This window comes from Kribbella sp. NPDC051586 (assembly GCF_044453965.1).
Taxonomy (GTDB): domain Bacteria; phylum Actinomycetota; class Actinomycetes; order Propionibacteriales; family Kribbellaceae; genus Kribbella.
Genome location: NZ_JBITDF010000002.1, coordinates 1362377 through 1418940 on the forward strand (window position 1 = coordinate 1362377; position 56564 = coordinate 1418940).

Here is a 56564-nt window from a genome sequence, read left to right on the forward strand (position 1 = left end):
GAGGTCGCCGCGGGCGATCTCCTGGTCGAAGCGGGTCAGCCATGCGCGGTGCGGGGCGCCGTCGGCGACGATCGCAGGCTCGTAGAGGGCGATCTGCTTGAGGGCGGGGAGGGTGCGGGCCGCTTCGAGGACGACCGCTCCCCCGGCGCTGACACCGAACGCGCGGTCTGCGCCGGCCTCCTCGATGACCGCTTGCAGGTCCTCGACCTCGGTGCGAACGGTGTGGTCCGGGCGGTGCGGGCCGGAGAGGCCTCGACCGCGGCGGTCCGGGAGGTAGACGGTGAACTCGTCGGCCAGCGCCTCGGCGAGGAGGGTGTGGCTGCGGGCCGACTCCATGCTGCCGTGCAGCACGACGACGGCGGGGCCCTGGCCGGTCTTGTAGTAGCCGATCTCGGTGCCGTCGCGGGAGGTCACGGTGCCTTGGGTCAGTTCTGCGGTCTTCATGGCTCGATAGTTACATGGAATCTAGTTACATTGCAACTAGTGTCTTTGACCACTTAAGCTGACGACGTGACCTTTCGACGCTCACCGCTCGCACTCGCGATCCTCGGCCTGCTGGAGAACGGGCCGATGCATCCGTACGGGATCCAGCGGCTGATCAAGCAATGGGGCAAGGACCAGGTCGTCAACGTCGGCCAGCGGACGAGCCTGTACCGGATGATGGTGCGGCTCGAGGAGGCCGAGCTGATCACGGCCGGCGCGACCGAGCGGGACGAGCGCTATCCGGAGCGGACGACGTACCACCTGACGGACGAGGGGCGGAGGATCTGCCGGGAGTGGTTGTCCGAGATCCTGACGACGCCGAGGAACGAGTTCCCGGAGTTTCCGGCGGCGCTGTCGTTCGTGATGCTGGTGACGCCCGAGACGGCGGGCGAGTTGCTGTCCCAGCGCCGGGAGCTGCTGACGAAGCGGATCTCGGAGCTTCACCTCGAGCTGCGGTCGGAGGTGGACGGGCAGCCGATCCCCCGGTTCGCGTTGCTGGAAACGGAGTACCAGGTCGCGGTCGCGATCGCGGAGGCCAAGTGGATCGACGGCGTCCTGCACGACCTGCAAACCGGCAAGCTCACATGGACACCGGGGCCGGTGTGACACCGGCCCCCAGCCCCGGCGCGGGTCGCGCGGCGCTGGGTGGCGTGGGTGTGGGTGTGGGTGGTGTGGGTGTGGGTGGCGTGGGTATGGGTGGTGCGGGCGTGGGGCACGCGGGTGCGGGCGTGGGGCACGCGGGTGTGGATAGTGGGCACGAGGGTGTGGGTGGTGGGCCGGGGGTTGAGGTTTGGTGGGGGCGGGTTGGTGCGGCTCGGGATGTGTTTGTCGAGGACTTGGATGGGGCGGAGCGGGGGCGGTTGGCGGGGTATGTGCGGGAGGTGGACAGGGCGCGGTTTCTGCTGGGGGTGACGATTACGCGGCGGGTTCTCGGGCGGCGGTTTTCGTTGCCTGCGGCAAAGGTCGGGTTGGATCGGACGTGCGCCGAGTGCGGGAAGCCGCACGGGAAGGTGCGGGCCGATGGCGTGGAGCTGTCGGTGACCCACTCGGGGGACCTGGTCGGGGTCGCGATTGCCGACGTGCCCGTGGGGATCGACGTGGAGGCGGTTGATCCGGAGTTGGATGTCGATGCGGCGGCTCGGGTCGCGCTTTCACCAAACGAAGTGCGCGACCTGAGCGGGTACGACGGGATCGCGAAGGCGCAGGCGTTCACGACGTACTGGACACGCAAAGAAGCCGTGCTGAAGGCGACCGGCGAAGGGCTGCGCGGTGATCTGCAGGCCGGTGTTCCAGCGGGGATTCAGGTGCAGGAGCTTGAGGTGGGCGCGGACCACCGGGCGGCTCTCGCGATCCTGAGCGCCGAGCCGCCGTTCATCAGGGTCAAGGACGCGTCGCAGCTCCTGAACTGACCAAAGCCCTCAGGTGCGGACTTGGCCGTCACCGATGACGATGTACTTCGTCGAGGTCATCTCCGGCAGGCCCATCGGCCCACGGACGTGGAGTTTCTGGGTGGAGATGCCGATCTCGGCGCCGAAGCCGAACTCGCCTCCGTCGGTGAAGCGCGTGCTGGCATTGACCACGACAGCAGCGGAGTCGACCGCCTGGGTGAAGCGCCGGGCCGCAGACTGCGACCGGGTGATGATCGCCTCGGTGTGCCCCGAGCTGTACCGGCGAATGTGCTGGACCGCATCCTCGAGCGAGTCCACCACCGCGGCGGACAGATCGAGCGAGTTGTACTCCGTCCCGAAGTCCTCCTCGGTCGCCGCGACCACATCCTTGCCAGCAGCAACGACCGTCGGATCCCCGTGTACCGTCACACCGGCCTCCGCCAGGGCGGGCAGCGCGCGAGACAGGAACTCAGGAGCGACGGCTGAGTGCACCAGCAGCGACTCGGCCGCATTGCACACGCTCGGCCGCTGAGTCTTCGAGTTCAACAGGATCTCGAGCCCAAGATCGAGGTCCGCCTCGGAGTCGATGTACACATGGCAGTTGCCGACGCCGGTCTCGATCACCGGCACGGAGGACTCGCCGACGACGGTCTGGATCAGGCCTGCGCCACCCCGCGGGATGAGTACGTCGACCAGTCCGCGCGCCTGCATGAGCTCCTTCACCGCGGCGCGATCGGTCGCCACGCCCTGGATCACGTCAGCCGGCAGGCCGGTCGACTCAGCGGCGTCCCGCAGTACGGCGATGATCGCTTCGTTGGAGCTGGCCGCGGAGGAGGAACCGCGGAGCAGTACGGCGTTGCCGGACTTCAGGCAGATGCCCGCGGCGTCGGCGGTCACGTTCGGGCGGGCCTCGTAGATGATCCCGACGACGCCGAACGGCACGCGGACCTGGCGGAGCTCGAGACCGTTCGGCAGCGTGTACCCGCGGACGACCTCGCCCACCGGATCCGTCAGCCCCGCGAGCTGCTCGAGCCCGGCGGCCATCCCGTCGACACGGGCTGGGTTAAGTGCCAACCGGTCGACCGTGGACTCCGGCGTACCCGCCTCGCGCGCCGCCGCGACGTCGACAGCGTTCGCCGCGACGATCGCGTCCGTGTGCTCGCGCAGCGCCGCCGCCATCGCGTGCAACGCCGCGTCCTTCGTCGCCCGCGACGCGTCCGCCAAGGCGTACGACGCCTCACGCGCCCGCCGCGCCAACTCGATGATCTCGCTCACGCCATCATCGTAGTGCGCCCCATCCCAGCGCTCCCCCGCCGTCTCAGCCCACCCCGGACCTGCACCACTCATCAACCACAGAAGCTGGCTTCGCGTCACGCGCGGAGACCCACCTCGCAGCGGTTCCAGCCGAGGTTGGTGAATGGTGGCGATTCTCCACAGCTGCAGCTCGACAGTACGTATACGTCCACTGCCGACGACCGCCCGCCTGCGCGCAGCCGGAACCGAGCCCAACCACCGCAGACCTCCTGTCGAACTGCAGAACCCCGGTCTTTCACAGCAAGACCAGGTCGTCGCGGTGGACCACCTCGCGTTCGTACGCCGCGCCGAGCTCGCGGGCGAGGTCTCGGGTGGAGCGGCCGAGGAGGTTGGGGAGTTCGGAGGCGTCGTAGTTGACCAGGCCGCGGGCGACGGTGACGCCGGAGGGCGACACCAGGTCGACGGGGTCGCCGGCAGAGAACGTGCCTTCCACGGCGGAGATTCCGGCCGGGAGGAGGGATGCGCGGCGTTGGGTCACGGCGCGGACGGCTCCTTCGTCCAAACGGAGTATGCCCTGGCCCGACGTGGCGTGTGCCAGCCACAGCAGGCGGGTCTTGCGGCGGCGCCCGGTCGGGTGGAAGAGGGTGCCGACCGGATCGCCGCGCAGCGCCTCGCCGACGCGTCCGGCCGACGTCAGGACGACCGGAATCCCTGCCTCCGTGGCGATTGCGGCCGCCTCGACCTTCGTCTGCATGCCGCCGGTGCCGACGCCGGACGATCCGCTCTTGCCGATCGCCAGCGGCTCGAGGTCGGCGGAGCCGCGAATCTCGGTGACCATCGACGTACCGGGTTTGCGTGGATCCCCGTCGTACAGGCCGTCGACGTCGGAGAGCAGCAGCAAGAGATCCGCGTGCACGAGATGGCTGGTCAACGCCGCGAGCCGGTCGTTGTCGCCGAAGCGGATCTCTGTGGTCGCGACGGTGTCGTTCTCGTTCACGATCGGTACGACGCCGAGCTCGAGCAGGCGCGCGAACGTACGGTACGCGTTCCGGTAGTGGCTGCGCCGCGTCACGTCGTCGACGGTCAGCAGCACCTGCCCGACCCGCAACCCGTGCGCCGCGAACGCGTCGCTGTAGCGAGCCATCAACAGGCCCTGCCCGACCGACGCAGCGGCCTGCTGCGTGGCCAGGTCACGCGGTCGCGATCGCAGGCCCATCGGCGCCAGCCCCGCGGCGATCGCGCCGGACGAGACGAGCACGACCTCGGCCCCCTCCACCCGTCGCGCCGAGATGGCGTCGACGAGCAGCCGGAGCCGTTCGAGGTCGATCTTTCCGCGCTGGGTCAGCGATGACGAGCCGACCTTCACGACGATTCGCGTGGCCGCAACGACCTCCGCGCGAGCTTCCATCAGAAGTCCTGATCTGTGCTTTCTTCCGCCGCTTCGAGCTCGCGCGCTTCCTTGCGCGCCAGCTTCTCCGCCTTCACCGCCGCCCGCTTGGCCTCGGCCGGGGACAGGTCGACGTCGTCATCGACCCATTCCTGCTTGTAGTCGGTCCGAAGGCCCTTCTGGGCGTGGTACTCGGTATCCTTCTCCCGCCGCCGCTGGGCCGCCGGACGGTCCTCCTCCAGCCGGTGGTCCTCACCCCGCCGGGCCAGGATCTCCGCACCGGCCAGGATGTCGGGCGCGAAGTCGAACACGATCGCGTTCGGCCCGTCGCCGATCACGACCGCGTCACCCGCGATCGCACCCAGCTTGAGCAGCTCCTCCTCGACGCCGAGCCGGTTCAGCCGGTCCGCCAGGTAACCGGTCGCCTCCGCGTTCGCGAAGTCGGTCTGCCGGACCCAGCGCTCGGGCTTGGCGCCCTGTACCAGCCAGCCGCCGTCCTCCGGCAGCTTCTTCACCTTGAACTCGGGCCCGCCCTGCACCTGCGGCCGGATCACGATCCGCGTGGTGTCGGGCTTCTCCTCCTCCGCGCGGCGCCGTACGACGATGTCGGCCATCGCGAACTTCAGCGACTCCAGGCCTTCGTGCGAGGCGGTCGAGATCGGGAACACCCGCAGCCCGCGCTGCTCCAGCTCCGCCTGCACCATGTCGGCGATCTCGCGCGCGTCGGGTACGTCGATCTTGTTCAGGGCAACGATTCGCGGCCGGTCCTCGAGCCCACCGTGCGCTTCGAGCTCGGCCTCGATCGTGTCGAGATCGCTGAGCGGGTCACGGCCCGGCTCGTACGTCGCGCAGTCGATGACATGGACCAGCGCCGCACACCGCTCCACGTGCCGCAGGAAGTCGTGCCCCAGGCCACGCCCCTCGCTCGCCCCTTCGATCAGACCGGGTACGTCGGCGACGGTGAAGGTCACGTCGCCGGCAACGACGACGCCGAGGTTCGGGATGAGGGTGGTGAAGGGGTAGTCGGCGATCTTCGGCCGGGCGCGGCTGATCGAGGCCACCAGCGAGGACTTGCCCGCACTCGGGAAGCCGACCAGGCCGATGTCGGCGACGACCTTCAGCTCGAGGACGAGCGTCCGCTCCTCGCCGTCCTCGCCCAGCAAGGCGAATCCAGGCGCCTTCCGGGCGCTGCTGGCCAGGGCCGCATTGCCCAGACCACCCTTGCCGCCCTGGGCCGCGACGAATTCCGCGCCCGGTCCGACCAGGTCGGCGAGTACGGCGCCGTCGGGCGTGCTGATCACCGTGCCGTCGGGGACCGCGAGGACGACGTCACCGCCGTTGCTGCCGGCCTGGTGATCACCCTTGCCCTGGGCACCGTTCGTGGCGGTGCGGTGGCTGGAGCGGTGGTAGTCCACGAGGGTGGTGACGTCGGGGTCGACGCGCAGGATCACGCTGCCGCCGTCGCCGCCGTTCCCGCCGTCAGGACCACCGAGGGGCTTGAACTTCTCCCGGTGCACCGAGGCGCAGCCGTTTCCGCCGCGGCCGGCGGCGACCTGCACCGTCACGCGGTCGACGAAACTGGGGATGGCCATCGGTGTCTCTCAACTTCCTGTTGGACTCGCTCGCCGTGCATTTCAGGGGTTCACGTGTGCCGTCGCCCCTTCCCCAGCCTCATGCGGCCGGTGAAGGGACCATTTCGGGGGTGAACCTCTGAAATGGGCCGCACGGGGTGGGCAACGCAAAGGGCGGGTCGCGGTATTCCGCGACCCGCCCTTTGACAGAGCTTGTTGTACCGGGTGGCGGTGTTACTCCGCCGGGGCCGGGACGATGTTGACGACGCGGCGACCGCGCCGGGTGCCGAACTCCACGTGGCCCTCGGCCAGCGCGAACAGCGTGTCGTCGCCGCCACGGCCGACCAGGTTGCCCGGGTGGAAGTGCGTGCCACGCTGACGGACGATGATCTCGCCGGCGTTGACCAGCTGACCGCCGTACCGCTTCACGCCGAGACGCTGCGCGTTGGAGTCGCGACCGTTACGGGTCGACGCTGCTCCCTTTTTGTGTGCCATCTCTGGATCAGCTCACTTCTTCTTCGCGTCGATCGCGGTGACCTTGACCTGGGTGTAGTGCTGACGGTGCCCCTGGCGCTTGCGGTAACCGGTCTTGTTCTTGTACTTCAGGATGGTGATCTTCGGGCCCTTGGAGCGGCCGAGAACCTCAGCCGAAACGGCCACCTTGGCCAGCGCCGCAGAGTCGGTCGTCACGGTGTCGCCATCGACGACCAGGACCGCCGGAAGGGACACAGTGTCGCCCACCTTGTCCGTCAGGCTGTCGATCTCGATGACATCGCCGACGGCGACCTTCTGCTGGGTGCCGCCACTGCGCACGATCGCGTACACCGTGGATCTCACTCTCTGCTGGTTCGGAAAATTACAAGCGTGACGCGAGAGGCTGTGATCCACTCACTCTCACATCAAGCACAGGTTCGGTGCGCCTCAGCGCACCGAACCAATAGCTTACAACCCCGGGTCGGCAAACCCGAAATCGGTTAGCTGCCGGTGGTGACGAGCGTTTCGGACTGCTCCGCGCCTTCACCGTCGGTAGTGGTCTTGCTCCGGCTGCGGCTGCTGCGCCGACGCCGGGTGCTCTTGGTGGCGCCGTTCTGCGCGGCGTCGGCCGGGTCGGCTGCCTCGCCCGCCTCGCCCGACGGGGCCTCGGTCCCGGTGGATTCCGGGGTTTCGGTGATCACGGTGGTCGCCTGGGCCGATTCGGCCGGGAAGCCGGTCGCCTCCGGGCTGACGTGCTCGTCGGCCTGGGCGGAGATCGGGTAGCCGGTCGGTTCCGGCGTACCGGACTCGTCGTCCTTCTTCACGGAGGCGGCGGCGATCTGGGCGAGCTTCTGGGCGGCGTCGGCGCTGTGCTGCGCGGTCTCGGCCGCCCTGGACTCACCAGTCTCGGCGGCCTCCTCCTCGCCGCGGCCCTTGCCCCGGCGGCGGCGCGAGCTCTTCCGGCCGCCTTCCTCCGCTCCCGCGGACTTGCCGTGGTCCTGACCGTTGCCGCTGTTGCCCTGGCCGTTGTTGCTCTGGCCGTTGTTGCCGTTGTTGCCCTGGCCGTTGCGGCTGTCGCGGCGGCGGGACTCCTTCGGCTCGTCGTGCAGGATCAGGCCGCGGCCGCCGCAGTGGTCGCAGTTCTCGCTGAACGCCTCGAGCAGGCCGGTGCCGATCCGCTTCCGGGTCATCTGGACCAGGCCGAGCGAGGTGACCTCGGCGACCTGGTGCTTGGTCCGGTCGCGGCCCAGGCACTCGACCAGGCGACGCAGTACGAGGTCGCGGTTCGACTCGAGCACCATGTCGATGAAGTCGATGACGATGATGCCGCCGATGTCGCGCAGCCGGAGCTGGCGGACGATCTCCTCGGCCGCTTCCAGGTTGTTCTTGGTGACCGTCTCCTCGAGGTTGCCCCCGGAGCCGGTGAACTTGCCGGTGTTGACGTCGACGACGGTCATCGCCTCGGTCCGGTCGATGATCAGCGAACCACCCGAGGGCAGCCAGACCTTGCGGTCCAGCGCCTTCTTGATCTGCTCGTCGATCCGGAAGTTCGCGAAGACGTCGCCGTCACCGCTCCACTTCTCGACCCGGTCGGCCAGGTGCGGCGCGACGTCGGCGACGTACTCGCGAACCTGGTCGAAGGCGTCGTCACCGGAGATCACCAGCTTGGTGAAGTCCTCGGTGAACAGGTCGCGGACGACCCGGATCAGCAGGTCGGGCTCGCCGTGCAGCAACTGCGGGGCCTGGCCGTTCTTCGACTTGCGGTCGATGTCTTCCCAGTACTTCTGCAGGCGGCTGACGTCGGCGGTCAGCTCCTCCTCCGAGGCGCCCTCGGCCGCGGTCCGGACGATCACGCCGGCCTCGTCGGGGACGATGTCCTTGAGGATCGTCTTCAGCCGGCTCCGCTCGGTGTCGGGCAGTTTGCGGCTGATGCCGCCGTTGCCGCCGCGCGGGACGTAGACGACGTACCGGCCGGGCAGGCTGATCTGGTTGGTCAGCCGGGCGCCCTTGTGCCCGATCGGGTCCTTGGTCACCTGGACCAGGACCGCCTGACCGGACTTGAGCACCTGCTCGATCTTGCGCGGACCGTTGGCGCCACCAAGGGTCGCCCAGTCCACCTCACCGGCGTACAGCACCGCGTTGCGGCCCTTGCCGATGTCGATGAACGCGGCCTCCATGCTGGGCAGCACGTTCTGCACGCGGCCGAGGTACACGTTGCCGATCAGCGAGCTCTGCTCCGCCGTGGTGACGTAGTGCTCGACCAGGACGTTGTCCTCGGAGACCGCGATCTGGGTCAGGTCCTCGCGGGACCGGATCACCATCGTCCGCTCGACCGACTCGCGCCGGGCCAGGAACTCGGCCTCGGTCACGATCGGCGCGCGGCGGCGGCCGGCGGCGCGACCCTCGCGGCGGCGCTGCTTCTTCGCCTCGAGACGGGTCGAACCCTCGACCGCGGTGATCTCGTTCGCGGTGTTCTTGCTGCGCGGCTCACGGACCCGTACGACGGTCTCGTCCGGGTCGTCGGGGGACGCGGCGCTGTCCTCCCCCTTGCGGCGACGGCGACGCCGGCGACGCCGGGACGAGCTGCCGCCTTCGCCGTCCTCGTCGGAGTCGGCCGCACCGTCGTCGTCGGACGCGTCGGCGTCCTGGTCGGCGTCCTGGGTGTCGTGCTCGTCCTCGTCGTCGGACTGCTCGTCGGCGCTGTCGTCGGCACCGTCACCGGACTTGCGGCGACGGCGGCCACCGCGACGACGCCGGCGGCGACGAGTGCCCTCGCCACCGTCCTCGCCGTCGTCGGCCTGACCGTCGGTCACGCCGTCCGTGGTCTCCTCGTCCGCCTCGGCGTCGAGGTCCGTGGCGGTCGCGCTCGCGGCAGCCGCGCCAGTGGCGGTCTCCCCGGTGGCGGTTGCGCTCGCGGCGGTTGCGCTCGCGGCGCCGGCGGTCTTCCTGGCGGACCGGTTCCTGGACCTACCGGTGGACCTGCCGGTGTCGTCGGCGGGGGTGTCAGCGGCGTCGATGGTGTCGGCGGCGCTCACGGCCTGCGGCTGGGTGTCCGAGCTCTCCTCGGTCGCCTCGGTCTCGCGGGCCTCGGCGTCGCGGTTACGACGGCTGCGGCGGCGACGGTTGCCCGTCGGCTGCTCGTCGGCCCCGGGCTCGGGGGTCGTGTCGGCGGCCTCGGCCGGGCTGCTCGCCGCGGGCTGCGTCGCCTGCTGCGGCGCGGCCTGCTGGGCTGCCTGCTGTGCGGGGGTGTCGGTCGGCGCCTGGAACAGCACGGCGGCGGGGGCCGCTGCGCGCCGGCGGGTACGACGGGTGGTCGGCTCCTCGGCGCCCGCATCAGCGGATGCACCCGAGCCGGCGCCGTCCGCAGAAGCGTTGGATCCGGCCGACCCGGCGCGATCCCCGGAAGTGCTGGAGCCGGCGGAACCGCTCCGGTCCGCGGAGGTGCGGGACGCGGAATCGCCCTGACCCGCGGAGGTGCGGGAGGCGGCGGAATCGCCCTGGCGCCCGGAGGTGCGGGATGACGCGGAACCACGGCGACCAGTGGCGGCGCCGGCGTCCGGGCCGTCGGCGGCGGGCGCGGAGGTGTCGGCGGGGCTGGAGTCGGAGTGGGTCGCGGGCTCGGCGGACTTCGTCGTACGGCGACGCGAGGTGCGCGTGCGGGCCGGGGCGTCGGCCGCCGGCGTGCTGACCTCGGCGTCGGCGACCGGGCCGTCGGTGACCGGGGAGTCTGCGCTGAGCAGGTCCGGCTCGGCAGTGGCCTTCTTGGCGGTGCGCTTGCGGGTGGTCTTCTTCGCCGGGGCGGCGTCCGCGGACGGCGTCTCCGGCGCGTCCTCGGGGACGAACTGCGGGAAGATCTCCTGCTCAGCGGCCTTCTTGGCGGCGCGCTGAGTGGTCTTCTTCGCCGCGGCCTTCTTGGCCGGGGTCTTCTTCGCGGCGGCCTTCTTGGCGGCCGCCTTCTTGGCCGGCGCCGGCGCCGGATCGGCGGTCCGGTCGTCGGACTGGGTCGGGACCGCCGCCTCGGCGGTCTTCACCGTGCGCTTGCGCGTCGTGGTGGTCTTCTTCGCAGCCGGCGCCTTCTTCGCGGTTTTGCGGGTGGAGGCGGCTGGCTGGGCGGTGGCAGCCGTGTCGGCTGCCTCGGTGGTCGGCTCGTTGTCGAGCATGTAGTGCGGGTCTCCTCAAGCCTTCCGGCGCATCCTGCGACCCCTGTCACGGGTCCGGCGCGGCCACAAGGCGGTCACGGTTCGCCGCGCTTGGCCCGGAAATCTTCCCGGGGCCGCCGCGTGGCGGAAGCCTGCTGGATCCGCTCCGCCCGCGCTCAGGGCACAGAGGGAGCGGCGGCGTCGCCCTCCGCTGTGTGCGTCTGGTGGGGATCTGCCTGGCCGGTCGCGGTCGCCTGGTTGGCGTCGCGGTCACGAGCGAGCGGATCTTCCACCGTGCCGGTGTCCGTGGTGAGCGGGCCCTGGGCGAGCCTGGTCAAAAGAGCCGGGCCCGTCACCGGGAGCGTCGCTACCTCGAGCACGCCGGCGAGAACGTCGTCGGGTCTCACGGCCGGGGTTCCGTGCCGTAACACCACTTGCAGTATCGCACACGTCTCAACCGACCCCTGTTCACTCGCGACGGTGAGTCGGAGAACGGCAGCCCGACAATCGAACGAGCGAACCCCTCGTTTGGTCATGCGCTGGACCAGGATTTCCTCCCGGGCCAGGAACGCCTCCACCGCCGTGGCGGCCACCTCCGGATCCACCCCCGGCAACGCGATCCGCCACTCGCTGGCCTCCAGCCGGTCGGCCAGCGACCCCGGCCCGGCGACGACCACCTCGAGGACGTCCAGACCGGGCGGCAGCGCCTCGTCCAGCGCGACCCGGACCTGGTCGGCGTCCCGCTCGTGTGTGAGCGAAATCTCCAGGTACTCCGCTTCGGAGGCGGCTCCGGTCGGCGCGGCGCCGGCGTACGAGATCTTCGGGTGCGGGCTGAAGCCGTGCGAGAACGCCACCGGCAGCTCGGCCCGCCGGACGGCGCGCTCGAACGCCCGCTGGAAGTCGCGGTGTGAGCTGAATCGCAACCGCCCCCGTTTGGCGAACCTCACCCGCAACTTCTGAACCGCGGGAAGCTGCTGCGACGGCGGAGCTTGAACTGGTGGCACGAACGCATTGTCGCAGGCTCAGGGCTGGGCGGCCGACTTGCCGGTCAGGTAGAGGGCCCAGCCGAGGAGGCCGAAGGAGACCAGGGCGAGGATCGTCCGGAGCAGGTTGAAGGCGACCCATCTGGATTCGTCGAATGCCGCTCGGGCTGCCGCGACGTCGATGGTTGCCGGGTCTCCGGCGGCCTTCAGGGCGTCGTTCAGGGGCACGTTCACCGCCATCGTGACGATGATCGTGACCAGGTACAGCACGAACGCGACCACGATCCACGGCAGCGCCTTCTCCTTGAGGCTGAGCAGTCCGGCGAGCACCGTGAACAGGGCCGCGCCCAGGAAGCCCAGGCCGAGGAAGAGCGGGTTCACGATCGCCCGGTCCACCGCGGTGAACGCTGCGACGAAGGTCTTGTCGTCGGTCTTGCCCAGCCCGGGCATGAACGCGTTCGCGTAGATCGCATAGACGCCGGCCACCAGCCCGGTCGTCATCGTGGCCGCCATCAGGGACGCCACCCGCAGTCCGTTCATCTCACTCCTTCTGTACGGCGGGAACTCCCCGCACCCAGAAAGTTATGAGAACCGCGCTGCCGGGGACATGTCGGCGAAACTCACGTCCATGTCTGCTCGGCTCAGAGCTTCGCGCACTGGCCGGACCGGGGCCCGGACACCTTGTTCGGCGCCTCGAGATCGACCGGCGCCGGAGCGTTCGCGGAGCAGACGAGCGGACCGTTGACGATGTTTCCGGCCAGCGCCGGAGGCTGTGCGGTCGAGGCCTTGGTGACTGACACCGGCCCCTGGACCGTGCTGCCGACGAGGACCACGCTTCGGCGGACCCGATCGGCGGTGACGGGGCCTGCGATGGTGGAGCGCAGGAGCTGCAGGTCGGCGGCCTGATCGGCACGAACCGGGCCGGAGACCCGAGAGTCGGTCGCCACCAACGAGGCGCCGGCCGACACCAGGACGGGGCCGTTGACGGTCGCGTTGGTCAGACAGGTGACGCCGGAGCGGAGGTACAGCGGGCCGTTGCGCGTGCCGCTGATCGTCGTGGTGCAGGTCGGCGCCGGCCGCAGGAGCGTGACCGCGAACCGGCGCGGGCTCGCGATGTTGCCGGTGGCATCGATCGCGCGGTACTCGATCTGATGGCGCCCGTACCCGGGCGGTACGTCGTCCCACGGCACCACCCGCGGTACGCCGAGCTTGCCGTAGACGAGTTGATCGATCTCGGTGCCCTCGGCGGTGAACGTGAACGGCGCGGACGCGTCCGTCGGCCAGCCGTAGTAGTTGTACCAACCGTCGCCGTCGACGCGGAACTCGGGCACGACGTACCCCGGGCTGTCGTCCGTTGCCGAGAGCCCCATTGTGAAGGCATCGTTGTATACGTATTCAGGACCGGTCGGCTTCCGCACGGTGAGCAGTGGTTTCGACATGGTCGGGGTCACCACGGCCTCGACACCGTCGACCGTCCAGGTGAGCGTCGACATACCCACCCGGGCGGTCAGGGTGTGCCGGCCGGTCAGCTTGAGCGGCGCCAGCTCGAGGTCCCGGTCGTTGCCCGGGTTCGGCACGGTCTGCCCGTCGACCTGCCAGGTGATCGGCGCGCTCGGCTGCGTGGTCTCGGCGTACACCACCTCGTCAGCGCTGACCGGGTGCTCGGTCGAGGTCGATCCCGAGAACGTCGGCGTACCGGTCGACGGCGGCGCGGTGACGGCGGTGTCGATGGTCCACGAACGGGTCGCGGTCGGACGTACGGCGGGGTCGCGGATGAACGTGGTCGGGTCCACGATCGTCGCTGTCAGGGTGTGCTTCCCAGCGGTGAGGTGCAGCGTCGCGAGGTCGACGGCGCGTGCGTTCGCGGTCGGCAGCGTCGCGCCGTCCACGGCCCAGGAGACCGTCAGTTCATGGTCGAGCGGGTGGAGCGTCTGCAGCCACACGACCTGGTCTCCGGCGACCTCGCCAGTCGGCGTGCTGTCCTGGAACAGGCTCGCCTTGGCCGAGAGCCGCTGGGTCATCCGCTCCCGCGAGACCTGGTCGAAGTAGTACCCGAGGGCCTTCATCATCGAGTGCGCACTGGGCCGCCAGACGCCCGAGCCGGCGTACATGCCGCCCTCGTAGCGACCGATCGTCCCACCGGATTCCGACCGCTCCCCCAGCCAGCGGTACCACTTCGCGTGCTGGTCGAGCATTTGCTGCTCGGTCAGCAAAGTGTGGTGGATCGAGGACGGCTCGGGCCCGACGTACGGCGCTCCGCGCTCGCCGCGGGCGTAGTAGTCGTACTCGTCCTGCAGGCCGCCCAGCGAATGACCGAGCTCGTGCGGCGTGATCAGGGCCGACAGCGCGTTCCCGCCGGACGCGGTGGCGTACGTCCCGCCCGCCCCGCCGTACGTGTCGCTGTTGCCGATAGCAAGGATCTGCCGGTTGGAAGCAGTGGTGCCCGGGACCAGGTCGGCGTACTGCGTCGCGGCCGCCGAGCTGACGGTCAGCAGGCGCTGGACGCTGCCCGGGTTGCAACCGCCCCAGAAGCCCATTTGCAACGGGGTGTCGCGCTGCGGCGAGGTGAGGCCGGGATCACAGTCGACGCCGGACTCCGGGGAAGCGATCTCGACGGCGTACACGTTGACGTAGTTGCGGTACGACTTGAACGGCTCGATGCTCCACAGGATGTTCAGGTGCTTGTCGAGCTGCTCGCGGAACTTCGGCAGCTCGGCCGCGGTATAGCCGTCGCCCATTACCACCAGGTTGAACCGCGACGCCGCCGGGCCGGTCACCTGGATCGGGACGACGGTCGCGTCCGGGGCGGCAGCCCTGGCAGGGAGGGTGACGAGTACGCCGGCGAGCAGCGCGAGTACCGCGGTCAGGACCTTGGCGCGCATGGATCTCCCCCACCTGGGCGACGGTGTCGTCAGCAGCTTACGAAGCTCTGCCTGGAAGTGTGAGGAGTTCCCGCGTGGCGACGTACGGGCCAAGCGGGCGTTCGTGCGGCATCATGATGGATCGGGGAACAAGTGAGGGAAGGACATCGATGACGGAACCGGCACAGTCGCCGCGGCGGGAGCCGGACCCTGCGGTCGTGGATGCCGGCGACGGCGACGGCAAGGGCATCTACTGGGTGCTGAAGAACGTCCTGGTCGGACCGCCGGTGCGGCGCATCTTCCGGCCGAACGTGGTCGGCGCCGAGAACATCCCGGAGCAGGGCGCGGCGATCATCGCCAGCAACCACCTCTCGTACTCCGACTGGATCTTCATGCCGCTGGTACTGCGGCGCCGGGTCACGTTCGTCGCGAAGTCCGACTACTTCACCGGGGCGGGGATCAAGGGCCGGTTCCAGCGCGGGTTCTTCAAGGGCACCGGGCAGGTGCCGATCGACCGCTCCGGAGGGTCGGCGTCCGAGGGCGCGATGCGGGCCGGGATGAAGGTGCTCGATCGCGGCGAGCTGTTCGGGATCTACCCGGAGGGGACGCGGTCGCACGACGGGCGGCTGTACAAGGGCCGGACCGGGGTCGCCCGGCTCGCGCTGGAGGCGAAGGTGCCGGTGATCCCGTGCGGGGTGATCGGGACCGACGTGGTCGCGCCGCCCGGCAAGGTCGTCGCGTCGTTCGCGTCGCCCACGGTCAAGTTCGGCGAGCCGCTGGACTTCTCCCGGTACGAGGGGATGGAGAGCGATCGGCTGATCCTGCGGGCCGTGACCGACGAGATCATGTACAAGATCATGGAGCTGTCGGGGCAGGAGTACATCGACATGTACGCCACCAAGGCCAAGTCGCTCGAGGGCCGTGCGGTCACCGGCGCGCCCGAGAAGGTCCGTAAGACGGACACCTGATCCGCTTGCTGAGATGCTCGGGGTCTAGGCTGGTAGATCGTGGACGGACCGATTGCTTATCAGGGTGAGCCAGGCGCCAACTCGGCGATGGCGTGCACCGAGATGTTCCCGGACCGCGAGCAGCTGCCCTGCACGACCTTTGAGGACGCCCTCGAAGCAGTCACCAGTGGGCGAGCCGGGCTCGCGATGATCCCGGTGGACAACTCGATCGCCGGCCGGGTGGCGGACATCCACCACCTGCTGCCGGAGTCCGGGCTGCACATCGTCGGCGAGTACTTCCTGCCGATCCACTTCCAGCTGCTGGCCACGCCCGGTGCGTCGATCGACCAGATCCGGACCGTCCGCAGCCACGTGCACGCGCTCGGCCAGTGCCGGAAGATCATCCGTGAACACGGCTGGTCGACCGTCGTCGCGGACGACACCGCGGGTGCGGCCCGGGAGGTCGCGGAGCTGGCTGACCCGAGCATCGCGGCCCTGTCACCCCGCGCGGCCGCCGAGCTGTACGGGCTGGAGACCCTCGCGTCGGACGTCGAGGACGAGCACCACAACACGACCCGCTTCCTGGTGCTGTCCCGCGAGCCCGAAGTACCGCCGGTCGGCTCGGGTCCGGTCATCACCAGCTTCGTGTACCGCGTGCGGAACGTGTCGGCCGCGCTCTACAAGGCGCTCGGCGGATTCGCCACCAACAGCGTGAACATGACGAAGCTGGAGTCGTACCAACTGGGCGGCATGTTCTTCGCCACCCAGTTCTACGCCGACATCGAAGGCCACCCCGAGGACCCGAACGTCGCACTGGCCCTCGAAGAACTCGCCTTCTTCTCGGTCGAGGTCCGCCTGCTCGGCGTCTACCCGGCCCACCCCTTCCGCCCCTCGATCGCCGAACCGGCCGCCAACCGCGCCCTCCGCCCCCACCACTGACGGCCGGTAATTCGCGGGCACCCGGCGACGTCGGGCCCCTAGGGTGCCGGGATGGAGATTGTTGCGGTCGACGGGCGCGATCCCGAGGTGTTCCGGCGCTTCTACGAGGTCAAGTTCGCGGTTCGGCGCGAGGAGCTCGAGTTTCCGGTGGGGCTGGGGGTCGAGGAAGCCCGGGTGCTGATGACCGGGTCGCACGCCGACGTGCGGGCCGATGGGCTCGGGTTGGTGGACGGGGAAACCTGGCTCGGGATCGCTTGGCTGGATTGGTGGTTGGTGGGGAACACCGACACGGTTGACGTCGAGCTGGCGGTTGCGCCGCAGTACCGGCGGCGAGGGGTGGGGACCCGGTTGCTGGATGCCGCGGTCGAGCGGGCCCGGGCCGAGGGGCGGCGGATCATGTCGGGGACGAACATGGCCGGCGATCCGGTGACGGGACAGAGCGCGGGTACTGCGTTCGCCGCCGCGCGCGGCTTTGTGCAGAAGCATGCGGAGCTGCATCAAGTGGTTGAACTACCTGTCGATCTGACCGCGCTGGAGCGGCGCGTTGACGGATACGAGCTGGTGCAGTGGCGTGAGCATGCGCCGGACGAGTGGCTGGAGCAGTTCGTCGAGTTGTTGAGTGGGATGAGCGAGGACGTACCGACCGGCGAGCGGACGGCCGAGCCCGTGCAGTGGACGACCGAGCTGGTGCGGAACGCCGAAGCCCGGCGGGTGGCGCAAGGCCGGTTCACCTACACCACGGCCGCCGTCCACACCGCGTCGGGCGAGCTCGCGGCGTACACCCAGATGGGCGGTACGCCGGAGACTCCGGACCGCCTCAACCAGTACGACACCTACGTACGCCGTACGCACCGTGGGAACGGACTCGGCATCGCGGTCAAGGCCCCGAACCTCCGCGCGATCCAGACCGGCGTCGCCCGTCCCGCCGTGCTCCACACCTGGAACGCGCCCGAGAACACCCCGATGATCGCGGTCAACACCAAACTCGGCTTCCGCCCGGTCGCCCAGCGCACGATGTGGGAACGCACTCTCTAGCCGAAGCTCCACGCAGGATGGCCGGTCTCCAACACCTCGCGATGGCCACCCCAATCCGCCACGGACCGGCCGGCGACATCCAGCAGCGTCGGCCGACCCGCCCGCAGTTCGTACCCCCAGGTGAATCCAGCGATCGGCACCACGGTCCGCGAACGAATCACGTCGGGTACGACGACGAGGAACGTGTCGGCACGCCACGTCCCGTCCGGGTGATCGGGATTCGCCGGCGCATCGAAGAACGTCGGCAGATACCCGTACGCGTAGAACGGATCGGTCCCGTCGAGATTCGGCGCACGGTCGACCGTCACGTCGGCCCCACGAACGACGACCTGGATCCAGCCCATGATCGAGTTGATCCCGCGCCCGTGGTACCTGAGCGACGCCGTGCAGACCGGGAAGCCGCGGAACGCCTCGGCATTCAGATCGGGTACGACGAGTTGGTGCCCCGACGCCCACGGATCGTCGTTCGGCACGACTCGGACCGAGATCAACCCGCGCTGTCCGCGCACCTCGAACGGGATCGACTTCTCACGCTGCATGGGGTCAATCCTGCACTGTAGACAAAACGAGGCTGTGCAGATCCGAAAGTCTTGTCGTGAAGGGTTGTGGGCACGGGCTGATCGGAGGAACGTGAAACGCAGAGCAGTGACTTGGGGGCCTACTGTTCGGTGGGGGAAGGCGGTATGGACCGTCTTCGGTCGAGGGGTGCGCTGGGGGTGAATCTTCTCGGTTCGGCGCGCGTACGCCGACCTGCTCGTGCGCCCCCGCCGGAAGGGGGAGAGATGCCGAGGAAGGCCAACGGGCGAGCGGACAAACACCGGGACGACTATCGGATGCCGGGTGAGGCCCCGGCCACCGAGCAGATCACGAACGGGCATGCCGCGAACGGACAGCCCGCGGCGGACGGCATGCCGATGGCCGGGGCACCGGCCTCGAGCAGTACGACGATGAGCGGCGGCGGATCGCCGGCGGCGGACATGGGCGGCGGCGGCGGATCACCGGCAGCCGACATGGGCGGCGGCGGATCACCCGCGGCGGACATGAACGCCGGCGGATCGCCTGCAGGCGCGGGGATGACAGGCGGCGGCCAGGCCAGTGGTGCCGGTATGAGCGGCGCCACCGGCGACGGCGGACGGACCGAGTTCCCGACCCGCAGGCAGTGCGGCGTGATGGACGTGCACCGCAGACTGCTGTCGACCGACCCGGCGTACGCCGCGACGCGGTCGGCGCTCGAAACCGCGACGATGGTCTACGTCGACCGCCAGGAGCGTTTCGGCGGGATCGCCCGCATCCCGTGCGTCGTCCACGTCGTCTGGAACACCAACGCCCAGAACATCTCGCAGGCACAGATCGACAGCCAGATCGACGTGCTGAACCGCGACTACCGCGCCACCAACCCGGACACCAGCATCGTGCCGAGTGTGTTCAGCGGCCTGATCGCCGACACCCGGATCGAGTTCTTCCTGGCGACCGAGGACCCGAACGGGAACCCGACGACCGGTGTCACCCGGACCCAGACCAGTACGGCGAGCTTCGGCACCGACGACAAGGTGAAGTCGTCGGCGACCGGCGGGATCGACCCGTGGGACCCCGCCAACTACCTGAACATCTGGGTGTGTCAGCTCGGCGGCGGTCTGCTCGGGTACGCGCAGTTCCCGGGCGGTCCGGCGAACACCGACGGCGTCGTGATCCTGCACAGCGGGTTCGGCACGAACGGTACGGCGGCGGCGCCGTTCGACCTCGGCCGGACGACGACCCACGAGGTCGGCCACTACCTGAACCTGTTCCACATCTGGGGCGACGACGGCAGCGGCTGCAGCGGCACCGACGAGTGCGCCGACACCCCGAACGCGGCCGGCCCGAACTTCGGCGTACCGGCGTTCCCGCACGTGACGTGCAGCAACGGGCCGAACGGTGACCTGTTCTACGACTACATGGACTACACCGACGACCGCGGCATGGTCATGTTCACCACCGACCAGGTGGCACGGATGCAGGCGACGCTGGACCTCGCCCGCAAGGACCTGCCGGTGTTCGGTTCCGGTGGCACACCGGAACCGGCCGGCTCGGTGGTGTCGTGGGACGCGAACCGGCTGGACGCGTTCGTCCTCGGCACCGACCTGGCGATGTATCACAAGTGGTGGAACGGATCGGCCTGGGGACCGTCCGTCGCCGGTTACGAGTACATGGGTGGTATCTGTATGAGCGCTCCTGAAGTCGCGTCCTGGGGCCCGAACCGGCTGGACGCGTTCGTCCTCGGCACCGACCACGCGCTGTACCACAAGTGGTGGGACGGCGCGAACTGGGGACCGTCCGTCACCGGGTACGAGTACCTCGGCGGCGTCTGCATGAGCCCGCCGCGGCTGGCCACCTGGGGTGAGAACCGGCTCGATGCCTTCGTCCTCGGCACCGACCGGGCGCTGTACCACAAGTGGTGGGACGGCTCGTCCTGGAACGGCTACGAGTACCTCGGCGGCGTCTGCATGAGCCCACCCGAACTCGTTGCCTGGGGCCCCGACCGGCTCGACGTGTTCGTGCTCGGCACGGACAACGCGGTCTATCACAAGTGGTGGGACGGCTCGTCCTGGAACGGGTACGAGTACCTCGGCGGCGTCTGCGCGTCGCCGCCACGCGTGGTGGCGTGGGGCGAGAACCGGCTGGACCTGTTCGTCATCGGGACCGACTCGGCGCTGTACCACAAGTGGTGGGACGGATCGTCGTGGAGCGGCTACGAGTACATGGGCGGCGTGTGTACGACGGCGCCGACCGTGGTCTCGTGGGGCTCCGACCGGCTCGACGTGTTCCTGCTCGGAACCGACTCCGCTCTCTACCACAAGTGGTGGGACGGATCCTCCTGGGGACCGAGCGTCACGGGGTACGAGTACATGGGCGGGATCTGCACCGACGAGCCGCGCGTGGTCTCGTGGGACACGAACCGGCTCGACGTGTTCGTCACCGGCACCGACAAGCAGCTGTACCACAAGTGGTGGGACGGCTCGAACTGGGGACCGTCGGTCACCGGGTACGAAGGGCTCGGCGGGATCATCAGCGACTTCAGGCTGACGGTTCCGGACTCGCCCGCCGCGATCGGACAGGCGGTGCAGATCTGACCACCTCACCGACCGGGCGCTGGACGCATTCTTTCGAGGAGGACCACGACGGGATCAGCGTCTACCGCCGCGACGACTTCGCCTTCCCGCCGGCCCGTGGCCGGCGGGGGGTGGAGTTCCGCCCGGACGGGACGTTCGTGCCGCTGCTGATCGGCCGCGGCGACGCCCCCTCCCCCGGCCCACCCGGCCGCTGGGACCCGGCCGGCCGCCTGCATCTCCCCGACGGGACCGGGCGGATCGTGTCGGAGTCATCCGATCGACTCGAGATTGCTTGGCAGGACCAATGACTGCAGGACCCGTGAGATACCTCGTCGTACCGACCGCGGACGCCGCCGGCGGCGCGCGCTCGGCGCGGTTCGGGGACAAGACCCTCCTCTGGGTCCCGGCCGACCAACGCCTCGGCCGGGCCTCCCGGACTGTTCCCGGTCTGCTGCTCGTCACGCAGGTGGGCCGGAGTTTCCAGGACGACTACCCCGATGTCACGCCGTTGCTCGACCACGGCCGGCATCTGGTCATCTCGTCGGCCGACAAACCCCGTCGGCGGTCCAACCACCACTGGCGGATCGAGCAGCTCCGCCCGAACACGATCGTCGTCGACAATCAGGCGGTCTCCGCGGCGCGGGCCGACCCGGTCGTCGCGGATCTGGTCGGCGAGGTGTCCACCTCGTCGTACCAGAGCGACCTGACCTGGCTGGCGAGCCTGCCGACCAGGCACTCGCTCAGTACGACGTTCACGCAGGCGATGGACTTCGCCGCCGACCGAATGGTTGCCTTCGGCTACCAAGTGTCCCGGCTGCCGATCACGGTCGGCGCGGGCCACTCGGCGGACCTGATCGGCGACCGGCCCGGCGTCGGCGTCGATCGCGAACTGGTCGTCGTCACCGCACACCTGGACTCGATCAACATCGCGGGCGGCCCGGCCGCGGCGGCTCCGGGCGCGGACGACAACGGCAGCGGTTCGGCCGGCGTACTCGAGCTCGGCCGTCTGCTGTCCACGCGCAGGTGGCAGCACGACATCCGCCTGGTCCTGTTCGGCGGCGAGGAGGAGGGTCTGTTCGGCAGCAAGCAGTACGTCGCGGCGCTGCCGCCGGCGGAGCGGTCCCGTATCCGCGCCGTCCTCAACATGGACATGATCGGGACCAAGAACTCCGCGGCCGACGGTGTTCTGCTGGAGGGCGCGCCGGTGTCGTCGGCGCAGATCTCGGCGCTCGCGACCGCGGCCGCGACGTACACCGGGCTGACGGTCGAGACCTCGCTGAACCCGTTCGCCAGCGACCACGTCCCGTTCATCAACGCCGGTGTGCCGGCGGTCCTGACGATCGAGAGCGCGGACAGTGCGAACGGCCATATCCACTCCGCCGACGACACGCTGGACTTCATCGACTGGGCGCTCGCGACCGAGATCCTCCGGATGAACATCGCCGCCCTGGCCGGCTGGCTCGAACCGGCCGCCGTCCAACGCCGTCCACAACCAGCAGGCTCAGTGGTCTCCCGGAGCCCCGGCCGGATCGACGTGTTCGCGGTCGGTGTGGATTCCGCCCTGCACCACAAGGCTTTCGACGGATCCTGGCACGATTTCGAGTCGCTAGGAGGTGTTGTCCTAAGCTGACAGGTATGTGGAGCCCGAATGCGCGTGACGTTGGCGGACTTCCGACGCGGTACGGCGTGCCGACGCGGGCGCGGGCTCTGCTCCGCAGCGAGTGCATCGACGCCGCGGGGCTGGCCTCGTTCGAAGAGGTCGGCGCCGGGCTGGTGCTCGATCTGCGGTCCGATTGGGAGTTGAAGCAACCACATCCGCTGGCCGGCAGTCCGGCGTACCAGCGGATCCCGTGGATCGACCCGGCGGCCGAAGCGACTCGTGATCCGGCCGCCGAGCCGCGGCTGGTCGACGTCTACCGCAACAGCCTGACTCGCAACGCGGCGCACATCGGCAGGATCTTCACCGCGATCGCCGACGCGCCGTCGGACCGGCCGGTCGTCGTGCACTGCAAGGCCGGCAAGGACCGGACGGGCCTGACGGTCGCTCTCCTGCTCGACCTCGTCGGCGTACCCCGCTCGAACATCGCCGCGGACTACGCGGTCAGTGAGGTCAAGCTGGGACTGCGGGACGGACCCGACTTCTCCCGGACGCATCCGTCCACGATCCTCGCCTCGCTCGAGCACGTGGACGAGCAGTTCGGCGGGATCCGTGCGTACCTGTCCGATCTCGGACTGACTCCGCCGCAGATCCACCGGCTCGCGGCGCGGCTGGTGCCGACGGACGTGCGGGCGATCGTGTTCGACTTCGACGGTCTGCTGATGGACACCGAGACGACGATGGTCGAGAGCTGGCAGAGCGAGTGGGCGTACCACGGTCTCGAGCTCGATCTCGACGGGTTCTGGCCGGGTCACGGCGGCGACGTGAGCGAGGACCGGTACGCCGTACTCGCGGCTGCCGTCGGGACCGGGTTCGACCGGGCAGAGAGTCACGCGCGCCGGCTCGCCCACCGCGAGCGGCTGCACGCCGAGCTCGACTTCCGGCCCGGGATCCCGGAATGGATCTCGGCGGCTCGTGAGCTGGGCCTCCGGGTCGCGATCGCCAGCAGTTCGCCCCGGAACTGGGTGGTCGGCCACCTGGAGCGCGTGGGCGCGGTCGAGCTGTTCGACGAGGTCGTCACCGGGGACGAGGTCGCGGCGCACAAGCCCGATCCCGCGATCTACCGGTTGGCGCTGCGGCGACTCGGCGTACCCGGCCCGGCGGCGATCGCTGTCGAGGACACCGCGCACGGCGTCGCGGCGGCGCAGGCGGCCGGGATGTTCGCGGTCGCCGTACCCAATCCGTTCGTGACAGCAGACGCGGTCAACGCGGCCGACCTGGTTCTGGGCAGCGCTGACGAGGTCTTGCTCAGCGACCTGCTTCTTTCGGCGGGCCCGAAAGGCTCGACGAGCCGTAACTGAGTGACCTAACCTGCTTACCTTCCGTAGATTTCCAACCGGAGGGTGGACAGATGAGGAAACTCCTTGGTGCGATCACGGCGACTGCGGCGGCTGCGGCCGGGCTGGCGGTCGCGCCGCCGGCACAGGCCTCGACCGCGGCCTGCGATCTGGTCACCGCCAACTCGGTCGGGTACTCCGCGCTGATGCTGTACGTCGCGGTCGGCCTCGAGGGCTGCTCGAACAGCGTCACCGAGGTCCGCGTCGAACTGCAGAAGGGCGCCGGCGCGAGCGGACCGTTCACGACGGTTGCGGAGACCTACGCGTACTCCGGCGGCGGCGCATGGTTCGACGAGGGCACCGGCTGCGGGTACTACGTCGGCGTCGCCCACTGGCAGGACCAGACAGAAACCACGCCGACCCCGGCCTACTACTGCAACTAAATTCGCGGGCACTGGTGTGCTTCTGTTCCTGCCTGAGGCAAATGGAGGCAGAGGCTGACCCCCGATACCATTCACGGATGGTACCGGGGGGCCCGCGACGTACAGGACCCGAGCAGCGGTACACCGTCGAGACCGAGTGGACGAGCGCCGACTCAGCATTGCTGGAAGATTTGGCAAAGGCAGAAACCCTGTTGCCCAGCAACGCACCACGGGCTCTGTTGTCCATCAGACTGTCAGTACTCCGAGCTGACACGACCTCACCGGTCAGACAAGAGCTCGATCTGCGGCGCTTGGCGCGGGAGGGTTTCAGGGTCGTCGGGGTTGCCAGGGACCTCAACGTCAGCGCTACGAAGGTTCCGCCATGGAAGCGCAAGGAGCTCGGCGACTGGATCAACAACCGGTTGCCCGAGTTCGATGTACTGCTCTTCTGGAAGTTGGACCGCTTCGTCCGTCGGTTGTCGGACTTGTCCACGATGATCGACTGGTGCCTGAAATACGACAAGAACCTTGTCTCCAGGAGCGAGAGCATCGACCTGACAACCACGGCCGGAAGAACGATGGCTTCAATCATCGGCAGCATCGCCGAGATTGAGGCAGCCGGCACCAGCAAGCGCGCTGCCAGTCTGTGGGAATACGCCAAGACTCAAGGCGCCTGGTTGGTCGGCAAACCCTCCTATGGCTACGTCACCGACCAGGACAGTGACGGAGAGATCGTTCTCCGCATAGACACGACCGCCTGCCGGGCGCTGCACTGGTGCCGGTCCGCGGCCCTGCGCCGGCGCCCCTGCTCAGCTCGGCGCATGGTCAAGGTTCTCGTGCGCTCGGGTCTTTGCAAACCGGGGCTGACCCCGTCCACTCTGCTCCGCCGGCTCAGGAACCCCGCCCTTATGGGCTACCGAGTGGAAGAGGACAAGGACGGCGGCATTCGCCGGTCCAAGCTGGTCCTGGGCCGGGACGGACAGCCGATCAAAGTGGCCGCGCCGATATTCACTCCGGAAGAGTTCAGCGACCTCCAGGAAGCTCTTGACCGGGCGTCGCGAAGCCAGCCCGCACGCCGATCCGGCGGAGCAACCAGGTTCCTCGGAGTCATGATCTGTGCGGATTGTGAGACCAACATGACTGTGCAGAAGACGACCAAGAATGCGCGTGAGTACCGGTATCTCCGCTGCGGAGCCTGCCGCAGCGGAGGCCGTGGCGCACCCAACCCGGACGAGATCTACGGCGAGCTTGTCGATGAGGTGCTCGTCGTATTCGGGCACGAGCCTGTGCAGATCCGCGAGTACGCCCAGGGCGCCGAGGCTGGAGGAGCCCACTGGGTGAACGTCCACGACGGCCAGACGTTCCGGGCGCGATGGGAAGCCGGCGGCATGGACCTTATGACCGCCGATCTCCTTCGGATCGGCGTGAAATGCAAGGTCAGGCGTACGGCGGTGAAGGGTGTGCGCGCTCCAGCGGTCCAAGTCGAGTTGGTCATCCCGACCGACGTGCGCGAGCGTCTGATCATCAAGCGGGATTCCTTCGCCCGGTGGGTCTGACGAAACTCCGGTTCCGTCTCCCGATGCGTGGGTGGCCTCCTTAGGAAAGCGAGTTCGCGCCGTCGGGAGTGTTCATCACAGTCAGTGGCAGCAGCTTCTTGCCTGTCGGACCGATTTGGATACTTGTGTCAAGCGCCGGGCAGACGCCGCAGTCGAAGCACGGGGTCCAGCGGCAGTCTTCGACCTCGATCGCGCCGTCCTCCTCGAGCGAGTCCTGCCAGTCCTCCCACAGCCAGTCGCGGTCCAGGCCGGAGTCCAGGTGGTCCCAGGGCAGTACTTCGGCGTACTCGCGCTCCCGCGTGGTGTACCAGGCGAGGTCGACCGGTTCGCCGTCGAGCGCCGTCTCGCAGGCCCCGACCCAGCGGTCGTACGAGAAGTGCTCGCTCCAGCCGTCGAACCGGCCGCCGTCGCGCCAGACCGCCTCGATCACGCGGCCGACGCGGCGGTCGCCGCGCGACAACAGGCCTTCGATGATGCCGGGCTTGCCGTCGTGGTACCGGAAACCGATCGCCTTCGCGTACCCCTTCTCGGACCGGATCGCGGCGGCGAGCTTGGACAGCCGCGCGTCGGTCTCCTCGGCGCCGAGCTGCGACGCCCACTGGAACGGGGTGTGCGGCTTCGGCACGAAGCCGCCGATCGACACCGTGCACCGGATGTCGCGACGGCCGGACACCTCGCGACCGGTCTCGATCACCCGCTTCGCGAGGGCGGCGATCGCCAGCACGTCCTCATCGGTCTCGGTCGGCAGGCCGACCATGAAGTAGAGCTTCACCTGCCGCCAGCCGTGGCTGTACGCCGCCGCGACCGTGCGGATCAGATCCTCCTCGGTGACCATCTTGTTGATCACCTTGCGCATCCGGTCCGACCCACCCTCGGGCGCGAACGTCAGACCGCTGCGCCGGCCGTTGCGGGAGAACTCGTTGGCCAGCGTGATGTTGAAGGCGTCGACCCTTGTCGAAGGCAACGACAGCGACACGTTGCTGCCTTCGTACCGGTCGCCCAGGCCCTTCGCGACGTCGGCGATCTCGCTGTGGTCGGCGCTCGAGAGACTGAGCAGGCCGACCTCCTCGAAACCGGTCTGCTTCAGGCCGTTGTCGACCATGTCGCCGATCGTGGTGATGCTGCGCTCACGCACCGGCCGGGTGATCATGCCCGCCTGGCAGAACCGGCAGCCGCGCGTGCAGCCGCGGAAGATCTCCACCGAGAACCGCTCGTGCACGGTCTCGGCCAGCGGGACCAGCGGCTTCTTCGGGTACGGCCACGCGTCGAGGTCCATCACCGTGTGCTTCGCGGTCCGGAACGGAACGCCTTGGCGGTTCGGCGTGACGCGCTGGATCCGGCCGTCGGCGAGGTACTCGACGGTGAAGAACTTCGGGATGTAGACGCCGCCGGACTTCGCCAGCCGGAGCAGCACCTCGTCGCGACCGCCCGGGCGGCCCTCGTCCTTCCACTCCCGGATCACCTCGGAGATCGCGAGCACGATCTCCTCGCCGTCACCCAGCACGGCGGCGTCGATGAAGTCCGCGATCGGCTCGGGATTGAACGCCGCGTGCCCGCCGGCCAGCACGATCGGGTCCTCGTCGGTGCGGTCGGCCGCGTGCAACGGGATGCCCGCGAGATCGAGCGCGGTCAGCATGTTCGTGTAGCCGAGCTCGGTGGAGAACGAGAGCCCGAAAACGTCGAACGCCCGGACCGGCCGATGAGAATCCAGCGTGAACTGCGGGATCTTGTTGTCCCGCATGATCTGTTCCATGTCCGGCCAGACCGAGTACGTCCGCTCGGCCAGGATGTGGTCGCGCTCGTTCAGCACCTCGTACAGGATCTGGACGCCCTGGTTGGGCAGACCCACCTCGTACGCGTCGGGGTACATCAGCGCCCACCGCACGCTGACCGCGTCCCACTCCTTGCTGACCGAGTTCAGCTCACCTCCGACGTACTGGATCGGCTTCTGCACACTAGGCAGCAACGCCTCCAGGCGCGGGAACAGCGATTCGACAGTCATCCCAAACTTCCAGTCAGCGGATCGGAGCGCCTACCAGACTAACGCCGCCCCCGCCGTACGCCGGAATCGCGGGGCTCAGGCGAGGTGGGCCAGGAGCAGCGGGTTGACGACGTCGGGGTGCGAGTAGGTGACGAGGTGGGCCGCCTGCTCGATCACCTCGAGGTGGGCGCCGGGGATCCCGGCGGCCAGCGGTACGACGGTTTCGGGCGGCACCGAGGTGTCGGACTCGGCCGTGATCACCAGGACCGGGGCGGTGATGTCGCCGAGCCCGGGGAGGAGGTTCAAGGCGCCGACCGCCTCGCAGCAGGCGGCGTACCCCTCGTCGGGGCAGTCGAGGAGCATCTGGCGGACGGGCTCGATGTCCTCTTTGGAGTCGGGGAGGAACCAGCGGCCGAGGGTCGCATCGGTGATCGCCTGCGTGCCTTCGGCGCGGACCTGCGCGGCGCGGTCGGTCCACGTCTGCGGGTCGGCCCCGGTGTTGGACGGCGGGCAGATCGCCACCAGGCGGTGGATCCGCTCGGGCGCGTGCTGGGCGAGCCACAGCCCGACCGATCCGCCGAGCGAGATCCCGACGTACGACGCCTGGTCGACCTCGAGGGTGTCGAGCAACTCCACGACATCGCCGCCGAGGTCGTCGATCGTGTACGGACCTTCCGGGACGCCGGACTCGCCGTGGCCGCGGTGATCGAACGCAACCACCCGGAACCGCTGGGCGAGCGCGTCCACCTGCGGAGCCCACATCGCGTGATTGGCGCCCAGCGACGACCCGAGCAACACCACAGGCGCGTCGTCCGGACCGGTCTCCACGTAGTTGAGTCGCATGGGTCCACCCTACGTAGCCGTCGGCTAGCGGTAGAGGCCCAAGGCTCCGGTGAGCGAGTCGATGGTAGGGCGCGGGCCGTAGAGGGCCAGACCCAGGTAGGTGATGTCTTCGGGCTTGGTGCCGGCGAGGGTCGCGGACATCTGGTCGTAGGTCCGGGCTCGCTGAGCGGCCTCGTGCATGTCGTGGACGGTGACGTCCGGGCGGGCCGCTGCCTGGCCACGGAGGTCGTGCAACTGCTCGGCGGTACCTCGCAGTACCGGGATCGGGTAGGCGCACATGCCGGTGTGGAGCTCGCCGGAGGCGTCGACGGTGTCGGGACCGACCACGTGGTCGTGGTGGTGGCCGAGGCCCACGCCGAGCAGGGCAGCGGTGTTGAGGGCCACGCCGACCGGTGTCCCGGCGGCGATGACCACTACCATCTTGTTCGTCAGCACGGCGGCAAAGCTAGCCGGACGCACGGCATCGCGCGCCATGATCCGAACATCGTTCGGCGGATCTGCCAAACTTCCTGTCATGGACGAACTTGATACGGCGCTCCTGCGGATGCTGCAGAACGACGCCCGGCGGACCAACCGGGACATGGCCGCCGAGCTCGGGATCGCGCCGTCGACCTGCCTGGAGCGGATCCGCGGGCTGCGCGACCGGGGCGTGATCCGCGGCTACCGGGCGGAAGTGGATCTGCAGGCGATCGACCGGTCCACCCAGGCGATCATCTCGATCAAGCTCCGCCCACAGGCGATGGCAGTCGCGACCGCGTTCCAGGACTACGTAATGCAACTCCCGCAGACCCTGGACATGTTCATGGTCTCCGGCGCCTCGGACTTCCTCGCCCACGTCGCCGTCAAGGACACCCAGGCGCTCCGCGACCTCGTCCTCGCGCTGGCCAAACGCCAGGAGATCGCCGACATCCGCAGCTCGGTCGTCTTCGAACACCACCGCCGTACGACGATCATGCCGCTGGCCGCTGCGGACCAGGTCAGTCGATCAGGCGGCGGAGCAGCGTCAGGGACTCCTTGATCCGGGTCTGCTCGGCGGGACTGAACCGGGCGGCGATCGCCTCGGTCAGCAACTCATGGCCGGCATCGCGACGGTCGGCCAGGAGGCTCTGACCGGCGGCGGTGATGACCAGGAGCTTGCGGCGGCCGTCGCCGGCGTCCGGCTCACGACGGACCAGGCCCCGATCGACCAGCTTGGACGCCGAGACGGTGACGGACTGATGCGTGATCTTGTCCAGCCGGGCCAGGTCCGCGACGGTGTGCGGACCCTCACGCTCGAGGCGCTTCAGGATCGAGACCTGGGACAGCGTCACGTCGTGCGGTGGCGAGACTGCCCGCTGCCGCCGGACCAGCGCGCCGACGACGAACTGCAACTCGTCGGCGATCTTCCCGGCGTCAGGCGCTCCCATGGCGGCATAATATACAGTCTGGTTGCGCAGTTTGCCTGCGCATCTGATGGAAGGGGCGGCAAGTGACCGACGTGTTGCGGGTCGGCGGCCGGGAACGCACGTTCACGATCCGGGTGCCGGTCGCGACGCCGGCGCAGCAGATGCCGTTGGTGCTGGTGCTGCACGGCAACAACCCGGGCGGGGACGGCGCCCGGATGATGCGCGAGTTGACGACATTCGACCGGCAGACACAGGCCCGTGGGTTCGCGATCGTCTATCCGGACGGTGTCGACGGCTCGTGGGCGGACGGTCGCGGCGTGACCGCGGCCGACGAGGCAGGCGTGGACGATGTCGCCTTCCTGACCGCGCTGATCGAGTGGTCGGCCGAGCACCACGGGACCTCGCCCGATCGCAACATCGTGGCCGGCCTCTCGAACGGCGCCTTCATGGCCCATCGCCTCGCACTGACAGCGAGCGATCGGGTGGCGGTTCTCGCGGCCGTCGCCGGTGGGCTGCCGGCGGGGCTGGCCGACGTAGGACCGACGCACGCGGTGTCGGCGCTGCTCATCCACGGGACCGCCGACGAGATCTCCCCGATCGAGGGCGGTCACTCCCGCCGGCGCGGACCGAACGGCGAGCTTCGCGGTCGCACCCTCTCCCTCGCCGAGTCCGCCGACCGCTGGCGCACGATCGACCGCTGCGCGCCTGATCCCGGTACGACGCGCTCGACCGAGCTCTCGAGCCGGACCGACTCGGCCGCCGGGGTCGGGGGGTGCCGCGTCGCGGCCTGGACCGTGTTCGGCGGGGGCCACAGCTGGCCCGGCGCGCCCACCGGGGAGTGGGAGCCGACGAGTCAGGAGTTCGACGCGGCCGAGGAGATCTGCCGCTTCGCCGAGCCCTTGCTCATCGGCGCGGCGGCCCGGCAACTCTGATCCATCCCTCCCTGGAAGGACCGCGAGCGGTGATCGTTGCCGCCGGGCCGTGGCCAGATCGAGCGGTACGACGTTCAGCCCGGGGCGCGCATAGATGTGGGTGAAGAACTGCGCCACCTTGGCGCGTCCGACCACCCACTCGCCGGCCACATCGGTGCGGCCGGCTGCCGACCAGCGGACGTACGCCTCCTGCAGCAGGTCATCCGCGTCGTGCCAGCTGCCCAGCAGGCGGTACGCGAGGCCGGCGAGCATGCCGCGGGCCGACTCGAATTCCGCCAGGATCAACCGGCCAGCGTGGCCGCGCCGGCGTGACATCAACTGTTGTGGCGGCACACTACTCGCTGCGTCAGGCGGGCTTGAGGACCTGGCGGGCCTTCGTGACGGCCGCCTCGGTGGCGGGATCGAGCTCGGTGCCTTCGCTGGCGAGGACACCGACGGACAGGATCACGTCCTCCACGCCGGTGACGGCGGCGGTGTACTCGAGGCCTCGTTTGGGCCCGCTCGTGCCGGTGAGGCGGAACGCGAACGGCTTGGTGCCGTACGCCGGGGCGGTGATCTTCTCGACCTTCATCGAGGTGTTGCCGGACCCTTCGGTCCTGAGCGTGATCTTGGTGCACGAGTCGACGGCGTCGGCGTAGGAGTCGCGGAGGTCGGCGACCTCGTCCGAGGTGCCCATCGAGTCGAGGCCGTAGTCGATGTACGGGCCCTCCTGACCGCCGGAGAAGGTGCGGCTCACGCTCGCCTTCGACCCCGGAGCCTCGGCGGCGTTGAGGTATTTGACCAGGGTCTTGCAGCGGCTGCTCGACGACGAGAACGGCTTCGAGCCGTCGTCCGCCTCGTCCTTCTCCAGGGAGAACCCGCTCGGCAGGTCGCTCAGCACGAGCAGGGCCTTGGTGAGCTCGGCTGCCGTGCGGGTCACCGTCACAGTGGAGGTCGACGCCGGCGCAGGCGTGCTGGGCGTCGAACTCGGCGTCGGCGTGGTTTGCGGAGTGCCGGCGTCCTTCTTGTCGTCATCCCCACCGCAGGCGGACAGGGACAGCGTGAGGGCGGTGGCGAGCGCGAGCGGGAACGACACGTACCTGGTCATGGGCATCCGAACTCTAGGCGGCGGCCAGCAGCGTATCTGACGCGTCAGCCGCGGAGGTCAGTACCTGTGTGAGCGGAGGTGGATGTTCTGCAGTAGGCCCACGGCGAGCAGGCAGGCGAACATCGACGATCCGCCGTACGACACGAACGGCAGCGGCAGGCCGGTGACCGGCATGATGCCGAGCGTCATCCCGATGTTCTCGAACGCCTGGAACGCGAACCAGCAGACGATCCCGGTCGCCACCAGCCGGCCGAACGCGTCCCGCGCGTTGATCGCGATCCGCAGGCCGCGGAACAGGATCACCGCGAACAGCACGATGATCGCGCCGGCGCCGATGAGCCCGAGCTCCTCCCCCGCGACGGTGAAGACGAAGTCGGTGTGCTGCTCGGGGACGAAGGCGTTCTGCGTCTGGCCGCCGTGGAACAGCCCCTGCCCGAAGACGCCGCCGTTGCCGATCGCGATCCGGGCCTGGTTCACGTTGTAGCCGATGCCCTGCGGATCCGACGACGGGTTCGCGAACGCGATGAAGCGGGAGATCTGGTACTGCTTCAGGATGTGCAGCTTGATCGCGATCGCCGCGACGAGGACGCCGGCGGTGAGCAGCGCGAGCATCCAGCGTTTCGGCACGCCGGACACCGCGATGATCCCGAACACGATCGAGCCGAGCACCATCACCGTGCCCAGGTCCGGCTGCAGCATCACCAGGATCACCGGTACCGCGGCGACCGCGACGGCCTGGGCGACGTCGACGGTCCGGGCGTTCTCGTTGCGGTCGGTCTCGCCCTTCTCCGCGATCAGCAGCGCCATCCCGACGATCACCGCCAGCTTGGCGAACTCGCTCGGCTGGATCGACATGAACGGGAGCTGGATCCACGACCGCGACCCGTTGATGGTCGAGCCGACACCCGGCACCAGCACCAGGATCAGCCCGACGATCGAGGCGGCGTACAGGACCGGGGCGAGGATGCGGACCCGGCGATGGTCGGTGACGGCGGCGCCGATCGCGAGGACCAGGCCGATCGCGAAGTTCAGCGAATGCCGGATCAGGAACGCGTACTGGTTGCCGTCGGTCAGCGAGGTCCGGTTGTGGGTGGCGGACCAGATCAGCATCGCGCCGATGAACGACAGCGCGACCACGCCGAGCACGAGGACCCAGTCCACGTGCCACACGGTCGACCGCCGGTCCATCCGCGGTCGCGTCCGGATCGGAGTCAGCAGCGCCATCGGCCGGCCCTCATTGCTTCGGCTTCTCTTGCCCGGGCGGCGGAGCCGGCTTGATGTTGTACAGCGTCTCGTAGATCTTCCGGACCGCGTCACCACCGGCGCCCGAACCGGTGCCGGCCTGGCTGATCATCATCACCACGGCGTACTGATCGGTGTACGACGCCAGCCACGACGTCGTCTGCTTGCCGTAGACCTCGGCCGTACCGGTCTTGGCGCGGACCGGGATCTTGTCCAGCGGGAAGCCCTGGAACTTCCACGCCGCCGTACCCGTCACGGTGGTCTGCTTCAGCGCGGTGTCGATGTACTTCAGGGTGTTCTTCGCGACCGGGAGCTTCGACTTCACCACCGGCTTGATCTCGTGCGGCTTGCCGTTGGCGCCGACCCAGGACTGGACGACCCGCGGCTCGAACAGGGTGCCGCCGTTCGACAGGGCGGAGTACACCGTCGCGAGCTGCAGCGGGGTGACGGTGGTGTCGCCCTGGCCGATCGCGAAGTTCACCGCGTCACCGGCACGGTACTTGTACCCGTCGACGCAGAACTCGCGGGCGAACTGCTTCAGGAACGCGGACGTCCCGGCCGGCGGGTTGGCCGACAGCTTGCAGTAGTAGTCCTTCATCGAGTCGTAGTACGTCTTCTTCCACTGGCGGTCGGCGATCCGGCCGCTCGACTCGCCGGGCAGGTCGACCCCGGTCGGCTTGCCGAGGCCGAACTTCTTCGCCATCTCGACCAGCGGGTCGTAGGTGCTGATGTCGCTGGAGTTGCCGCCCTCCTTCAGCCAGAGCGCGTACGCGACCCGGTAGAAGAAAGTGTCGCAGGACAGCGCCAGCGCCCGGTCGAAGCCGATCATCCCGTACGAGGCCGACTCGTAGTTCTTGAACCGGCGGTTGCCGACCTCGAAGTACGACGAGCAGTCGAGCCGCGTCTTCGTGCTGTACCCGGAGCTCAGCGCGGCCGAGGTGGTGATCGGCTTGAACGTCGAGCCGGGTGCCAGCTGGGCCTGCAGCGCGCGGGAGACCAGCGGCGTCCCCGACTTGGTCGAGTAGAGCGCGTCGAGCTCGCGCTGGCTGATGCCGCCGACCCACACGCCCGGGTCGTACGTCGGGTAGCTGGCCATCGCCACGACCCGGCCGGTCTTGGTGTCCATGACCACCGCGGCGCCGGAGTCGGCGACGTACTTCTTGTGGGTGACCGGATCGGTCTGCTTGCGCGCGGTCATGATCGCGTTCTTCAGGTTGGCCTCGACCGAGGCCTGGATCCGCGCGTCGATCGTGGTCACGAGTGTCGCGCCAGGGACCGGCGCGGTCTGCTTCTTGATGCCGGTGGTGTATCCGACCGCGTCGACGATCACGTCCTTCTCGCCCGGCGTGCCGCGCAACAGCTTGTCGTACGAACGCTCGACGCCGGCGCGGCCGACCAGGTCGGAGCGGTGCGGGACCGAGTCCTGCCCGGCCTTGTCCATGTCCGCGAGCTCGTCGGTGGTGATCGGCGACAGGTACCCGAGGATGTGGGCCGCGTTCACCTTGAACGGCTCGGGGTACGCGCGCAGCGTCTGCGAATCGGCGGCGATCCCGGGGAAGTCCTCGCGGCGCTCCATCACGTCGATCGCGACCTGCTCGCTGACGTCCTTCGCCACCGGGATCGGCTGGTACGGCGTGCCGTTCCAGCAGGCGGGTGGTTTGGACGCGCCCGGCTCACCGCAGAGCATGGTGCGGGCCTTGAGGTCCGCGGGCTTCTGGCCGAGCACCTTCGCCAGGCGGGCGAGGACGACGTTCTGCTGGCTGTCGGGGAGTTTGGCGAGCACCGAGCGGTCGACGGTGATCATCAGCGAGACCCGGTTGCCGACCAGGGTCCGTCCCTTGGAGTCGACGATCGTGCCGCGTGGGGCCGGGATCAGGACCTGGCGGATGTGCTGCTGCGTCGCCGCCTGCGTGTAGTCGGCGCTCGACATCACCTGCATGTACCACAGGCGGCCGAAAAGCGTGCACAGCAAGGAGAAAACCAGCACCCCGATCACGAACAACCGCAACCGCGCCTTCAGCGGCGCTTCGAATCCGTCCCAGCTCATGGCAATACTCGTCGCTCGCGAGCCGGCTGGACTCGGCCCATGATCCACATCACCAGCGGGATGACCACGATCGCGCCGACCACGTCGTACCCCGCGGCGATACCGAGGCGGACGCCGAACTCGCCCCAGTCGACCGACGGGTCGTGCAGCAGCGAGCCGGTCGCGCTGTAGATGAAGAACGAGACCGCCGTCCCGAGCACGACCGTGAGCGCGACACCGACCGGCCCGACCGGTCCGCTCGAGGTCTCGCGGCGGATCAGGCCGGCGATGTACCCCGCGATGGCCAGCGCCAGCGCCCAGCGGCCGGCTGTGTGGTCCGCCGGCGGCACGACGTCGAGCAGCAGACCGCCGACGAATCCGGCGATCGCACCCCACTCCGGCCCGCGGGACAGCGCCAGCGCGATCACGACGATCAGTGTGAGGTCACACGTCACCCCGGCGACCGCGATGTTGCTCAGCACGGAGGTCTGCACGGTGACGGCCACCATCAGGAAGAAGGCAGCCAAGCCGATGCGTAGTGCGATCACGTCTCAACTCCCCTTTCCTGGTAGGTGGCCTCGTGGTGGTCGGGCGGGTGGTCCGGTCACCACGCCGACGGTGTCGATCCGGGTCGGGTCGACGTACGGCTTGATGGTCGCGGTGGATCCGAGGGAGCCTTCGTTCGGCGTCACGGAGGTGACGACACCGATCGGGACACCCGGCACGTACGGCGCGTTGCCGCTCGAGCCCCAGGTGACGATCCGGTCGCCGACCTTGGGCCGCGCCTTCGGGTCGACGAGTTTGTAGTCGAGGGTGCCGGCCACGTCGCCGCGTCCGGAGACGAAACCGAGCGCCATCGACGTGTTCAGCCGGCCGCCGACGGTCGAGTTGCGGTCGCCGATCAGCAGCACGGTCGCGGTCCCCGTGGTGGTGCGCACCACCCGGCCGACCAGACCGGTCCCGTTCATCACTGTCATGTCGGTGCGCACGCCGTCCGCCGTCCCGGCGTCGATCGTGACCGTGTGGCTGAACGTCTGCGCGCCACCGATCCCGATCACCCGGGCCGGCGTCATCGTGTACGCCGGCGCGACCTTGAGCAGCTTGTCCAGCTCCTGCGCCCGGTTGCGGGCGTAGTCGGAGGTGTTCAGCTCCTGGGTCAGATTCTCGTTGTCCTGCTTGAGTTTCTCGTTCTCTGCTTTCAGCCTATCCATTTCCGCGAACCGGTCGCGGAGGTCGTCCACAGGCTGCCGGGCCGAGCTCGCGGTCGACTCCAGCGGGCCGAAGACGCCGGCCGCGGCCTCCCGCAGCGGCTCGACCGGCGAACCGGCCGAGCGGCGGGCGTCGAGCACGATCAACGTGAAACAGGCCAGGATCACCAGCACCAGCACGGTCCGGCGGCGGCGGATCTGGCGCGGCATGCCGGTCGCGCGGACCAGGCCCTTCGCCGGGGTACCGAGGTCTTTGAGCATCGGGTGGTACCTCAGCGCCGGTTGTCGGTGACCAGGATGCGGTTGAGGGTCTCGATGTTGTCGACGCACTTGCCGGCGCCGAGGACGACGGCGTCCAGCGGGTTGTCCGCAACGTGGATCGGGATGCCGGTCTCGTGCCGCAGCCGCTCGTCCATACCCTTCAGCAGCGCGCCGCCGCCGGTCAGCACGATGCCCCGGTCGACGATGTCGCCGGCCAGCTCGGGCGGGGTCTTGTCCAGGGTCGCCTTGACCGCGTCGACGATCGCGGTGATCGGCTCCTCGATCGCCTGGCGCATGTCGGCCGAGGACACCTTCACCGTCCGCGGCAGGCCCGACACCATGTCCCGGCCGCGGATCTCGCTGTCCGGGCCGTCGGTGGTCGGGAACGCCGACCCGATGGTCATCTTGATCTGCTCCGAGGTCGCCTCGCCGAGCAGCAGCGAGAACTCCTTCTTGCAGTAGTTCACGATCGCCTTGTCGATGGCGTCGCCGGCCACCCGGATCGACTGGCTGGTGACGATGCCGCCGAACGAGATGACCGCGACCTCGGTCGTGCCGCCGCCGATGTCGACGACCATGTTGCCGGTGGCGTCGCGGACCTCGAGGTTCGAGCCGAGCGCGGCGGCCATCGGCTCCTCGATGATGTAGACCTTGCGGGCGCCAGCCATGTACCCGGCGTCGCGGACCGCGCGCTGCTCGACCGCGGTGATCCCGGACGGGACGCAGACCACGATCCGCGGCTTGGCGAAGTACCGCCGCCGGTGCACGCGCTGGATGAAGTACCGCAGCATCTGCTCGGCGGCGTCGAAGTCGGCGATCACGCCGTCCTTGAGCGGCCGGATCGCGGTGATGTTCCCCGGCGTACGGCCGATCATCTTCTTCGCCTCGTGCCCGAACGCGACCGCTTCCTGCGGGTCGTCGGTCCGGGTCGCGACCACGGACGGCTCGTTCAGCACGACGCCCCGTCCGCGCACGTACACCAGGGTGTTCGCCGTCCCGAGGTCGACCGCCATGTCGCGGCCGAGCATGCTGTTCGCCACCGCGGCACCTCCCACTCGACCTCACCTCAGGCTAAGCGCCGCCCGCGCACAGCCCGTGGACCGACACGACCGGTCCGTCCGGCACGTATCGTATCCGCTTACTCACCAGCCGTCCGCAGTGCCCCGCGGAGGTCAAGGCCGCAAGGGGTTCTGGGGCGTCCGAGGCGCCGCGGCCTCCAGATCGTCGATGGAACCGGACATGACCGTGCGGACGTGCTCGCTGAGATGGTCGAGCGGCCAGTCCCACCAGGCGACGGCCAGGAGGCGCTCGATGTCCGCGTCGGAGTGCCGCCGGCGGATGAGCCGGGCCGGGTTTCCGCCGACGACGCCGTAGTCGGGAATGTCCCCGACCACGACGGAGCCGGACGCGACGATCGCTCCGTGGCCGATCCGGACGCCGGGCATGACCAGGGTCTGATACCCGAGCCAGACGTCGTGCCCGATCACGGTGTCGCCGCGGCCGGGCAGACCGGTGATCAGGTCGAAGTGCTCCGACCAGGACCCGCCCATGATCGGGAACGGGAACGTCGACGGGCCGTCCATACGGTGGTTGGCGCCGTTCATGACGAACCGGACGCCCTCCCCCAGCGCGCAGAACTTCCCGATGACCAGCTTCTCCGGGCCGTAGTGGTACAGCACGTTGCGGGTCTCGAAGGCGGTCGGGTCGTCCGGATCGTCGTAGTACGTGAACTCACCGACCTCGATCAGCGGTGAGGTGACCAACGGCTTGAGCAGCACCACCCGTGGCTGCCCGGGCATCGGATGGAGCGCTGTCGGATCAGGCAGCACAGGCAGCTCTCCTCAGGGCAGGTCGGGGAACCAGATCTTGATCTCGCGGCCGGCGGACTCTTCGGAGTCGGAGCCGTGGACGAGGTTCTCGCGGTTGGACAGCGACAGGTCGCCGCGGATGGTGCCCGGGGCGGCCTTGCGCCCGTCGGTGGCGCCGTTCAGGGCGCGGATGACCTCGATCGCCTCGTCGCCCTCGAGCACCATCGCGACCAGCGGGCCGCTGGTGACGAAGTCGCGCAGCGGCGGGTAGAAGGCCTTCTCGACGTGCTCGGCGTAGTGCTGGTCGGCCATCTCGCCGTCGATCGTGCGCAGGTCCATGGCGACGATCCGGAGCCCCTTGGCCTCGAACCGGCCCAGCACCTCACCGACCAGGCCGCGGCGGACCGTGTCGGGCTTCAGCAGGACCAGGGTGCGCTGCGACATCTGTCAACTCTCTCTAGAACTTGTCGGGGCGGCCGAGCCTAGCTGCTCGTGCGCCTTCTTGGCCTCCTCGATCCGGCGGCCGAGGACGATCGCGGCGACCCAGAAGCCGGCGAACGCGGCTCCGAGCACGAACATCACCGGGACGACGAAGCCGAGTCCGACCGCGCCGACCTGGACCACCGAGCCCAGCACGTACCCGGCCCGGAACCGGAGCAGGCCGGCCGAGATGATCGCGAGCACGGCCAGACCGAGGCAGACCGGTACGGCGACCGCGGGGCGGACGTCCGCGACCGAGATCATCACCGGTGTGACCAGCGCGAGCACGATCGACTCGAACCCGAGCACGATCGACGCGAGCGATCTCATTGCTCGGCCTTTGACTTGCGGACCAGCAGCGTGCGGGCTTCACCGGCGGTGATGACCGAGCCGGTGACCAGCACGCCGCCGCTGCCGAGGGCGACCGCGTTCTCCTCGGCCAGCCGGATCGCGTCGTCGATCGCGTCGATCAGGTGCGGGCGGACCAGCACCCGCTCCTCGCCGAACACCTCGGCCGCCAGCTCGCCCAGCTCCTCGGCCGGCATCGAACGCTCGCCGAAGCTGTTCCGGGTGCAGACGACCGTTTCCATGATCGGCTCGTACGCCTCGAGGACGCCGTACACGTCCTTGTCCTTCATACAGCCGAGGACGCCGATCAGCGGCTGGAACTGGAACGCCTCCGAGACCGTCGCCGCGGTCGCCTCGGCGCCGTGCGGGTTGTGCGCGGCGTCGACGACGATCGTCGGACTGGTGCGGACGACCTCCATCCGGCCGGGGCTGGTCACCTTCTCGAACCCGGCCCGCAGCAGCTCGGTGGTGACCCTGCCCTCGGTCTCCGGGCCGGCGCCGAGCAGTGCCTCGACCGCGGCGATGGCAGTAGCCGCGTTGTGCGCCTGGTACTCACCGTGGAGCGGGAGGTACAGCTCGTCGTACTCGCCGCCGAGGCCCTTGACCGAGATGACCTGGCCGCCGACCGCGAGCGTGCGGCTGACGACGCCGAACTCGATCCCTTCGCGGGCCACCTGCGAGCCGACCTCGGCGGCCCTGCGGAGCAGTACCTCGAAGACCTCGAGGCTCTGCTGCGACATCACCGTCGTACCGCCGGACTTGATGATGCCGGACTTCTCGCCGGCGATCGTGACCGGATCCGCGCCGAGCAGGTGCGCGTGGTCGACCGCGACCGGGGTGATCACCGAGACCGCGCCGTCGGCGACGTTGGTCGAGTCCCAGGACCCACCGAGGCCGACCTCGATCACCGCGACGTCGACCGGGGCATCCGCGAACACCGCGTACGCCATCGCGGTCATCACCTCGAAGAACGTCAGCGGGTGCTTCTGCTCGGCGTCGACCACGTCCAGGTACGGCGCGATCTCCTCGTACGCCTCGACGAAGCGCTCCTCGCTGATCGGCTCACCGTCCAGGGTGATCCGCTCCCGGATCGACTCCAGGTGCGGGCTGGTGAACCGGCCGGTCCGCAGTCCCGCCTCGCGCAGCAGGGTGTCGATCATCCGGGCCGTGGACGTCTTGCCGTTGGTCCCCGTCAGGTGCACCACCGGGTAGGCCTTCTGGGGGTCGCCGAGCAGCTCGGCGAGCCGCCGGATCCGGTCCAGGGTGGGCTCGATCTTGTGCTCCGGCCAACGCTGCTGGAGCCGTGCCGATACCTCGGCGTAGGAAAGGTCGCTCATCAGGAAGCCCAGTCTAGGAGGGGGTGTGGATAAACCGGTCGGAGCACCCCTTGACAACCACTACGATTGTGCGCATGAGCCAGACGTCCCGCGTTCCAGACAAGCCCACCCTCGATGGACTCGAGGAGAAGTGGGCTGCTGTATGGAAGGAGCAGCAGACCTACGCCTTCGACCGCACCGCAGAGCGTGCCGACGTGTATTCGATCGACACGCCCCCGCCGACGGTCTCCGGGTCGCTGCACGTCGGGCACATCTTCAGCTACACCCACACCGACCTGGTGGCCCGTTTCCAGCGGATGCGCGGGAAGAAGGTCTTCTACCCGATCGGCTGGGACGACAACGGTCTGCCGACCGAGCGACGGGTCCAGAACTACTACGGCGTCAAGTGCGATCCCTCGATGCCGTACGACCCGGACTTCACCCCGCCGGCCAAGCCGGACCCGAAGAAGCAGGTCCCGATCGCCCGGCAGAACTTCGTCGACCTGTGCGGTGAGCTCACCCACATCGACGAGCAGGCGTTCGAGTCGATGTGGCGGACGGTCGGCCTGAGCGTCGACTGGGACCACCTCTACACGACGATCTCCGAAGACTCCCGGCGTACGTCGCAGCGCGCCTTCCTGCGGAACTTCGCCCGTGGCGAGGCGTATCTGGCCGAGGCGCCGACGGTCTGGGACGTCACGTTCCAGACCGCGGTCGCGCAGGCCGAGATGGAGGCCCGGCCGTATCCGGGCGCCTATCACCGGATCGCCTACCACGGCGCCGACGGCCCGATCTACATCGAGACCACCCGGCCCGAGTTGATCCCGGCCTGTGTCGCGCTGATCGCCCACCCCGACGACGACCGGTACAAGCACTTGTTCGGCACGACCGTGAGGTCGCCGCTGTTCGGCGTCGAGGTCCCGGTCCTCGCGCACCCGGCCGCCGAGATGGACAAGGGCGCCGGTATCGCGATGTGCTGCACCTTCGGCGACCAGACCGACATCCAGTGGTGGCGCGAGCTGCAACTGCCGGTCCGGACCGTCATCGGCCGCGACGGCCGGTTCCTGCGCGAGACCCCGGCCTGGCTCGAGGACTCCGCGGACCTGTACGGCGAGCTGGCCGGCAAGACCGTCTTCAGCGCCCGCGAGCTGATCGTGGCGAAGCTCCGCGAGAGCGGCGAGCTGGACGGCGAGCCCAAGCCCACCGAGCGGATGGCGAACTTCTACGAGAACGGTGACAAGCCGCTCGAGATCGTCTCCACCCGGCAGTGGTACATCACCAACGGCGGCCGCGACGACGCGCTCAAGCAGGAGTTCATCGAGCGCGGCGAGGAGCTCGCGTGGGTCCCCGAGCACATGCGGCACCGCTACCTGAACTGGGTCGAGGGGCTGAACGGTGACTGGCTGATCTCCCGCCAGCGGTACTTCGGCGTCCCGTTCCCGGTCTGGTATCCGCTGGACGCCGACGGCGAGCCCGACTACGCGCACCCGTTGATGCCGGCCGAGGCCGAGCTGCCGATCGACCCGACCTCACAGGCACCGCGGGGCTACGACGAGTCCCAGCGCGGCAAGCCCGGTGGGTTCGAGGCCGACCCCGATGTGATGGACACCTGGGCGACATCGTCCCTGACCCCGCACATCGCCTGCGGCTGGGAGCGCGACGACGACCTGTTCCGGCGTACCTTCCCGATGGACCTGAACACGCACGCGCACGAGATCATCCGGACCTGGCTGTTCTCCCGCGTCGTCCGGGCGCACTTCGAGAACGGCACGCTGCCGTGGGCGCGGTCGATGATCTCCGGGTTCGTCGTCGACCCGGACCGGAAGAAGATGTCGAAGTCCAAGGGCAACGCGATCGTCCCGACCGAGATCCTGGACAAGTTCGGCGCGGACGCGGTCCGGTGGCGCGCGGCGATGGCTCGGCCGGGGATGGACTCCCCGTTCGACGAGTCGCAGATGAAGGTCGGGCGCCGGCTCGCGATCAAGGTTCTGAACGCGTCGAAGTTCGTCCTCGGGTTCGGGGCCACCACGGTCGACTCGGCCGCGGTCACGGAGCCGGTCGACCTGGCGATGCTGCAGCGGCTGCGGTCGGTCGTCGCGGACGCCACGGCGGCCTTCGAGCGGTACGACTACACCGGGGCGCTGGAGATCAGCGAGCGGTTCTTCTGGACGTTCTGCGACGACTACGTCGAGCTGGTCAAGGAGCGCGCGTACGGCGGCCAGGGTGACGCCGGTGCCGCGTCCGCGAAGGCGGCGCTGGCCGTTGCGTTGTCGGTCCAGCTGCGGCTGCTCGCGCCGTACCTGCCGTTCGCGACCGAAGAGGTCTGGTCGTGGTGGCAGGAGGGTTCGATCCACGTGACCAGCTGGCCGGAGCCGGATGCCGATCTCGCCGTCGCCGCGCAGGAGCCTGAGGTCCTGGACGCTGTTTCCGAGGTCCTCGCCGGGATCCGTGGGGCGAAGTCCGAGGCGCAGGTCTCGATGAAGACCGAGGTCAGCAAGGTCGAGGTCACCGGTCCGGCGGCGCGGCTCTCGCTGGCCGAGCGCGCCGAGCCGGATCTGCGGGCCGCGGGCCGGATCACCGGCGAGATCGTCTGGCACGCCGACGACTCGGACGCGGTGAAGGTCGTCGCGGCACTCTGAGCGCGTGTCCAGGTGCCCGTCTCCCACTCGGGAGGCGGGCACCTGCGCCTGTCGCCGAACGACTACCGTCCGAGACCGGTTTGTGCTGATGTGGAAGCATCAGATCCGAACCCCGCGACCGAACGTCCGAGGAGCCATCGCATGAGCGACCCCACCACCCCGGCGGATCCGAAGCCGACGGAGAAGGCCGTCACCACGGCCGACGCCGGCGCGGACACCGCCGAGCTGGCCGCCGTCCCGGCCGCGGACACGCCGGACGCCGAGAAAACAGGGGGCGACACGAAGGTTGACCCGGCGGTCAAGGAGCCCAGGAAGAAGTGGTGGCGCCGGATCCGGGTGCGGGGCCCGTGGGTCACGGTCGGGGCGGCTCTCATCGTGCTCATCGTGCTCGCGCTGCTCGGCTACATCTGGGGGCTCGGTCCGCTCAACCGGCTGAACACCGAGCGCGGGATCACCCCGCCCGCGAAGCTGGCCGGCCTCGACCGGATCACCGACAAGGACATCCGCGACCAGCTGCAGCTGGACCAGACGCGCGAGGCGCTGAGCCGGATCAACAACGGCAAGCAGGCGACGGTCGAGGCGTACGGGACCATCGACGGCAACCGGATGTTCGTGATCATCGCGCTGCGCGGCAAGGTCGACATCGACAAGACCGTCGCGGACTCCGGCGCCACCCCGGACAAGATCAAGAAGGTCGGCGCCGCCACGTGCGTCGAGTCCAGCGGCAACCTGCCGACCCAGTGCTACCGCGGCTCCAACACCCTGACCGTCATCGCACAGTCCGCCAACGAGGGCGTCAACGTCGACCAGGTCGAGCCGGTCGCCGAAGAGGCCTTCAAAGCCATGCGCTGACTGACGCTGACATGCGCTGACTCAGGCCAGCAGTCCTGCGATCAGGATCATCACCGGGATCGACAGCAATGTGCTGAGCAGGACCGCACTCCGCGCGAGCGTCCGGCTGCTCCGATAATGCACCGCGTACACATACACGTTCTGCGCCGTAGGTAGCGCGGCCAGCAACGTCGGCGCGAGCAGCGCCGTCCCGTGCAGATCGAGCACCCACCGCGCGATCGTGTACGCCGCCAGCGGCTGCACGAACGTCTTCAACACCACCGCGAGGACGACGTCGCGCCGCACCGTGATCGAATCCTTCGTCCCCGCACTCAGGCTCAATCCGTACGCCACCAGCGCGACCGGCACCGCCGCCGCGGCGACGAGGTCGATCGGCCGCATCACCAACTCCGGCAATCGCAGCCCTGACAGCGAAACCAGCAACCCGAGCAACGACGCGACCGTCAGCGGATTGCGGAACGGTCGCGTCACCATCGTCCGCACCGATACCCGCCGTCCGGTCCCCTGCCGGTCGCCGTCCAGTACGGCGAACGCGATCGGCGCCATCACCACCACCTGGAACAAGACGATTGGCGCGACCAACGCACCGTTCCCCAGCACGTACGCCGCGACCGGCACGCCGAGGTTGCCCGCGTTCACGTACGACGAGGCGAGCACGCCGATCGTCGCCTCGGACCGCGTCCGCCGCCAGATCGCCGCCGCGACGACCAGGAACACCACCTGGACCACGAACAGACTGAGCAGATTGGTGACCAGGACGACCGAGAAGATCGCCCGGAGGTCCGCCCGCGCGACCGTCGTGAACAGCAGGGCCGGCGTCGCGACGAAGAACGCCAGCCGGGACAGCACCAACTCGTCCTGCGAACGCAGTACTCCGAGGAGGCCGACGACGTACCCGAGCACGGCCACTGCGACCAACGCGCCGAAGGCACCGACGACGGCGGACATCTCAGGTACTCAGCGGGTTGGACACGCTTGAGATCGTAAAGGAAAACGCTGTCCTCCCGTCGCGCCGGTTCAGCGGCTGGACGATCAGGAAGGGCCGGCGCCGCTGCGGCAGCCGGTGACGATGCCGGCCATGGTGGCGCGGAAGTGTTCACGATCAGCCGGGCTCAGCTCCGCGATCAGCCCGTTCAGCGCTTCACCGACCTCGGCGTGGAAGGCCGTCGCGGCCCGGCGGCCGGCATCGGTGAGATTGACCTGCACGGCACGTCGATTGCCCGGGACCGGCGAGCGCTCCGCCAGCCCACGCTTCTCGGCCCGGTCCATCAGGCCGGTGAGCGCCGCCTTCTCCACGCCGAAGCAGGCCGCCAACTCGGCCATCCCACGCGGACCGCCGAGCAGCACGCACAGCAGTTTGGCCTGGACCGGCGTCAGCTCGTGGCGCTCGGAGACGCGAGCGTAGAGATTCTGCACCAGCGAGGTGAGCTGGAGCAGCCCCCCGGCCACGTCCAGTTGGCCGGCCGCCAGGTCGACGCCGGACAGCGGACCTGAGCGGACGGCCGCCGGGGCGATCTCGGTCTCACTCACAGCTCCACGGTACAGGCCATGTATAGTTAATGGCGCATACAGTCAATGCCATTAACTATCGAGGAGGATCGATGTCCTTCAGCGATGAGGAACGCGAGTACCTGCGGTCCCAGCCCGTCGCGCGGATCGCGACGGTCGGCGCCGACGGCCAGCCCGACGCCGTACCGGTCGGGTTCGAGTACGACGGCACGCACCTGTTCATCGGCGGCATCGACCCGGTGCGCACCCGGAAGTTCCGCAACGTACGGGCCGGCAACACCAAGGTCGCGGTGATCCTCGACGATCTCCCGTCGACCGATCCCTGGATTCCCCGGTACCTGCGCATCTACGGCGAAGCCGAGCTGGTGGAGCGCACCGGCCGCTTCGGCCCGGGCAGCTATCTGCGGATCACGCCGACCACCTCCTGGAGCTTCAACCTCGAGGGCAAGCCCTTCACCCATGACGACACGGTGACCACGACCCGCACGGAGCATGAGACCGTGACGGGATGAGCTTCGACAGCCGAGCCGGCACCCGTGGCGCTCGGCAGCCGAACGGCCGCGCGTGGCGCTGGCTGAACAGGTTCGTGGCCCCGGTGATCCGGCGCCGGGGCGGCAGGGTCATCGGCTTCGACATCCTGGTCCTGCACACGATCGGACGCAGGTCCGGCGAGGCGCGGATGACACCGGTCAGCTGGCTCCCGGCTGCTGACGGCAGCCTGCTGATCATTGCCTCCGCGGCCGGCGCTCCGGAGAACCCGGCGTGGTACTACAACCTGGCCGCACGTCCCGACCGGGTCCGGATCGAGGTCGGCAGCAAGACGATCGAGGTCCGCGCGGAGCAGCTGCACGGTGCGGAGCGGGCCGCGGAGTGGGAGCGCATCGTCACGACCGCGCCGCGGTTCGCGGAGTACCAGGTGAAGACCGATCGTGAGTTGCCGGTCATCAGGTTGACGCCGCGGCACTGAAAGGTCATCCGTCAGATGCTGACGAGTTGGGTTCTGGGGTAGAAAGATTCCACCGTGTCCACGGACGATGGTCGGTATGACTACTTCCGCTCGAGTGTTCACAGTCGCAGTCGCGGTGGCCGGGATCCTGGCGTCCGGGATCCCGACCGCCGGCGCGGCTCCGGTAAGCACGAGAACTGCTGTCATCGGTGGACTGCCGATCGGGGACGCCGACCTGGCCGAGACGCGGACCGACCGCGCGCTGGCGCGTGGCGTCACGCTGACGACCATCGTCCGCGGCACCGAACCCGCCCCGCCCGACCAGATCAACACGACGCCCCGCGGCCCGTGGGTCGTCAACGTGCTGACGATCGACCCGAGGAAGGCCAAGGGCCATCTGAAGACCACGTACGGCGCCGACCTGGCCGGCGTGGAGAAGACCTCGGACCTGGTGAAGTCGTCCGGCGCGCTGGCCGGCGTGAACGCGTCGTTCTTCACCTTCACCGCGAACCCGCAGTACCCGGGCGACCCGGTCGGGCTCGGCATCTCCGACGGCAAGCTGCTCAGCGAGCCGCTCACCGACCCGACCGAGGCCAACCTGCTGATCGATGCCAAGAGCAACAAGGTCGTGACCGGCCACCTGCGCTGGACCGGCACCGTTCGCAACCGCTCGACCGGCGGCCAGCTGCCGCTCGAGTTCGTCAACCACCCGCCGGTTGTGCCGACGGCCTGCGCCACGCTGCCCGACCAGACCACCTGCACCGTGCCGGGTGACGTCGTTCGGTTCACACCCGAGTTCGCCGCCATGACCCCCGCGGGCGCGGGCGTCGAGGTCGTGCTCGACCGCCGCGGCTGCGTCGTCCGTACGTCGAGCACCCGCGGTACTGCGCTCACCGCGAGCCAGACATCGTTGCAGGCCACCGGCCAGGACACCGTTGCGCTGCTGAAGGTCGCCGGCAAGGGCTGCGTGCGTACGGATGTGGCTGTGCAGGACGAGAGCGGCCACAAGGTTCCACTGCACAGCGGCCTGTATGGCGCGACCGGGCGGTACCAGCTGACGAAGAACGGCGAGATCGTCGTACCGGGCGGCACCGGCAGCTTCTTCGACCGCAACCCGCGCACGATCGCCGGTACCACGCGGGACGGCAAGATCGTCCTGGCCACGATCGACGGCCGGCAGACGACCAGCGTCGGCACCACGATGGCGGAGACGGCTGCCGTGGCAAAGGCACTCGGCCTGCGTGACTCGATCAACCTGGACGGCGGCGGCTCGACCGCGATGGCGCTCCAGGACGGTACCGTCGTCAACCACCCGAGCAACACCGGCGGCGCCGAGCGCCTCGTCGGCGACGCCGTGATCTTCGTCCCGGGTAAGTAGGCCGATACCGTACTGGCGTGCGTCTGCTTCTGTTGACGACCGCCGTCCTGCTGACAGCCGGGTGCGGTGGTGGCGACCCGAAAGAGCCGGCCACCACCGCCCCGACAGCATCACTGCGACCAGTACTGCGTTCCGCGACGCCAGCACGATCCCACGCCAGTACACGTGCGACGGCGCAGGCACCTCCCCGCCGCTGAGCTGGACCGGCGTACCTGCCGGCACCACGTCGCTGGCAGTCGTCGTCGACGACCCCGACGCGCCCAACGGAACGTTCACCCACTGGGTGCTCCTCGACCTCACCCCGCAGACGACGTCGATCGCAGAGGGCACCCCGCCGCTGTACAGCCATTGACGTCAATGTGACTCAGGTCACAGTAGGCGAGTCATTGACGTTCTGACTACGTAGACACATTCTGACTACGCAGTCAGAACACACCCGTGAGAGGCTCATGACCATGACGAAACCGGAGGGCGGCGACGGCTCGGCGCGGCGTCGTCCGGGGAGCACGGACGTGGCCCGGTTGGCGGGTGTATCGCAGAAGACCGTTTCCCGGGTTCTCAACGACGAGCCGTACGTCAAGGAAGAGGTCCGGCTCCGGGTCCAGGCAGCGATGCGCGAGCTCGGCTACCGTCGCAACGACGCCGCCCGTGCGCTCAACTCCGGCCGGACCAAGCGGATCGGCGTGGTCTGCCTCGGTACGGCGCTGTTCGGCCCGTCGACACAGCTGGTGGCGATCGAACGGGCCCTCCGGACCACCGGCTACTCCGTGAGCATCGTCAACACCCTCGAAGGCGACACCATCGCCAGCGCGGTAGAGCACCTGCTCGAGCAGGGTGTCGACGGCATCATCCTGTCCGAACCGATCGACGGGGGCGACCAGTCGATCGACGTCGACCTCCCGGTGCTCAGTTTCGGCAGATTCCCGGGGCTGCGCGCGAAGCCGGGCCTGGACACCGGCGGCGACAACGTCGGCGCCGGCCGGAGCGCGACCGAGCACCTGCTGGAGCTGGGACACCGAACGGTGTGGCACGTCGCCGGTCCGCAACGCTGGTGGGCCGCCCGGGACCGGCTCGAGGGATGGCGCCAAGCGCTGGCCGCCGCCGGCGCGCCCGAACCGCCTGTGCTGCAAGGCGACTGGCTCCCTGCCTCGGGGTACGAAGCCGGACGGGAGCTGGCCGCGAACCCCGATGTCACCGCGATCTTCATTGCCAACGACGACATGGCCGTCGGTGTGCTGCGCGCGCTCACCGAAGCCGGCCGGCGGGTCCCGGAGGACGTCAGCATCGTCGGCTTCGACGACATCCCCGCAGCCCGGTTTCTCACCCCGCCACTCACCACCGTCCCGCAGGACTTCGACCTGCACGTCGAGCGCGGAATAGCGCGTCTCGTCACCGAGATCGAGTCGCCCACCGGCGACCGGTCCCCCACGCCGGAGCCACCGCCGCTCCGGCTGGTCGTCCGCCGGTCCACGACTTCCGCCTGACCTCAGTTCATCCATCGGGAACCCGGCCGCGCCGGGTGCCCAGGCACCGCCTTGCCACGACTCGAGGAGTTGTTCGCAGTGTTCATCAACCGTATTCGCCGACGCACAGCCGCCGGCGCCGCACTCGTCCTGGCCGCTGCGCTGGCGCTCGCAGCCTGTGGCGGCGGGGGTGGGTCGTCCTCGTCCGGCGCCGGTCAGGCGCAGTCGGTCAGTCAGGCCGACATCGACAAGGCGATGTCCACGCCGACCCAGCTCACCTTCTGGACCTGGGTGCCGAACATCCAGAAGGAAGTCGACCTGTTCCAGAAGAAGTACCCGGCGATCAAGGTGAAGGTGGTGAACGCCGGGCAGGGCACCCCGCAGTACACCAAGCTCCGCACCGCGCTGAAGGCCGGCACCGGGTTCCCGGACGCGGTCCAGATCGAGTTCCAGTACATCCCGACGTTCTCGCTCACCAAGAGCCTGATGGACCTGCGGCCGTACGGCGCCGAGGCGCTGAAGGACCAGTTCGTGCCGTGGACGTGGCAACAGGTGGTCGGCTCGAGCGGCCAGGTGTGGGCGATCCCGCAGGACAGCGGCCCGATGGGGATGCTGTACCGCAAGGACATCTTCGACAAGTACGGCATCGCCGTGCCGAAGACGTGGGACGAGTTCGCGGCCGCGGCCCGCAAGCTGCATGCGGCCGACCCGAACGTGTCGATGACGAACCTGGCGCAGAACCAGGCCGGGGTCTGGTTCGGCATGCTCTGGCAGGCGGGCGTCAAACCGTTCGAGACGCCGGCCGGCGATTCGGTCAAGATCGATCTGAACGGCGCGGACTCCAAGAAGCTCGGCGACTACTGGAGCGGCCTGATCAAGGACGGCTCGGTCTCGACCGATGCCGACTTCAACGACCAGTGGTACCAGGCGCTCAACCGCGGCAAGTACGCCACCTGGCTCACTGCCGCGTGGGGTCCGGTCTTCCTGGAAGGCAGCGCGAAGGCGACCAGCGGCAAATGGCGCGCGGCGCCGCTCCCCCAGTGGGACGCCGGCGCGAACGTCTCGGGCAACTGGGGCGGCTCGACCACCGCGGTCGTGCAGGGGACCAAGAACCCGATCGCGGCGGCGAAGCTGGCCGAGTTCATCAACACCGACCCCGAGTCGGCGAAGCTGTTCGCGACCCAGCAGTTCCTCTTCCCGGTCACGAAGGCGCTGCTGGCCGACTCGTCCTTCGTCGACCGGCCGTTGCCCTTCTACGGCGGCCAGCCGGTGAACAAGCTGTTCGCCGGCATCAGCGGCACCGTGGACACGAAGTTCCAGTGGCCGCCGTTCCTCGACCAGGCGTACAGCGACTGGGGCGAGACCGTCGGGAAGTCGTTCGCGAACAAGAGCGACACCAGCGCGGCGCTCGACCAGTGGCAGGAACGCCAGACGACGTACGCCAAGAACCAGGGCTTCAAGGTCGGCCAATGACTGTCAACGCATCCGAGCAGCGGTTCGGGGCAGCGCGAGCACCGAGCCGCAGTGAGGTCCGCCGCCGGCGGCGTGGGGTGAGCCACGCCACGACGGGCTACCTGTTCGTCGCGCCGTTCATGCTGGTGTTCCTGGCGATGCTCGTGCTGCCACTGGCCTATGCGGCGTACCTGAGCCTGTTCCAGGAGCGCCTGATCGGCGGCACCGCCTTCGCCGGGTTCGCCAACTACACCCGGGCGCTGACCGATCCGCGGCTGCTGTCCGGTGTCGGACGGGTCGGCCTGTTCTTCCTGATCCAGGTGCCGGTCATGCTGGTGATCGCGCTGCTGGCCGCGCTGGCGATCGACAGCGGTCTGTTGCGGTTGGCAAAGCTGTTCCGGATCGGCATCTTCCTGCCGTACGCCGTGCCGAGCGTGGTCGCCGCGCTGATGTGGGGCTACCTGTACGGGCGTGATTTCGGGCCCTTCTCACAGCTCGCGGGGCATCTCGGCCTGCCCGCACCGGCGTTCCTCAGCAGCCATTGGATGCTCGGGTCGCTGGCGAACATCGTCACCTGGGAGTTCACCGGCTACAACATGATCATCCTGTACGCCGCCCTGCGCGCGGTGCCGCACGATCTCTACGAAGCCGCGGCGGTGGACGGGGCCGGCGCGATCCGGACCGCGTGGAGCATCAAGATCCCGGCGCTCCGGCCGGCGTTGCTGGTCTGCCTGATCTTCTCCGTGATCGGGAGCTTCCAGCTGTTCAACGAACCGAAACTGACGCAGACGCTGGCGCCGAGCGTCATCGACAGCGCGTACACGCCGAACCTCTACGCCTACACGCTCGCGTTCACCGGACAGGAGGTGAACTACGCCGCCGCGGTCTCGTTCCTGCTCGGTGTGGTCATCGTCGTCGCGTCGTACGCCGTTCTCCTCATCAGCACCAGAAGGGCCAAGTCATGAGAGGCCGACGCAGCACCGTTCTGAGCATCGGCATGATCGCGCTGCTGATCTACTTCCTGCTGCCGTTGTTCTGGCTGTTCGTGGCGTCGACCAAGACGGTCGGTGACCTCTTCTCGAGCTTCGGCCTGTGGTTCTCCGGCGACTTCTCGCTGTGGTCCAACATCCGCGAGACCGTGTCGAACGGCGGCTGGGTGTTCGCCCGCTGGATGGGGAACACCGTCTTCTACGCCGTGGTCAGTGCGGGTGGCGCCGCGTTCCTGTGCGCCCTCGGCGGGTACGGCTTCGCGAAGTACCGGTTCCGCTGGAACTCGCCGATGTTCGGCGCGGTGCTCGGCGCGATCATGGTGCCGACCACGGCGCTCGCGATTCCGACGTACCTGCTGTTCAGCAAGGCCGGGCTGGTGAACACGCCGTGGGCGATCATCCTGCCGTCGCTGGTCAGCCCGTTCGGCCTGTACCTGATGCGGATCTACGCGCAGGACGCGGTTCCGGACGGGATCATCGAGGCCGCCCGGATCGACGGCGCGGGCGAGTTCCGGATCTTCTTCCAGGTGGCGCTGCGGATGCTTGCCCCGGGCATCGTCACCGTGGTGCTGTTCACGCTGGTCGCGACCTGGAACAACTACTTCCTGCCGCTGATCATGCTGAACAACCCCGATCTGTACCCGATCACCCTCGGGCTGGCGCAGTGGTCGTCGCAGGCCAGTGCCGGCGGCGGCACCACCGGCGCCGTCCTGTCCTTGGTCATCACCGGTTCGTTCCTGTCGGTCCTCCCGCTGATCGCGGCGTTCCTGTTGCTGCAGCGGTACTGGCAGTCCGGCTTGGCCGCCGGCGGCGTCAAGGCCTGATCTGACCAGTCCGGCCCCCCGAGCGAGGCGAGGGGGTTGGTGCTTTCCTTCTCTCATTGGAGAAACACAGTGCACGAGCGTGTGCTTTTCGGAGCTGCGTACTATCACGAATACCAACCCGACGACCGGCTCGAACGGGACCTCGACCTGATGGCCGAGGCGAAGTTCTCGGTGATCCGGGTCGGCGAGTCGGTGTGGTCGACCTGGGAGCCGGAGAACGGCCGCTTCGACCTGGACTGGTTGCAGCCGGTCCTCGACGGCGCCCATGCGCGCGGCATCGCCGTACTGCTGGGCACCCCGACGTACGCCGTGCCGCCGTGGCTGGCCCGGCTGTACCCGGAGATCGCGGGTGAACGGAAGACCGGCCGGCCGATCGGGTGGGGTGCGCGGCAGGAGGTGGACTTCACGCACCCCGGATTCCGGTTCCACGCCGAGCGGGTGATCCGGAGGATCGTCGAGCGGTACGCCGGCCATCCGGCCGTCACGGGGTTCCAGGTCGACAACGAGCCGGGCAACGAGCTGCTCCACAACCACGGGGTGTTCCAGCGATTCGTGGACAGCCTGCGGCACCGGTACGGCGACGTACAGACGCTCAACGACGAGTGGGGCCTGGTGTACTGGTCGCACCGGCTGTCGGACTGGGCGGACCTGTGGACACCGGACGGCAACGTGCAACCTCAGTACGACGTCGCGTGGCGGCAGTTCCAGGCCGACCAGACCACGGAGTTCATCGCCTGGCAGGCCGGCATCGTCCGCGAGTACGCGCGGCCGGAGCAGTTCGTCACGACCTGCATCTCCTACGACCGGCCGGCCATGGCGGACGACGATCTGGTACGGCAGCTCGACGTGACGGCCGGCAACCCGTACTACGCGATGCAGGACGGCTTGCTCCACCCGCAGACCCGGCACACGTCGCAGGGCTGGACGACCAACGGCACCTGGGCGCTGTACCTCAGCGCGGACCGCATGTACTCGTCCCAGCAGCGACCGTTCCTCGTCACGGAGACGAACGCGCAGTCCATCGGCTACCCCTGGGACAACCGGCCGGCGTACGACGGGCAGTGGCGCCAGGCTGCGTGGGCACTCGTATCGCGGGGTGCCGCGATGATCGAGTACTGGCACTGGCACACGCTGCACTTCGGCGCGGAGACGTACTGGGGTGGAGTGTTGCCGCACAACGGCCGCCCGGGCCGCACCTACCGCGAGATCGCCCGCATCGGCGCCGAACTCGAGGCTGCCGGGTCACTCGTGACCGGTCTGACGCCGGACAGCGACGTGACGATGCTGTACTCGTTGCCGAGCAAGTGGCTCATGCAGAAGTACCCGCCGCTCTCCCACGACGACGGCAGCCCGGACCACCGGTCGTACCAGAGTCTCTTCGATCCCTTCTACCGTGGGGCTTTCGACGCAGGGCTGCAGGTGCGCATCCTGCACACGAGCCAGTTCACCGGCTCGGCCGAGGACCACCCCGTGCTCGTCGTACCAGGGCTGTATCTCGCGGACGACAAGCTGTTGGCCGGACTGGTCGAGTACGCCGAGTCGGGCGGCCACCTGGTCGTCGGACCGCGCACCGGGTACGCCGACCACGAGTCGCGCGCCCGCACCGACGTACAACCCGCCGGACTCGCAGCCGCGGCCGGAGTGTCGTACGACGAGTACAGCAACCTCACCGCGGAGGTGAGGGTTGTGGGACTCGGAGACGACGCAGCTGCCACCCGGTGGGTCGACGGGCTTCAAGTCGAGGGCGCCGAGGTACTGGCGACCTACGACCATCCACACTTCGGGCGATGGCCCGCGATCACCACACGGGCCTGCGGTGCCGGCCGGATCACCTATGTCGGCACCGTTCCGAACCCGGCGCTGGCCGCTGCGCTGTTCCGGTGGATCCGGCCGAGCGCGTGGAGCGATCTGCCGAGCAGCGTGACGATCAGCTCCGCGACCAACGCCGACGGCCGGCGGCTCCGCTTCATCCACAACTGGTCGTGGGACTCCGTCAGCATCGACCTGCCGGCCGGGGCTCACGACGTACTCGCCGGCACCCCGGTGGACGACAAGCTCGACCTCGGCCCGTGGGACGTACGGGTGCTCCTGGATCAGTAGCCGTAGCCGCCGCCTGACGAGCTGGACGGCGCCTGGGAGGGAGCAGCGGCCGTGGTCGTCGCGGCGTGCCAGGTGAAGCTCATGCCGGAGAACGAGTCGGTGACGTTGTTGCCCTGCGCCTTGCCGGCGCCGTTGTCCAGTTTGAAGGTGTAGAGCGGTTTGCCCTGGAAGGTGAGCTGGTCAGCGCCGGTGTCGGAGCGCTTCGTCACGGCCAGCCCGGTCACCGACTTCGCGTCGGCGGCGGTGCCGGTGGCAGGCGTCCAGAAGCTCAGGCAGTTGCTCGTGCACTTGATCGTCCCACCGGCTTCCTGGTCGGCGAAGTACAGCGTCTTGCCGGCCGAGTCGACCAGCGCCTGACCGACGCCGCTCACGTTCTGGACCGACACCGCCGCACCTGCCGCAGCTCCGCCGGTGCTCGCTTGGGAGCTGTCGCCACCACCGCACGCGGTCAGCGTGCCCAGTGCGGCTACGGTTGCTCCTAGCAACAATATTGTGGTTTTCATCGGAACATCTCCTCTCACCGGCAGATACGCGCGATACCGGCGAGCGGTTCAGTTGAACCTTCTACGGCTCCTGTGCGTAGTCCCTGGATGTGGATGACGACACGGTGATCCGCACGTTGTACGACAAGTACCGGCGGCCGCTCTACGGCTATGTCCTGCGCTCGGTGGGCGGCGACCGTCAGTATGCCGAGGACATCGTGCAGGAGACGATGGCGCGCGCCTGGACGCACGCGGCGGAGCTGGACCCGGACCGGGCCGGGCGCTGGCTGTTCACGGTCGCGCGCAACCTGGTCATCTCCGGGCACCGCAAACAGGCCGCCCGGGTGACGGAGGTACCGATCGACGACCGCGAGTTCGCAGCGCTCGGCGACGACATCGACCACGTGCTGCAGGTCTGGCAGGTGATCGAGGTCATGCGCGGGCTGAGCCACGACCACCGGCAGGTGATCGTCGAGCTGTTCTACCGGCGGCGGACCGTCAACGAGGCGGCGGTGGTGCTCGGTGTGCCGCCGGGGACGGTGAAGTCGCGGAGCTACTACGCGCTGCACGCGTTGCGGGCGGCGCTGGAGGAACGAGGAGTGACCGGCTCATGACGTGCCCGCAGACGATATCGGTCGGCGCCTACGTGCTGGGTGCGCTGGAGGCATCCGAGCGGCGCGCGACCGAGGAGCACCTCGCGAGCTGTACGACCTGCCGCGAGACGCTGTTGCAGTTCGCCCACCTCCCGGGGCTGCTGCACGCCGTACCGGTCGAGGACATCGAGGCGGACCAGCCGGAGCCCGCGCCGCTCCTGCTCACCAAGAAGAAGCCGCCGAGGCGCCGCTGGGTGCTGGCGGCTGCGTCGGCCGCCGCGGTCAGTGGTCTGGTCAGCTGGGGCCTGGTGACAGCTCCCGCCTCGGCCACCTGGACCGCAACCGACGGCGTCGGCGGTATCGACACCACTGCGAGGCTGACCAGCCACGGCTGGGGTACGGACATCCAGTTGCGGCTGAAGGATCTGCAGCCTGACGAGCACTGCATGCTGATCGTCCACAGCCGCGACGGAACAACCGAGACGGCGGGCTGGTGGGCCTCCAACGGCAGCTACCAGGCCCGCGTTCCGGCCAGCACGTCCATCCCCCTGCAGAACATCACCAGTCTCCAGGTGGTGACGGCCGGGGACACCGTACTGAGCACGGTGTCCCCGACGTCCCACTGATTCACCAGCTGTTGTTGGAGATTCCGGTGCCCAGGACGACCTGGTCGTAGGTGTTGCCGTCGTTGTCGTCGGTGTAGGCGACCGCAACCTCGGCGAACGGCGACACTGCGACCGTCATCTGCTCCTGCCGGCCAATGGTCGCGGAGCTCAGCTGCTGCGACGAGAGCCGACCGGCGTCTGTGCCGTCGGTGCCGAAGCCTCGGAGCCACACGTCGAGGTCGGTGGCCTGGACCGTCCAGCCCACCACGGTCTGCGCCTGGTCGTCGATCCCGATCGACGGTGTGATGCCGGCGGCCGCGACCTGTACGTCGGCGTACCGGGCCGTGCCCGCT

Annotated in this window: 55 protein-coding genes and 1 pseudogene (2 of these 56 running past the window's edge); 26 read left to right on the forward strand and 30 right to left on the reverse strand. The window is 68.9% G+C overall.

Going from position 1 to position 56564, the window contains the following annotated elements; genetic code table 11:
* Positions 1 to 444, reverse strand: the 5' portion of a protein-coding gene (locus tag ACIA58_RS16840; protein ID WP_396404561.1) for an alpha/beta hydrolase. Its footprint begins 444 nt before the window's first position; the window shows 444 of its 888 coding nt (coding positions 1-444); its start codon is at positions 442 to 444; its stop codon lies beyond the left edge, outside the window.
* Between the two features lie 66 nt (positions 445 to 510).
* Here ACIA58_RS16840 and ACIA58_RS16845 point away from each other — a divergent pair, with 66 nt between their 5' ends.
* Complete coding sequence (locus ACIA58_RS16845) at positions 511 to 1089, forward strand: PadR family transcriptional regulator (protein ID WP_396404562.1); 579 nt, start codon at positions 511 to 513, stop codon at positions 1087 to 1089.
* 215 nt (positions 1090 to 1304) lie between these two features.
* Positions 1305 to 1892 carry a 4'-phosphopantetheinyl transferase family protein gene (locus tag ACIA58_RS16850; RefSeq protein ID WP_396404563.1) on the forward strand — a complete coding sequence of 196 codons (588 nt, stop codon included), beginning with the start codon at positions 1305 to 1307 and terminating at the stop codon, positions 1890 to 1892.
* 9 nt (positions 1893 to 1901) lie between these two features.
* Here the strand turns inward: ACIA58_RS16850 and ACIA58_RS16855 are convergent, their stop codons facing one another.
* The 9 genes from ACIA58_RS16855 to ACIA58_RS16895 all read right to left on the reverse strand — a co-directional run bounded on the left by ACIA58_RS16855 (position 1902) and on the right by ACIA58_RS16895 (position 14561).
* Positions 1902 to 3146 carry a glutamate-5-semialdehyde dehydrogenase gene (locus ACIA58_RS16855; RefSeq protein ID WP_396404564.1) on the reverse strand — a complete coding sequence of 415 codons (1245 nt, stop codon included), beginning with the start codon at positions 3144 to 3146 and terminating at the stop codon, positions 1902 to 1904.
* Positions 3147 to 3420: 274 nt separating this feature from the next.
* Positions 3421 to 4533: a glutamate 5-kinase gene (gene proB / locus ACIA58_RS16860; RefSeq protein ID WP_396404565.1), complete on the reverse strand. Its 1113-nt coding sequence runs from the start codon at positions 4531 to 4533 to the stop codon at positions 3421 to 3423.
* A complete protein-coding gene (gene obgE / locus ACIA58_RS16865) occupies positions 4533 to 6104 on the reverse strand; it encodes a GTPase ObgE (protein WP_396404566.1) in 1572 nt (523 codons plus the stop codon). Before obgE ends, proB begins: the two co-directional genes overlap by 1 nt.
* Before the next feature lie 213 nt (positions 6105 to 6317).
* Positions 6318 to 6578, reverse strand: a complete 261-nt coding sequence (gene rpmA, locus ACIA58_RS16870; RefSeq protein WP_130381076.1) for a 50S ribosomal protein L27 — start codon at positions 6576 to 6578, stop codon at positions 6318 to 6320.
* 12 nt (positions 6579 to 6590) lie between these two features.
* Entirely contained in the window at positions 6591 to 6908 is a 318-nt protein-coding gene (gene rplU / locus ACIA58_RS16875) for a 50S ribosomal protein L21 (protein ID WP_350852094.1), read from the reverse strand.
* 149 nt (positions 6909 to 7057) lie between these two features.
* A complete protein-coding gene (locus ACIA58_RS16880; RefSeq protein WP_396404567.1) occupies positions 7058 to 10717 on the reverse strand; it encodes an Rne/Rng family ribonuclease in 3660 nt (1219 codons plus the stop codon).
* Positions 10718 to 10872: 155 nt separating this feature from the next.
* Complete coding sequence (locus ACIA58_RS16885; RefSeq protein ID WP_396404568.1) at positions 10873 to 11700, reverse strand: TIGR03936 family radical SAM-associated protein; 828 nt, start codon at positions 11698 to 11700, stop codon at positions 10873 to 10875.
* An 18-nt stretch (positions 11701 to 11718) separates the two neighbouring features.
* Positions 11719 to 12219, reverse strand: a complete 501-nt coding sequence (locus tag ACIA58_RS16890) for a DUF1772 domain-containing protein (protein ID WP_396404569.1) — start codon at positions 12217 to 12219, stop codon at positions 11719 to 11721.
* 101 nt (positions 12220 to 12320) lie between these two features.
* Positions 12321 to 14561, reverse strand: coding sequence for a M64 family metallopeptidase (locus ACIA58_RS16895; protein WP_396404570.1), 2241 nt, complete (start codon positions 14559 to 14561; stop codon positions 12321 to 12323).
* Positions 14562 to 14710: 149 nt separating this feature from the next.
* Between ACIA58_RS16895 and ACIA58_RS16900 the strand changes: the two genes are divergently transcribed.
* Genes ACIA58_RS16900 through ACIA58_RS16910 form a run of 3 tightly spaced genes read left to right on the forward strand, consistent with a single transcriptional unit; the run spans position 14711 to position 17461 of the window.
* Positions 14711 to 15508 carry a lysophospholipid acyltransferase family protein gene (locus tag ACIA58_RS16900; RefSeq protein ID WP_396404571.1) on the forward strand — a complete coding sequence of 266 codons (798 nt, stop codon included), beginning with the start codon at positions 14711 to 14713 and terminating at the stop codon, positions 15506 to 15508.
* 39 nt (positions 15509 to 15547) lie between these two features.
* Positions 15548 to 16426: a prephenate dehydratase gene (locus ACIA58_RS16905; protein ID WP_396404572.1), complete on the forward strand. Its 879-nt coding sequence runs from the start codon at positions 15548 to 15550 to the stop codon at positions 16424 to 16426.
* 51 nt (positions 16427 to 16477) lie between these two features.
* Positions 16478 to 17461: a GNAT family N-acetyltransferase gene (locus tag ACIA58_RS16910; RefSeq protein WP_396404573.1), complete on the forward strand. Its 984-nt coding sequence runs from the start codon at positions 16478 to 16480 to the stop codon at positions 17459 to 17461.
* Here the strand turns inward: ACIA58_RS16910 and ACIA58_RS16915 are convergent.
* Entirely contained in the window at positions 17458 to 18000 is a 543-nt protein-coding gene (locus ACIA58_RS16915) for a hypothetical protein (RefSeq protein ID WP_396404574.1), read from the reverse strand. The genes ACIA58_RS16910 and ACIA58_RS16915 overlap by 4 nt on opposite strands.
* A 243-nt stretch (positions 18001 to 18243) precedes the next feature.
* On the opposite strand from ACIA58_RS16915, the gene ACIA58_RS16920 reads away from it, so the two are divergent.
* The 6 genes from ACIA58_RS16920 (at position 18244) to ACIA58_RS16945 (ending at position 25462) form a co-directional block, all read left to right on the forward strand.
* Positions 18244 to 20571 (forward strand): M43 family zinc metalloprotease, encoded by a 2328-nt coding sequence (locus ACIA58_RS16920; RefSeq protein WP_396404575.1) that lies wholly within the window; start codon positions 18244 to 18246, stop codon positions 20569 to 20571.
* A gap of 110 nt (positions 20572 to 20681) precedes the next feature.
* Positions 20682 to 20858, forward strand: a complete 177-nt coding sequence (locus tag ACIA58_RS16925; protein ID WP_396404576.1) for a hypothetical protein — start codon at positions 20682 to 20684, stop codon at positions 20856 to 20858.
* Positions 20855 to 22180 carry a M20/M25/M40 family metallo-hydrolase gene (locus tag ACIA58_RS16930; RefSeq protein WP_396404577.1) on the forward strand — a complete coding sequence of 442 codons (1326 nt, stop codon included), beginning with the start codon at positions 20855 to 20857 and terminating at the stop codon, positions 22178 to 22180. The genes ACIA58_RS16925 and ACIA58_RS16930 overlap by 4 nt, the downstream gene beginning before the upstream one ends.
* A gap of 5 nt (positions 22181 to 22185) precedes the next feature.
* The gene (locus ACIA58_RS16935; protein WP_396404578.1) at positions 22186 to 23508 is read left to right on the forward strand and encodes an HAD-IA family hydrolase; all 1323 of its coding nucleotides are present in this window, start codon (positions 22186 to 22188) and stop codon (positions 23506 to 23508) included.
* A 50-nt stretch (positions 23509 to 23558) separates the two neighbouring features.
* Positions 23559 to 23927, forward strand: coding sequence for a hypothetical protein (locus tag ACIA58_RS16940; RefSeq protein ID WP_396404579.1), 369 nt, complete (start codon positions 23559 to 23561; stop codon positions 23925 to 23927).
* Positions 23928 to 24004: 77 nt separating this feature from the next.
* Entirely contained in the window at positions 24005 to 25462 is a 1458-nt protein-coding gene (locus ACIA58_RS16945; protein WP_396404580.1) for a recombinase family protein, read from the forward strand.
* A 40-nt stretch (positions 25463 to 25502) separates the two neighbouring features.
* Here ACIA58_RS16945 and ACIA58_RS16950 read toward each other — a convergent pair whose 3' ends face one another.
* The 3 genes from ACIA58_RS16950 to ACIA58_RS16960 all read right to left on the reverse strand — a co-directional run bounded on the left by ACIA58_RS16950 (position 25503) and on the right by ACIA58_RS16960 (position 28721).
* Positions 25503 to 27464 carry a TIGR03960 family B12-binding radical SAM protein gene (locus ACIA58_RS16950; RefSeq protein WP_396404581.1) on the reverse strand — a complete coding sequence of 654 codons (1962 nt, stop codon included), beginning with the start codon at positions 27462 to 27464 and terminating at the stop codon, positions 25503 to 25505.
* A 75-nt stretch (positions 27465 to 27539) separates the two neighbouring features.
* On the reverse strand, positions 27540 to 28286 hold the full coding sequence (locus ACIA58_RS16955; protein WP_396404582.1) for an alpha/beta fold hydrolase: 747 nt from the start codon (positions 28284 to 28286) through the stop codon (positions 27540 to 27542).
* 24 nt (positions 28287 to 28310) lie between these two features.
* Complete coding sequence (locus ACIA58_RS16960; protein WP_396404583.1) at positions 28311 to 28721, reverse strand: DUF2000 domain-containing protein; 411 nt, start codon at positions 28719 to 28721, stop codon at positions 28311 to 28313.
* A gap of 79 nt (positions 28722 to 28800) precedes the next feature.
* Between ACIA58_RS16960 and ACIA58_RS16965 the strand changes: the two genes are divergently transcribed.
* Positions 28801 to 29304: an Lrp/AsnC family transcriptional regulator gene (locus tag ACIA58_RS16965; protein ID WP_396404584.1), complete on the forward strand. Its 504-nt coding sequence runs from the start codon at positions 28801 to 28803 to the stop codon at positions 29302 to 29304.
* On the opposite strand, the gene ACIA58_RS16970 is transcribed toward ACIA58_RS16965, so the two are convergent.
* A complete protein-coding gene (locus tag ACIA58_RS16970) occupies positions 29264 to 29692 on the reverse strand; it encodes a MarR family winged helix-turn-helix transcriptional regulator (RefSeq protein WP_396404585.1) in 429 nt (142 codons plus the stop codon). The genes ACIA58_RS16965 and ACIA58_RS16970 overlap by 41 nt on opposite strands.
* A 62-nt stretch (positions 29693 to 29754) precedes the next feature.
* Here ACIA58_RS16970 and ACIA58_RS16975 point away from each other — a divergent pair, with 62 nt between their 5' ends.
* A complete protein-coding gene (locus ACIA58_RS16975; RefSeq protein ID WP_396404586.1) occupies positions 29755 to 30603 on the forward strand; it encodes an alpha/beta hydrolase family esterase in 849 nt (282 codons plus the stop codon).
* A 207-nt stretch (positions 30604 to 30810) separates the two neighbouring features.
* Here the strand turns inward: ACIA58_RS16975 and ACIA58_RS16980 are convergent.
* The 11 genes and pseudogenes from ACIA58_RS16980 to ACIA58_RS17030 form a co-directional block, all read right to left on the reverse strand.
* Positions 30811 to 30918, reverse strand: a pseudogene (locus ACIA58_RS16980) (hypothetical protein); the annotation flags it as partial.
* Positions 30919 to 30949: 31 nt separating this feature from the next.
* Entirely contained in the window at positions 30950 to 31690 is a 741-nt protein-coding gene (locus ACIA58_RS16985) for a hypothetical protein (RefSeq protein WP_396404587.1), read from the reverse strand.
* Positions 31691 to 31747: 57 nt separating this feature from the next.
* Entirely contained in the window at positions 31748 to 32914 is a 1167-nt protein-coding gene (gene rodA, locus ACIA58_RS16990; RefSeq protein WP_396404588.1) for a rod shape-determining protein RodA, read from the reverse strand.
* Positions 32915 to 32924: 10 nt separating this feature from the next.
* Complete coding sequence (gene mrdA, locus ACIA58_RS16995; RefSeq protein ID WP_396404589.1) at positions 32925 to 34979, reverse strand: penicillin-binding protein 2; 2055 nt, start codon at positions 34977 to 34979, stop codon at positions 32925 to 32927.
* Positions 34976 to 35506, reverse strand: coding sequence for a rod shape-determining protein MreD (mreD, locus tag ACIA58_RS17000; RefSeq protein WP_396404590.1), 531 nt, complete (start codon positions 35504 to 35506; stop codon positions 34976 to 34978). The genes mrdA and mreD overlap by 4 nt, the downstream gene beginning before the upstream one ends.
* 3 nt (positions 35507 to 35509) lie before the next feature.
* Positions 35510 to 36427, reverse strand: coding sequence for a rod shape-determining protein MreC (gene mreC, locus ACIA58_RS17005; protein ID WP_396404591.1), 918 nt, complete (start codon positions 36425 to 36427; stop codon positions 35510 to 35512).
* Between the two features lie 11 nt (positions 36428 to 36438).
* Positions 36439 to 37455 carry a rod shape-determining protein gene (locus ACIA58_RS17010; protein ID WP_396404990.1) on the reverse strand — a complete coding sequence of 339 codons (1017 nt, stop codon included), beginning with the start codon at positions 37453 to 37455 and terminating at the stop codon, positions 36439 to 36441.
* A 144-nt stretch (positions 37456 to 37599) separates the two neighbouring features.
* On the reverse strand, positions 37600 to 38226 hold the full coding sequence (locus ACIA58_RS17015) for a CatB-related O-acetyltransferase (RefSeq protein WP_396404991.1): 627 nt from the start codon (positions 38224 to 38226) through the stop codon (positions 37600 to 37602).
* 42 nt (positions 38227 to 38268) lie between these two features.
* A complete protein-coding gene (gene ndk / locus ACIA58_RS17020) occupies positions 38269 to 38679 on the reverse strand; it encodes a nucleoside-diphosphate kinase (RefSeq protein ID WP_396404592.1) in 411 nt (136 codons plus the stop codon).
* Between the two features lie 3 nt (positions 38680 to 38682).
* Positions 38683 to 39045, reverse strand: coding sequence for a DUF4233 domain-containing protein (locus tag ACIA58_RS17025; protein ID WP_396404593.1), 363 nt, complete (start codon positions 39043 to 39045; stop codon positions 38683 to 38685).
* Entirely contained in the window at positions 39042 to 40400 is a 1359-nt protein-coding gene (locus ACIA58_RS17030) for a bifunctional folylpolyglutamate synthase/dihydrofolate synthase (RefSeq protein ID WP_396404594.1), read from the reverse strand. Before ACIA58_RS17030 ends, ACIA58_RS17025 begins: the two co-directional genes overlap by 4 nt.
* 74 nt (positions 40401 to 40474) lie before the next feature.
* Between ACIA58_RS17030 and valS the strand changes: the two genes are divergently transcribed.
* Positions 40475 to 43018: a valine--tRNA ligase gene (valS, locus tag ACIA58_RS17035; protein WP_396404595.1), complete on the forward strand. Its 2544-nt coding sequence runs from the start codon at positions 40475 to 40477 to the stop codon at positions 43016 to 43018.
* A gap of 141 nt (positions 43019 to 43159) precedes the next feature.
* Positions 43160 to 43870, forward strand: coding sequence for a hypothetical protein (locus tag ACIA58_RS17040; protein WP_396404596.1), 711 nt, complete (start codon positions 43160 to 43162; stop codon positions 43868 to 43870).
* 21 nt (positions 43871 to 43891) lie between these two features.
* Here ACIA58_RS17040 and ACIA58_RS17045 read toward each other — a convergent pair whose 3' ends face one another.
* Together ACIA58_RS17045 and ACIA58_RS17050 are read right to left on the reverse strand one after the other, a co-directional pair.
* The gene (locus ACIA58_RS17045; RefSeq protein WP_396404597.1) at positions 43892 to 44818 is read right to left on the reverse strand and encodes an AEC family transporter; all 927 of its coding nucleotides are present in this window, start codon (positions 44816 to 44818) and stop codon (positions 43892 to 43894) included.
* A gap of 84 nt (positions 44819 to 44902) precedes the next feature.
* On the reverse strand, positions 44903 to 45400 hold the full coding sequence (locus tag ACIA58_RS17050) for a MarR family winged helix-turn-helix transcriptional regulator (protein WP_396404598.1): 498 nt from the start codon (positions 45398 to 45400) through the stop codon (positions 44903 to 44905).
* A gap of 71 nt (positions 45401 to 45471) precedes the next feature.
* Here ACIA58_RS17050 and ACIA58_RS17055 point away from each other — a divergent pair, with 71 nt between their 5' ends.
* The 9 genes from ACIA58_RS17055 to ACIA58_RS17095 all read left to right on the forward strand — a co-directional run bounded on the left by ACIA58_RS17055 (position 45472) and on the right by ACIA58_RS17095 (position 54531).
* Complete coding sequence (locus tag ACIA58_RS17055; RefSeq protein ID WP_396404599.1) at positions 45472 to 45891, forward strand: PPOX class F420-dependent oxidoreductase; 420 nt, start codon at positions 45472 to 45474, stop codon at positions 45889 to 45891.
* Positions 45888 to 46346, forward strand: coding sequence for a nitroreductase/quinone reductase family protein (locus ACIA58_RS17060; RefSeq protein WP_396404600.1), 459 nt, complete (start codon positions 45888 to 45890; stop codon positions 46344 to 46346). The genes ACIA58_RS17055 and ACIA58_RS17060 overlap by 4 nt, the downstream gene beginning before the upstream one ends.
* 76 nt (positions 46347 to 46422) lie before the next feature.
* Entirely contained in the window at positions 46423 to 47703 is a 1281-nt protein-coding gene (locus ACIA58_RS17065; RefSeq protein ID WP_396404601.1) for a phosphodiester glycosidase family protein, read from the forward strand.
* Positions 47704 to 47764: 61 nt separating this feature from the next.
* Positions 47765 to 48055 (forward strand): YbhB/YbcL family Raf kinase inhibitor-like protein, encoded by a 291-nt coding sequence (locus ACIA58_RS17070; protein WP_396404602.1) that lies wholly within the window; start codon positions 47765 to 47767, stop codon positions 48053 to 48055.
* A gap of 103 nt (positions 48056 to 48158) precedes the next feature.
* On the forward strand, positions 48159 to 49187 hold the full coding sequence (locus ACIA58_RS17075) for a LacI family DNA-binding transcriptional regulator (RefSeq protein ID WP_396404603.1): 1029 nt from the start codon (positions 48159 to 48161) through the stop codon (positions 49185 to 49187).
* Positions 49188 to 49265: 78 nt separating this feature from the next.
* Complete coding sequence (locus ACIA58_RS17080; RefSeq protein WP_396404604.1) at positions 49266 to 50639, forward strand: extracellular solute-binding protein; 1374 nt, start codon at positions 49266 to 49268, stop codon at positions 50637 to 50639.
* A complete protein-coding gene (locus tag ACIA58_RS17085; RefSeq protein ID WP_396404605.1) occupies positions 50636 to 51583 on the forward strand; it encodes a carbohydrate ABC transporter permease in 948 nt (315 codons plus the stop codon). The genes ACIA58_RS17080 and ACIA58_RS17085 overlap by 4 nt, the downstream gene beginning before the upstream one ends.
* The gene (locus ACIA58_RS17090) at positions 51580 to 52431 is read left to right on the forward strand and encodes a carbohydrate ABC transporter permease (RefSeq protein ID WP_396404606.1); all 852 of its coding nucleotides are present in this window, start codon (positions 51580 to 51582) and stop codon (positions 52429 to 52431) included. Before ACIA58_RS17085 ends, ACIA58_RS17090 begins: the two co-directional genes overlap by 4 nt.
* Before the next feature lie 69 nt (positions 52432 to 52500).
* Positions 52501 to 54531, forward strand: coding sequence for a beta-galactosidase (locus tag ACIA58_RS17095; protein WP_396404607.1), 2031 nt, complete (start codon positions 52501 to 52503; stop codon positions 54529 to 54531).
* Here the strand turns inward: ACIA58_RS17095 and ACIA58_RS17100 are convergent.
* Entirely contained in the window at positions 54525 to 55034 is a 510-nt protein-coding gene (locus tag ACIA58_RS17100) for a hypothetical protein (RefSeq protein ID WP_396404608.1), read from the reverse strand. The genes ACIA58_RS17095 and ACIA58_RS17100 overlap by 7 nt on opposite strands.
* 89 nt (positions 55035 to 55123) lie before the next feature.
* Between ACIA58_RS17100 and ACIA58_RS17105 the strand changes: the two genes are divergently transcribed.
* Positions 55124 to 55627 (forward strand): sigma-70 family RNA polymerase sigma factor, encoded by a 504-nt coding sequence (locus tag ACIA58_RS17105; RefSeq protein WP_396404609.1) that lies wholly within the window; start codon positions 55124 to 55126, stop codon positions 55625 to 55627.
* The gene (locus ACIA58_RS17110; protein ID WP_396404610.1) at positions 55624 to 56232 is read left to right on the forward strand and encodes an anti-sigma factor family protein; all 609 of its coding nucleotides are present in this window, start codon (positions 55624 to 55626) and stop codon (positions 56230 to 56232) included. Before ACIA58_RS17105 ends, ACIA58_RS17110 begins: the two co-directional genes overlap by 4 nt.
* Before the next feature lies 1 nt (position 56233).
* On the opposite strand, the gene ACIA58_RS17115 is transcribed toward ACIA58_RS17110, so the two are convergent.
* Positions 56234 to 56564, reverse strand: partial view of a hypothetical protein gene (locus ACIA58_RS17115; RefSeq protein WP_396404611.1) — the final stretch only. It continues 908 nt past the right edge of the window; 331 of the gene's 1239 nt are visible here — the last part of the coding sequence; its start codon lies off the right edge, out of view; its stop codon occupies positions 56234 to 56236.

What these genes read in the sequence shown, in the direction of transcription:
- proB (WP_396404565.1), bottom strand. Translation starts at nt 4,533, where the DNA reads ATGGAAGCTCGCGCGGAGGTCGTTGCGGCCACGCGAATCGTCGTGAAG.
- obgE (WP_396404566.1), bottom strand. Translation starts at nt 6,104, where the DNA reads ATGGCCATCCCCAGTTTCGTCGACCGCGTGACGGTGCAGGTCGCCGCC.
- rpmA (WP_130381076.1), bottom strand. Translation starts at nt 6,578, where the DNA reads ATGGCACACAAAAAGGGAGCAGCGTCGACCCGTAACGGTCGCGACTCC.
- ACIA58_RS16880 (WP_396404567.1), bottom strand. Translation starts at nt 10,717, where the DNA reads ATGCTCGACAACGAGCCGACCACCGAGGCAGCCGACACGGCTGCCACC.
- ACIA58_RS16890 (WP_396404569.1), bottom strand. Translation starts at nt 12,219, where the DNA reads ATGAACGGACTGCGGGTGGCGTCCCTGATGGCGGCCACGATGACGACC.
- ACIA58_RS16895 (WP_396404570.1), bottom strand. Translation starts at nt 14,561, where the DNA reads ATGCGCGCCAAGGTCCTGACCGCGGTACTCGCGCTGCTCGCCGGCGTA.
- ACIA58_RS16900 (WP_396404571.1), top strand. Translation starts at nt 14,711, where the DNA reads ATGACGGAACCGGCACAGTCGCCGCGGCGGGAGCCGGACCCTGCGGTC.
- ACIA58_RS16910 (WP_396404573.1), top strand. Translation starts at nt 16,478, where the DNA reads ATGGAGATTGTTGCGGTCGACGGGCGCGATCCCGAGGTGTTCCGGCGC.
- ACIA58_RS16915 (WP_396404574.1), bottom strand. Translation starts at nt 18,000, where the DNA reads ATGCAGCGTGAGAAGTCGATCCCGTTCGAGGTGCGCGGACAGCGCGGG.
- ACIA58_RS16920 (WP_396404575.1), top strand. Translation starts at nt 18,244, where the DNA reads ATGCCGAGGAAGGCCAACGGGCGAGCGGACAAACACCGGGACGACTAT.
- ACIA58_RS16930 (WP_396404577.1), top strand. Translation starts at nt 20,855, where the DNA reads ATGACTGCAGGACCCGTGAGATACCTCGTCGTACCGACCGCGGACGCC.
- ACIA58_RS16935 (WP_396404578.1), top strand. Translation starts at nt 22,186, where the DNA reads ATGTGGAGCCCGAATGCGCGTGACGTTGGCGGACTTCCGACGCGGTAC.
- ACIA58_RS16940 (WP_396404579.1), top strand. Translation starts at nt 23,559, where the DNA reads ATGAGGAAACTCCTTGGTGCGATCACGGCGACTGCGGCGGCTGCGGCC.
- ACIA58_RS16945 (WP_396404580.1), top strand. Translation starts at nt 24,005, where the DNA reads ATGGTACCGGGGGGCCCGCGACGTACAGGACCCGAGCAGCGGTACACC.
- ACIA58_RS16950 (WP_396404581.1), bottom strand. Translation starts at nt 27,464, where the DNA reads ATGACTGTCGAATCGCTGTTCCCGCGCCTGGAGGCGTTGCTGCCTAGT.
- ACIA58_RS16955 (WP_396404582.1), bottom strand. Translation starts at nt 28,286, where the DNA reads ATGCGACTCAACTACGTGGAGACCGGTCCGGACGACGCGCCTGTGGTG.
- ACIA58_RS16965 (WP_396404584.1), top strand. Translation starts at nt 28,801, where the DNA reads ATGGACGAACTTGATACGGCGCTCCTGCGGATGCTGCAGAACGACGCC.
- ACIA58_RS16970 (WP_396404585.1), bottom strand. Translation starts at nt 29,692, where the DNA reads ATGGGAGCGCCTGACGCCGGGAAGATCGCCGACGAGTTGCAGTTCGTC.
- ACIA58_RS16985 (WP_396404587.1), bottom strand. Translation starts at nt 31,690, where the DNA reads ATGACCAGGTACGTGTCGTTCCCGCTCGCGCTCGCCACCGCCCTCACG.
- rodA (WP_396404588.1), bottom strand. Translation starts at nt 32,914, where the DNA reads ATGGCGCTGCTGACTCCGATCCGGACGCGACCGCGGATGGACCGGCGG.
- mrdA (WP_396404589.1), bottom strand. Translation starts at nt 34,979, where the DNA reads ATGAGCTGGGACGGATTCGAAGCGCCGCTGAAGGCGCGGTTGCGGTTG.
- mreC (WP_396404591.1), bottom strand. Translation starts at nt 36,427, where the DNA reads ATGCTCAAAGACCTCGGTACCCCGGCGAAGGGCCTGGTCCGCGCGACC.
- ACIA58_RS17010 (WP_396404990.1), bottom strand. Translation starts at nt 37,455, where the DNA reads ATGCTCGGCCGCGACATGGCGGTCGACCTCGGGACGGCGAACACCCTG.
- ACIA58_RS17015 (WP_396404991.1), bottom strand. Translation starts at nt 38,226, where the DNA reads ATGCCCGGGCAGCCACGGGTGGTGCTGCTCAAGCCGTTGGTCACCTCA.
- ndk (WP_396404592.1), bottom strand. Translation starts at nt 38,679, where the DNA reads ATGTCGCAGCGCACCCTGGTCCTGCTGAAGCCCGACACGGTCCGCCGC.
- ACIA58_RS17025 (WP_396404593.1), bottom strand. Translation starts at nt 39,045, where the DNA reads ATGAGATCGCTCGCGTCGATCGTGCTCGGGTTCGAGTCGATCGTGCTC.
- ACIA58_RS17030 (WP_396404594.1), bottom strand. Translation starts at nt 40,400, where the DNA reads ATGAGCGACCTTTCCTACGCCGAGGTATCGGCACGGCTCCAGCAGCGT.
- valS (WP_396404595.1), top strand. Translation starts at nt 40,475, where the DNA reads ATGAGCCAGACGTCCCGCGTTCCAGACAAGCCCACCCTCGATGGACTC.
- ACIA58_RS17040 (WP_396404596.1), top strand. Translation starts at nt 43,160, where the DNA reads ATGAGCGACCCCACCACCCCGGCGGATCCGAAGCCGACGGAGAAGGCC.
- ACIA58_RS17045 (WP_396404597.1), bottom strand. Translation starts at nt 44,818, where the DNA reads ATGTCCGCCGTCGTCGGTGCCTTCGGCGCGTTGGTCGCAGTGGCCGTG.
- ACIA58_RS17055 (WP_396404599.1), top strand. Translation starts at nt 45,472, where the DNA reads ATGTCCTTCAGCGATGAGGAACGCGAGTACCTGCGGTCCCAGCCCGTC.
- ACIA58_RS17060 (WP_396404600.1), top strand. Translation starts at nt 45,888, where the DNA reads ATGAGCTTCGACAGCCGAGCCGGCACCCGTGGCGCTCGGCAGCCGAAC.
- ACIA58_RS17065 (WP_396404601.1), top strand. Translation starts at nt 46,423, where the DNA reads ATGACTACTTCCGCTCGAGTGTTCACAGTCGCAGTCGCGGTGGCCGGG.
- ACIA58_RS17075 (WP_396404603.1), top strand. Translation starts at nt 48,159, where the DNA reads ATGACGAAACCGGAGGGCGGCGACGGCTCGGCGCGGCGTCGTCCGGGG.
- ACIA58_RS17085 (WP_396404605.1), top strand. Translation starts at nt 50,636, where the DNA reads ATGACTGTCAACGCATCCGAGCAGCGGTTCGGGGCAGCGCGAGCACCG.
- ACIA58_RS17090 (WP_396404606.1), top strand. Translation starts at nt 51,580, where the DNA reads ATGAGAGGCCGACGCAGCACCGTTCTGAGCATCGGCATGATCGCGCTG.
- ACIA58_RS17100 (WP_396404608.1), bottom strand. Translation starts at nt 55,034, where the DNA reads ATGAAAACCACAATATTGTTGCTAGGAGCAACCGTAGCCGCACTGGGC.
- ACIA58_RS17110 (WP_396404610.1), top strand. Translation starts at nt 55,624, where the DNA reads ATGACGTGCCCGCAGACGATATCGGTCGGCGCCTACGTGCTGGGTGCG.